We start from the raw sequence: 57,671 nt of genomic DNA on the forward strand, positions 1-57,671 counted from the left end.
GCTTTTCATTGTGACAGTTTGAATTTAAAGTTAGTAAATTCGAATTTAAAACTGTCCTATTTTTAGGGAAGCCTACAAGTTAAACTATGTAGATGAGATAAAAAATATGAAGTTCAATAAGCTCAATAACCGTAAGGGTTTCCGAAGAAGTTTGAGCATATATTAGAGCAAACAAAAAAGCCTTAAAAATACTTTTCTGATTTTTAAGGCTTTACAATTTATTGAGGTGGTCCCACATGGGCTCGAACCATGGACCCCCTGATTATGAGTCAGGTGCTCTAACCAGCTGAGCTATAGGACCCGCATTTTGCGGATGCAATATTACTACATATTTTGATTTGCTGCAAGCTTTTCCGGTTTTTTATATCAGCCTTCTTTTGCCGTTTTCCCGGCAGATCCGGGCCCTGAAATATCCTGGCAAAGCTCTATCAGTACTCCATTGGCATCCTTGGGATGCAGAAAAGCTACCTTCTTGTTATCGGCTCCCTGTTTCGGGGTCTCGTTCAATACCGTAAAGCCTTCTTTCCGCAACCTGCGGATCTCCGCTTCGATATCTTCCACATCAAAGGCAATATGGTGTATGCCCTCTCCCCTTTTTTCGATAAAACGGTGAATGGGGCTTTCCGTATTCGTCGCTTCCAGAAGTTCTATCTTGCTTTCGCCCACCCGGAAAAAAGAGGTTCTGACACCTTCGCTCCCTACTTCTTCGGTCTTGTAGGGAGGCACTCCCAGCAATTTGGTATACACGATATTAGACGCTTCTATACTGGCCACGGCAATGCCGATATGTTCTATTTTTCTCATGTTTCACTAATTTACGCAAATATATTCATAGCGATCCGAAATGCCCGGGAACCGCTGTCAAAAATGTGCTGTACCGTGCAATTTCAAAGCGTTCTTTGCGGGCTTTACGATTCATTTTCAAAAGAATTTTACCGGGCATCCCACCGGGATGATAGCGATTTATCCCCCATCCCTGGCCACGGCGTTACTGTATTTGCTATTTTTGCAGTATGGAAAGTAACAGACAAAAGAAAATAGCAGGGGTCATTCAGCGCGACCTGGCGGATATACTGCAGCGTGCTGCTACCGAAAACGGGATGCAGGGGGTATTGATCTCCGTGACCAAGGTATCGGTAACGACAGACCTCTCCATGGCCAGGGCATACCTCAGCATTTTCCCGAATACCAGGAGCAGCGAACTGATAGAAGGCATAAAAAACAACGGCCCGCTTATCAAGCACGAGCTGGCCCAGCGCACCAGGAACCAGTTGAGAAGGGTTCCGGAACTGGAATTTTTTATAGACGATTCCCTCGAATATATCGACAAGATCGAAAAATCGCTGAAGGGAACGGAAAACCCCATTCAAAATCCGGGAATGCTGGACAAAAGGAAAAAATCCTGATAAAACATGTTGACTTCACCCGGTAGACAACAATAAAAATCCATAAATACGGTTGCATAACACAGTGTACTTTCCGATATACATAGCCAAGAGATACCTGGTATCCAAAAGCAGCCAGAATGTGGTCAATATCATTAACCTGGTCACCTTTCTCGTAGTGGTTATCGGTGCGGCGGCGCTGTTTATCGTACTGGCGGCTTTCTCCGGATTAAAGACCTTTACCCTTTCTTTCAGCAATGCTTTTGACCCTGACCTCAAAATTACAAGCGATGGCGGCAAGTTTATATCCTTTACCGCCAAAGAAGAAGAACAACTGGCTGGTATAGACGAAGTGGTCTGGTATTCCAGGGAAATCGAAGAGCAGGTTCTGCTGGCCCATAAACAGAAAAACCACGTAGCCCTGATCAAGGGGATCGATACGCTGTATCCGCGGGTAGTGAAAACAGACAGCATCCTGTATTACGGCAACTGGTTCGACCGCGAACTCCACGAAGTGGTGGTGGGAATTGGTACGGCAAGCCTGTTAGGGCTGGCTTTAAATGACTACCAGTCCCCTTTGAGGTTACTGGTACCCAAACCCGGAAAAGGAAGCATTACTTCACAATCTACCCCCTACAATGAAGTGGCGGTAACGGTTTCCGGGGCGTATGCGGTGACCGAAGACCTGGACAGGAAATACGTATTCGCAGACCTGGAACTGGCACAGAAAATGCTGCATAAAAACCCGGAGGAAATTACCGGTATCAATATCAGGCTCACTCCGGGCGCCGACATTTCCCGGGTCAAATCGCAGTTGTCCGGGATTTTTGACGGAAAGGTCCTGGTCAAGGACCGTATCGAGCAGAACGATGCCCTCTACCGTATGCTCAATACCGAAAACATGGCCACATACCTCATCTTTACGCTGGTATTGGTCATCGCCCTTTTTAACGTGGTAGGGGCTATTATCATGATGATCCTCGACAAACGAAAGAACCTGAATACCCTGTTCAGCATGGGGGCCCCCCTGAAGCAACTGCGGCGTATTTTCTTTATACAGGGGGTTATGGTAGCCCTGGTAGGAGGTGTCATGGGCATTGCCCTGGGGGCATTGCTTACCCTTTCACAGATCGTATTCGGATGGCTTCTTATTACTCCCTCCCTGCCCTATCCGGTAGAAATTCACCTGCCTAATACCTTTATCGTATTCGGTACCATAATAGTCCTGGGGCTTATCGCTTCCTGGATAGCTTCCGGGCGTATTTCGGAAAAACTGATCAGGGAACAGGGATAAATAGGATTTTGGTAATCCCCTTCTCCCCTATACAAATTCGTGATCCGCGAATTTTTCCAGTACCTCGTCAAAGGCTGCAAAAACATCGGCGGCATCATCGGAGGTGACCATTTTCTGGCGGTATTCCTTAAAATGGGGAATTCCCTTGAAGTAATTGGTATAGTGCCTCCGGGTCTCGAATACACCCAGTTTTTCGCCTTTCCAGTCGATGGCCATGTTCAGGTGCCTCCGGGCAGCTTCCACCCTTTCTTCCATGGTCGGAGGCGCGGCATGCGTACCGGTTTCAAAAAAGTGTTTTACCTCCTTAAAAAACCACGGGTATCCTATACTGCCACGGCCTATCATGGCACCGTCCAGCCCGAACCTGTCGCGCATTTCCACCGCTTTTTCCGGGCTGTCCACATCGCCGTTGCCAAAAACGGGAATACGCATCCTCGGATTGTGCTTTACCTCGGATATGGGCCTCCAGTCTGCCTCTCCCTTATACATCTGTACCCGTGTCCTTCCGTGTATGGATATGGCTTCTATGCCCACATCCTGAAGCCGCTCCGCCACTTCCACGATCTTTACCGAATCACGATCCCACCCCAGCCGGGTCTTCACCGTTACAGGGAGCCCGGTACGCTTTACTATCGCTTCGGTAAGTTTTACCATAAGGGGTATATCGCGCAGAATACCAGCGCCGGCATTCTTACATACTACCTTTTTTACCGGGCAGCCGAAATTGATATCGATAATATCCGGGTTCGATTGCTCTACGATATCCACCGCCCGCAGCATGGAATCGAGTTCCGCACCGAAGATCTGTATCCCTACCGGACGCTCCTTTTCATAAATATCCAGCTTCTGTACACTCTTGGCCGCATCGCGTATCAGTCCTTCGGAGGAAATAAATTCGGTATATACCACATCCGCCCCCTGCTCCTTGCACAGCGCCCGGAAAGGAGGATCGCTCACATCTTCCATAGGAGCCAGCAAAAGCGGAAAAGCCCCTAATTCCATGTTACCTATCTTAACCACAATACTTTAGTTTATCGCGCTGCAAAGATAAAGCAAAATTTGCGAATGCTTCTATGAATGTATGAATCTTGACGGAGCACGAAGCCCGGAGCAGGATATGACCTCCGTGTGACTAACAAACTAAGAACTCCGAACTAACAAACTAACAACCAAATTCCCCCGGTTTTTCTGAAAAAAATCCTTAATTTGTTCTTTACTCTATGCAAAATTTCAATACATCATGTTAAAAAAGGTCCTGCTTTTCACCGTAGTTTTCCTCACCTTGTTGTCGTGCACAGAAAAAGAAAAAACGAAGGGGAACGATACCCCGCCCAACGTGATCATCATCTTTACCGACGACCAGGGGTATGAGGATGTCGGCTGTTTCGGATCTCCGGACATCAAAACCCCCAACCTCGACCAGATGGCGAAGGAAGGAGTAAAACTCACCTCGTTTTATGCAGCACAGCCCGTTTGTTCGGCATCCAGGGCAGCATTGCTCACCGGGTGCTATCCGAACCGGATCGGTATCCACAACGCCCTGATGCCGCATTCTCCCATAGGCCTGAACCCGCAGGAAACCACACTGGCCGATATGCTGAAATCCAATGGCTATACCACGGCCATTTACGGCAAATGGCACTTGGGTGACGATCCTGATTTTATGCCCAATAACCAGGGATTTGACGACTTTTTCGGGATTCCCTTCTCCAACGATATGTGGCCCAATCATCCGCAACAGGGCACCGTATTCGATTTCGACCCGCTGCCGTTATACGAAAACGAAACGGTGATCGATACGCTTGAAGAGCAGTCCATGCTCACCACGCAGATCACGGAAAAAGCGGTGGATTTTATCGGAAAAAACAGGGAAAATCCCTTTTTTCTCTATGTAGCACATCCGCAACCCCATGTACCGCTATTCGTCTCGGATAAATTCCGCGGCAAATCGGAAAGAGGGCTCTACGGCGATGTCATCATGGAAATAGACTGGTCGGTAGGCGAAATACTCCGTGCGCTCGAAGAACAGCAACTGGATCAAAACACCCTCGTCATCTTTACTTCCGACAACGGCCCGTGGCTCTCTTACGGCGACCACGCCGGTTCGGCATACCCGTTTCGCGAAGGAAAGGGGACTTCCTGGGAAGGCGGACAGCGCGAGCCTTTTATCGCCAGGTTCCCGGGCAGATTACCGGAAAACAGGACCATAGGCACCCCGGTCATGGCGATCGACCTTTTTCCTACCATTGCATCCGTAACAGGCGCCAGGCTGCCCGAACACAAGATCGACGGGAAAAACGTATGGGACATCCTCACGGGGAAAACAGATGAAAATCCGCACGAAGCCTATTATTTTTATTACAAGGTCAACGAACTGCACGCGGTGCGCTACAACGACTGGAAACTGTACTTTCCTCATCGCTACCGAAGCATGGAAGGGCAGGAGCCGGGCAGGGGAGGGCAGCCCGGAGCGTACAGACAGGTAGACCTCAAAGACATGGAACTGTACGACCTGGCCGCCGATTCTTCGGAAACCCGTAATGTAGCGGAAAATCATCCGGAAATCGTGGAGAAAATGGTGGACCTGGCCAATGCCAAAAGACAGGAACTCGGGGACAACCTCCTCGGGATCGAAGGAAAGGAAAACCGCACGCCGGGTAAAGTCAAATGATATTTGTCCTGGGGGGTTACCGGTTAGGCCGGTGGCTGAGTGCCCGAGCGCAGCTACGGGTGTATCGAAGCCACCGGGTTGCAGGTACTACGAACTAAGAACTAACAACTAATATAAATCCGGAATCCCCGAAAATAAAATTATATTTGCAAATTAAACCTGTCCTGAAAACCGGGCGCTATTCCGGATAATCAGCGACCTATAATGTTTGCTATGAAGCACATCCGGAATTTTTGCATTATTGCCCATATAGACCACGGGAAAAGTACCCTGGCCGACAGGCTGCTGGACTATACCGGATCGGTAACCGAACGGGAAAAGCAAGACCAGTTACTCGACAATATGGACCTGGAGCGCGAGCGCGGGATTACCATCAAGTCGCACGCCATACAGATGGAATATGTTCACCAGGGCGAAACCTATATCCTGAACCTGATAGACACTCCCGGGCACGTGGATTTCTCGTATGAAGTATCCCGTTCCATAGCGGCCTGCGAGGGGGCATTGCTCATCGTGGATGCCGCACAGAGCATACAGGCACAAACCATATCCAACCTCTATCTCGCGCTGGAAAACGACCTGGAGATCATTCCGGTACTGAATAAGATAGACCTTCCCAGCGCCAATCCGGAAGAAGTTACCGACGATATCGTGGACCTCCTGGGCTGTGACCCCGAAGAAGTGATCCCGGCCAGCGGAAAAACCGGGCTCGGTGTAGACAAAATACTGGAAGCCATTATAGAAAGGGTACCGCCGCCGAAAGGAAATACGGACGAACCGCTGCAGGCCATGATCTTCGATTCGGTATACAACCCTTTCAGGGGCATTGAAGTGATCTTCAGGGTGGTAAACGGGGAGATCACCAAAGGCCAGAAAATAAAATTCATGGCGACCGGCAAGGAATACTATGCCGATGAGATCGGTACGCTCAAACTGACACAACATCCGAAACAGGTGATCAGAACAGGAGATGTAGGCTACCTCATTTCCGGGATCAAGGAAGCCCGGGAAGTGAAGGTAGGGGATACCATCACCGATGCCAAAACACCTACGAAAAACATGATCGCCGGTTTCGAGAACGTAAAACCGATGGTCTTTGCCGGTATTTACCCGGTAGACACCGAAGATTACGAGGAACTGCGCGCTTCGATGGAAAAACTGCAGCTCAACGATGCTTCCCTGGTATTTACGCCCGAAAGTTCCGCGGCACTGGGATTCGGTTTCCGCTGCGGTTTTCTCGGTATGCTCCATATGGAGATCATCCAGGAACGCCTGGAACGGGAATTCGATATGACGGTGATCACTACGGTACCCAACGTGTCGTACCTCGCTTACAGCAAAAAAGAACAGGATACCCCGATCGTGGTTAACAATCCTTCCGACCTGCCCGACCCGTCCAAAATGGACCGGGTAGAGGAACCTTATATCAAGGCCACCATTATTACCAAGGCCGATTTCGTAGGCCCGGTTATGAGCCTTTGTATCGACAAAAGAGGCCAGATCACCAACCAGACCTATCTCACTCCCGAACGGGTGGAACTCACTTTCGATATTCCGCTGGCAGAGATCGTTTTCGATTTTTACGACCGCCTGAAAACCGTTTCAAAAGGTTACGCTTCCTTCGACTATTCGCCTATAGGAATGCGCACCTCCAAACTGGTAAAAGTGGATATCCTGCTCAACGGACAGTCTGTAGACGCACTTTCCGCACTCATTCACGCCGACAATGCGTATAACATCGGTAAAAAAATGTGCGAAAAACTCAAGGAACTCATTCCGCGTCAGCAATTCGACATCCCGATACAGGCCGCCATAGGGGCAAAGATCATTTCCCGCGAAACCATTAAGGCTTTGCGTAAGGATGTTACTGCCAAGTGTTACGGGGGAGACATCTCCCGGAAGCGGAAACTGCTCGAAAAACAGAAAAAAGGTAAAAAACGCATGCGCCAGGTAGGTAATGTGGAAATACCCCAGCAGGCATTTATGGCCGTACTGAAGCTCAACGATTAAAATACGGCCCCGTATATACATTTTGAATACCCGATCGATATGGAACTCTCATACTGGGAAAAATCGGAATGGATATCCGATACCGACTTTACCATAATCGGCAGTGGCATCACCGGGCTCAACTGCGCCCTGGCACTCCGGGAAAAATACCCGGAGTCCGGAATACTTATCCTGGAAAAAGGGATACTCCCCGAGGGGGCCAGTACCAAAAATGCCGGGTTTGCCTGTTTCGGAAGTATTTCGGAGCTCCTGGACGACCTGAACCACAGTTCGGAAGACGAGATGGTAACCCTCGTCGAAAAACGCTGGAAAGGGCTGCAAATGCTCCGGGAGAATGTCGGTGACGACACTATGGAATACCACCAGTACGGCGGACAGGAACTGTTTACGAAAGATGACCGCCACGGGCTGTATGAAAAATGCCTCGACAACATCAGCCGGATCAACAAACTGTTGTACCCCGTTTTCAACCGGGAAGTATTTTCGGTGAGAGACAATATATTCGGGTTCGGACAGGTGCGGGAAAAATATATTTATACCCCGCTCGAAGGGCAGATAAACACCGGTAAAATGATACAGGCCCTGCTTAAAAAATGTGCCGTAAAGGACATTCGTATACTGCAGGGCATCGAAGTAAAGGAGTTTGAAGATACCGGAAGCGGGGTTTTTGTAAAAACCTCACGCTTCGGTCTCCGCACACAAAAACTGTTCGTGGCCACCAACGGTTTCTCTTCAAAGCTGATACGGGAGGACGTCGTGCCCGCCCGGGCACAGGTACTTATTACCAAACCCGTACACCATCTCCGGATCAAGGGTATTTTTCACCTGGACGAAGGATATTACTATTTCCGGAATGTAGGGAACAGGATACTCTTCGGAGGCGGAAGGAACCTGGACATTCCGGGAGAAACCACTGTGGAATTCGGGGAGACCCCGCTCATACAGGATCGCCTTGAATACCTGTTGAAAACCGTGATTCTTCCCGGGGTCCCTTATGAAACGGAACAGCGGTGGAGCGGGATTATGGGAATGGGGAAGCAGAAAATACCCATCGTAAAAAAACTGTCGGACAATGTCTGTTGCGGGGTAAGGCTCGGCGGTATAGGGATCTCCATCGGTACCTGGACAGGCCGGGAACTCGCAGCGCTTGCAGATTAGGTAATTTATAAATGATATGCTGAAAAAAGCAATACGATTTATCACTAAATGTATTTTCTGGTTTGTCGTGCTCTCTGTTTTCCTGGTATTGCTGTACAAATGGTGCCCGGTCTATATGACGCCCCTCATGCTTATACGGAGTGCGGAACAACAGCTGGAAGGGAAGACCGTGGTGATGAAACACCAATGGGTGCCCATGGAAAAAATATCCCGGAACATGCAACTGGCCGTAATTTGCAGCGAAGACCAGAATTTCACCAGCCACAACGGTTTTGACTTCGAGGCCATAGAAAAAGCCTACAAAAACAATTTGAAAGGAAACCATATCCGCGGTGGCAGTACCATAAGCCAGCAAACCGCCAAAAACGTATTCCTGTGGCCCGGCAGGACCTGGCTGCGAAAGGGCCTGGAAACCTACTTTACCTTCCTGATAGAATTGTTCTGGAGCAAGGAACGCATCCTGGAAGTATACCTCAATTCCATAGAAATGGGCGATGGCATTTACGGGGCCGAAGAAGCTGCCGTGTTCTGGTTCAATGTCCCTGCCGAAAACCTCAGCAAACCACAGGCCGCGGCCATGGCCGCCATATTGCCCAATCCTACGGAACTCATGGCCAATCCCCCTTCGGACTATATCGGGGACAGGATAGACTGGATAGTCCGGCAAATGGGATTTTACGGCAGGCTGGAACTGTAATTATACGGTCTTTGCCTAAAAGTCATGCTTTGCCTGTGGTACCCGTATCATTGCAATATGGGGTATACCGTCTTCCAGGTACCCTTCGCCCTCCTGTTCAAAACCGTGTTTTTCATAAAACCGGACCAGGTATTCCTGGGCCGATATCCGTATCCTTTTTTCAGAAAAATGATTTGCAATTGCAGTTATGGAAGCCTTTATAATATCATGCCCGTAGCCGTACTGCCTGTAGTTGCCTTTTACCACCACACGCCCTATGCTTGCCTCTTCAAAATACATTCCCGGTCTAAAAATACGGGTATAGGCCACCACCTCATCACCCTTTTTCCCGATAAGGTGCAGGGCCCCGGAATCCCTACCGTCGATATCCTGGTATACACAGTCCTGTTCCACCACAAATACCTCCGACCGCAACCGGAGTATATCGTATAATTCCCGCAGGCTGAGTTCGTCAAATGATTTTACCGAAACCGAAAGCATAAGCCGGAGTTATGAACAGCCCGTCGGGATCTTGTCTACACGATTCTGGTGCCTTCCGCCTTCAAACCTCGTATTGAGAAAGGTCTTTACCATATCCAGCGCCTGCGGCAGGGAAACAAAACGCGCAGGGATACTCAGTACATTGGCATTGTTGTGCTCCCGGGCCAGCTGGGTTATTTCCCTGGTCCAGCACAGTGCCGCGCGAACTCCCTGGTGCTTGTTGGCGGTTATCGCAGCCCCGTTACCGCTTCCGCAGATAATAATCCCCAGATCGGCATCTCCCTTTTCCACATCGTCAGCCACCGGGTGGATAAAATCGGGATAATCCACGCTGCTCTCCGCATCCGTACCGTGATTGGTTACCGCAATCCCCATCTCTTCGAGAAACTCCTTTACTGCAAATTTATATACAGTGCCCGCATGGTCGTTACCTATGGATATTTTCATGGCGTATACGTTTATATAATAGCTATGCAAAGGTACTAAATAAGGCTTTTGAACTGCTATAAACAGCCTTGTTAATTTGATTTTATAATGATTTAATACTGAATTAATTATATCTTAACAGTAGGTGTTGATATTTATGGATTATAATCTCACAAAATAATTTGCATATATCGGAAGATATTGCAATATGCTTTTTTATCTGAAGAAAGCAAGCGGATTCTTTTAAAATTTCCCGGCCGGTTATCAAGATACAAAACCCGGTTATCAACAACTGTCAACAGTCTTATTTATCAAAAAAATACCGTTATTCACTGTTGTTGACAACTGTTAATTACTTTCCGGTTACACATAAAAATGAAAGGGTTATCTCCGGTAAAAGCTGTTAATTACCCGGTATATTTTTTAATAAGAGGGGAAGTCAAGCTTTTCCCGGAAATTTTACGCTACAAATCAACAGCCTATAATAACACATCAAAAAATATTTTTTTAAAAAAGAATTTATAATGATAATGTTAACTGTTGTTAATTATTTCGCACTGAAAAGAAAATAAATATTTCTCAAACGATCCGCATCGAGGTACCCTTATCGTCGAACTCCCTGAGGATCTCGAGTACGGCTTCGGCATCTTCACGGTGCACCTTCAGGCGTATTCCGCCCAGGGCGTTGGAGTAGAAAGGCGTCACATTTACCATGGTCTCGTTCTCGAAGACATGAGGAATTTCTGCGTCTTCCAGGACAAGGCGAAGCACCGCGTATTCATAGGGGTACGTAAAGGTCGCAACGGTTACGAATTCTTCCATGAAGTTAATTCTTGGTTAAGTTCGTATAAAAATAGAAAAATTGACGGATATTTGCTACGAATAAAAGGAGATATGCAGTGGGGATCCCGTTGCAGTTTGTTCTTCCCTGTTGTGCTCTTTCTTCTCCAGGGCACAGTCTATGTAAGTGGTAAATGATACTATCCCTGCAATGAATATGAAGAAAAATACTATGGTGATGTGATATGCCTTTTTCATTTGGAATTAGTTTAAGCAAGCTCTTATTAAACAGACGTAAAGAAGGACAGATTGTTACAGCTGGGTTTAATTAAATTTTAACTTGTGCACTTCCACAGTGTTACTTCGATTATTATTTGTACTTTTCGAATTAAATAGAAACGATTATATGTCAAGAAAGAAAAAACGTGCTGAGAAGCACAAAAAAAATGAAATTACCAAGGGAATATTTTCAGTACTCGAAAAGAGTCCCGAACAATCATTCAACTATAAACAAATAGCTTCAAGACTGGGGATTACCGATGCGGGCGGACGAAATCTTCTCATAAAGAAACTGGTAGAGCTCAGGGAAAAGAAATCCGTTAAGGAAGTAGAACGCGGAAGATACCAGGCTATCCCGTCGCTCAATTATTTTACGGGAATTGTGGATGTTACGGGCCGGGGAAATGCCTATGTGGTGTGTGAAGGACTGGAACAGGATGTTTTTGTACCGTCTAACCTGCTCGGAAAAGCCTTGCATGGCGACGAAGTGGAGGTGTATGTTTTTCCCGGACGACGGCGGAACGGAAAGAAACTCGAAGGGGAGATCACCAGGATCATTTCCAGGAAAAAGACTGCTTTTGTGGGAGTCGTGCAGATGCAGAAAAATTTCGCTTTTGTAATACCTTCCGATTTCCGGATGTATACCGATATTTTTGTACCCAAAAGCAAGATAAACGGTGCCGAACATGGCGACAAAGTGCTGGTGGACATCGAAGACTGGCCGGAAAAGGCCGATTCTCCTTACGGAAGCATACAAAAGGTTTTCGGAAAACCCGGGGAGCACAATACCGAAATGCACGCCATCCTGGCCGAATACGGCCTGCCTTACGCTTTTCCGGAAGAGGTGGAGCACTATGCCGATCAGCTGGATACTTCCATTACTCCCGATGAGATAAAGAAACGCCGCGATATGCGTGACATACTTACCTTTACCATAGACCCGGCAGATGCAAAGGACTTCGACGATGCCCTGTCTTTCCGCGTGCTGGATAACGGGAATTTTGAGGTGGGGATACACATTGCGGACGTATCGCATTACGTCAGGCCGGGAAGCATTCTCGACGAAGAAGCGTATAACCGGGCTACTTCGGTGTACCTGGTAGACCGGGTAGTGCCCATGCTGCCCGAAATACTGTCGAACAATGCCTGCTCGCTGCGGCCCAACGAAGAAAAATATACCTTTTCGGCAGTTTTTGAAATGAACGGAAAGGGAGAGGTGCTCGACAAATGGTTCGGGCGTACCGTGACCTATTCCGACAGGCGGTTTGCCTATGAAGAGGCCCAGGCCATTATCGAAAGCGGGGACAACCGGGTGCCGGAAGAGGCATCGCTTACCGGTAAGGCTTACCAGGTGGAGCAGGAGGTGGCCGATGCCATTCTGAAACTGGATGAGATGGCGAAAGTGATGAGGGTAAAACGGATGGGACACGGTGCTATTTCGTTCGATAAGGTAGAGGTAAAGTTCTTCCTCAACGAAGAGAACGAGCCCACCGGGGTCTTTTTCAAGGAGGCCAAAGATGCCAATAAACTTATCGAGGAGTTCATGCTGCTGGCCAATCGTAAGGTAGCGGAGTATATCGGAAAGATGAAACCCCCGAAAACTTTTGTATACCGGGTGCACGACGAACCGGATGAGGATAAACTGATACAGCTGCAGGGCATTATTTCCCGATTCGGATATTCCCTTGACATGAAGAGCAAAAAGACCATTACAAGCTCTTTAAACAAGCTTCTCGGGGATGTTCAGGGCAAGAAGGAGCAGAACCTGGTCGATACCCTGGCCATACGCAGTATGAGCAAGGCGGAATACACCACGCACAATATCGGGCATTACGGACTGGCTTTTGACTATTACACACATTTTACCTCCCCCATACGCCGGTATCCCGACGTTATGGTACACCGGCTGTTACAGCATTACCTCGACGGTGGCGAATCGGCGAAAGAGGAAACCTACGAAGAAAAGTGTAAGCATTCTTCCGGTATGGAAAGCCTTGCGGTAAATGCCGAAAGGGATTCTGTCAAATACATGCAGATCAAGTTTATGGAGGAACACAGGGACGAAGAGTTTGTCGGGGTTATTTCCGGGGTTACCGAATGGGGTATTTACGTGGAGATTATCGAGAATAAATGCGAGGGCATGATCCGCACCCGTGAGATTAAAGACGATTATTATGTGTTTGACGAAAAACAGTACGCCCTGGTGGGAGAAGTGACCAAAAATATGTACCAGCTGGGCGATGAAGTGATTGTAAAAGTTAAGAGTACCGACCTGATAAAACGCCATCTTGATTTCGAATTGCTGGGAAAAGCCGAAGATTAGCGGTATATTTGGAATGGTTATTGAACACTGTTTTTGTGTGTAACGGGTTAGGGTTTGGCCCGCCGGACCCTAAGATTAAAATAATGAGTTTATGAAACGCATGTTTTTTGTTGTGGTACTGTTGGTCGGTACCTGCACTTTTGCTCAGGAGGGCATTACGAAGGAAACCGGAAAATTTGATGAGGTAAAGGTATTCGACGGTATCTCGGCGCAACTCTTTCCTTCGGGGGAGAACAAGGTGGTGATCTCCGGGGAAGATGCAGAGTCCGTGAACGTTGTGAACAACAACGGGGTCCTCAAGGTACGTATGAATTTTGATAAATCATTCAACGGGCATAAGACATTTGTCGAAATACATTACAACCAGAAACTGAGCCTTCTCGATGTCAATGAAAATGCCTTTATAGGTGCCCCTGAGCCCTTTAAACAGATAGACCTGGAGCTCAGGGCCCAGGAAGGGGGAGAAATAGATATTACAGTGGAGGCAGACAAGCTGAAATCGAGAGCGGTAACAGGTGGCATCCTTACCGTGAAGGGAAAAGCCAAAAACCAGGAAGTCAGGATCAATACCGGGGGAACGTTTAACGGAAGTACCCTGGAAACCGAACAGACTACCATAAACCTCAATGCCGGGGGCAATGCCGGTATCAATGCCTCGGAATACGCAGAAGTAAAAGTGAAAGCCGGGGGAACGGTTAAGGTTTACGGTAATCCGAAAGTACTGGACAAACAAACATTTCTGGGAGGAAAAATCATAGAGGAATAATCAAAGTAACGTAATGCAGGATATTCTCGCTGCCATTCCGTGGGGTATTTTACTGGCTTTTACCATAGGGCCCGTGTTTTTCGTACTGTTGGAAACCAGTGCCATCAAGGGAATAAGGGCCGGCATTGCGTTCGACTTGGGAGTGATTACCAGTGATATTGTTTTTATCCTTATCGCGTATTTCAGTACCAACCAGATCCTGGAAAAACTCAAGGACGATCCCGCACTGTTTATTTTCGGGGGGGTACTGCTGCTGTGTTACGGTATTATTTCCTTTCTAAAGATACGGCGGGAATATCGCAGAAGCGCACATAATCTCGATGATTTTACCATTTACCGGAAAAATTATGCAGCACTGTACATGAAAGGGTTCCTGCTTAATTTTATCAATATAGGCGTCCTCGGCTTCTGGCTGGGGATTATCATTGTTTTCGGACCCAAACTGGATATGGAACCCAGGCGGATCATTACCTTTTTTGCTACTATTATTATCACTTACCTGGTCATAGATTTTATCAAGATCGTCCTGGCCAAACAGTTAAAAGGCAAACTTACGGCCTGGCGTATCTACAGGATAAAGAGGGTGATAAGCATCGTGCTGATGGTTTTCGGTATAGCACTGGTTATACAGGGATTGTTTCCCGGTGAAAAGGAAAAGATCAAGGAAGCTATCGAGGATATCAGGAATAAGTAGTTGTGTGTGAAACAAAAAACGCCTCAGGATACTACCATGAGACGTCTTTTTGAGGCACCGAGCGGATTCGAACCGCTGTACAAGGTTTTGCAGACCTCTGCCTAGCCACTCGGCCACGGTGCCTTGTACCGGACGGCAAATCTACTAATTTATTTTTTAAATCGGATAAAATAATAGGGTCGAATTCTTTTCGGTCTCATCCGGAGTCGGGAGTTGTCATTCCAACTGTAGCGCTTTGTCATTCCGACGAGAGGAGGAATCTCCTTTTTGCCATTATGCTGTTAAAGATCCTTTGGGCTTGGCCGGAGATTCTTCACTGCGTTCTGAATGACACTTATAACTAAAAACTAATAAACTAAATTAACCCAATAACCAGTTTTCCCTTCTCCCTGATAGGCTATAATTGGGTGGGGTCACTGTAATCACTGCGATGCAGGGTCATGGCTATGGTTACCATTTCCACGTTGCCCCCTATGGGCGGATTGATCTTGGAGACTTCTACCGAAGCTTCCTCGGCGATGTCTATTTCGTTAAAAATGCGTTTTATTATACGCTTGCACACTTGTTCGAGAAGCTTGGAACGGATGGCCATTTCTTCTTTAACAATTTGGTTTACAAGTACGTAATCTACAGTGTCCTTCAGGTGGTCTGAGGTGGCAGAAGGCTGCAGGTTGGCCGTGACCGATACGTCTACCCGGTAATCACTGCCTATTTTCCCTTCTTCCACCAGGCATCCGTGATAGGCGTATACACGAATGTTCGTAAGTTTTATGATTCCCATGGTTTTATGGTGTCAATTGATGTTTATGGCGGTGCTGTGTGGTACCACGATGCAAAAGTAAGGCTATTACGGGCAAAGACAAAGTATAATGTGTCAATATGCCCCTCGGATGATGTGAAGGGATCTTATGTTCTGATGGCGGTTATACGGGAACTGCCTTATATATTTTATAGGGAGTATGAAGCCGTGAATTCAAATCGTTGACGTATTTTTGCAGTCTGAAGGCCGGGGGTCCGTATATTTTAAATTGCACCCGGTGCGCAAAAGAAATGCAACTGTTATGTCGGAAAAAGAAAGATCGTTAAATTTTATAGAGCATATTATCGAAGAAGATCTTGGGGAAGGATTCCCGAAAGACAAGCTGAGGTTCCGCTTTCCGCCGGAGCCTAACGGTTATCTTCATATCGGGCATGCCAGTTCCATCTGCCTGAATTTCGGACTGGGACTGGATTACAAGGCTCCCGTAAACCTGAGGTTCGACGATACCAACCCGGAGAAGGAAGAACAGGAATATGTGGATGCCATTAAAAAGGATGTCGAATGGCTGGGCTTTAGATGGGACCGGGAGTGTTATGCTTCCGATTACTTTCAGCAGTTGTACGACTGGGCCGTGGTGCTTATAGAAAAGGGAAAGGCCTATGTAGACAGCCAGACTTCCGAAGCGATTGCCGCACAGAAGGGAACGCCCGTAAGGGCAGGAGAGGAGAGCCCGTACCGGGACCGTTCCGCAGCGGAGAACCTCGACCTTTTCAGACGAATGAGAGCCGGAGAGTTCGAATCGGGAACTCACGTATTGCGGGCAAAAATAGATATGGCGTCTTCCAATATGCTTATGCGCGACCCGGTGATGTACCGCATCATGCACAAACACCATCACCGTACCGGTAACGAATGGCCGATATATCCGCTGTACGACTGGACACACGGGGAAAGTGATTATATAGAACAGGTGTCCCATTCGTTCTGTACCCTGGAATTTGCCATGCACAGGGAATTGTACGAATGGTTTCTCGATAACGTATACGAAACGGGAAGAGTAAAGCCAAAGCAGCGTGAATTTGCGCGTCGTAACCTCAGTCATACCGTGGTGAGCAAACGGAAACTGCTGCAACTGGTCAAAGAAGGCGTCGTTTCCGGCTGGGATGATCCGCGTATGCCTACGATTTCCGGTTTGAGGCGAAGAGGGTATACCCCGGAATCCATACGCAATTTTACCGGCACTATTGGTATAGCCAAAAGGGAAAATCTTATCGATGTGTCGCTGCTGGAATTCTGTATCCGCGAAGATCTCAATAAGAAAGCCCCCAGGGTAATGGGCGTGCTGGACCCGGTAAAGGTAGTGATCACCAACTACCCGGAAGGGGAGGAGGAATGGCTTGATGCGGAGAATAACCCGGAAGATGCAGGGGCAGGATCGAGAAAAGTTCCCTTTTCTCGGGAGATCTATATCGAAAGGGAGGATTTCCGGGAAGAGGCAAACAGGAAATTTTTCCGCCTGAAACTGGGAGGTGAAGTGCGACTGAAGAATGCCTATATCATAAAGGCAGAGGAAGCGGTTAAGGATGCCGGAGGCCATATTACCGAGATCCGCTGCACTTACGATCCGCTCAGCAAGAGCGGAAGCGGTACCGAAGAGAGTATGCGCAAGGTAAAGGGAACCCTGCACTGGGTGTCTGTAAAGCACGCTGTGGAAGCGGAGATCCGTATCTATGACAGGCTGTTTACCGACCCGGAACCGGACGGACATAAAGATAGGGATTTTATGGAATTCGTCAACCCTGATTCGTTGGAAATTACTACCGGCTACCTGGAACCGTCACTGGAAAATGTAGTGGAAGGGGAGCAATACCAGTTCCAGCGACTGGGATATTTTTGTGTGGATAAGGATTCCGGATCCGGTAAGTTGGTATTCAATAAGACGGTGGGATTGCGGGATAGCTGGGCTAAATTACAGGATAAGAATTAAATAGTTTCTGATTATCAGATCACTATTTTCTCCATAATAAGTTCGGATTGTGTCGTAGTACGGAATCCGAATTTTTTATATAAGCCGTGGGCATCGAGTGTCTTGAGCCCCCATTTCTCTATTCCGGAAAGTTCGGGATGTGAGATGATATCTTCGAGCAGCATACGCCCGAGGCCGTTTTTCCTGTACCCGGGAATGATAAATACATCCATGATCCACGCAAATACCGAATAATCCGTAACCACACGGGCAAAACCTACCTGTTGCCCGTTGTGGGCATACACTCCGAAACACATGGAATGTGCAATTGATTTTTCTATGGTATCGCGTTTTCTTCCTTTGGCCCAATACGACCTTCGGGCCAGAAAATCTTCTATAAGATCCAGGTTAAGCCTGGATTTGTCGGTAGAAACATAATAATCGGGGTGCACGGTATCTGATTAAAATTATCTATTGTAAATACGAGTCTAATTTACAAATTTTATTATAGTTAAAAATTATCGTATCGTAAAATGACATCATTGTAATTAATAAAAAACGACCTTCACAGCGTTATGTATGGTGAAGATCGTTTTTTATCTGGTATGTTCCCTCACTTTCAGTAAAAAACTTCGGGAAAACGTCTTATTTGCCTTTTTTGAATGTTATTCCTGCTTATCGGTTTTGTTACCGTCCTTTTTGGTGGTTTTCTTCATGGCTTCACCGATCTGGTTACTCGTGGCAAATGCGGCCACCATATTGTTGAGCATATCGGTTCCGGCCTGGGGAGAGTTGGGAAGGAGAATAAGGTTGCTGTTGGTTTCTTCTCCTATCGATTGCAGGGTGTCGTAATGCTGGGTCACCACAATAAGAGCAGAGGCTTCCTGTGAATTGATACCTACCCTGTTCAGTACTTCTACCGACTCTTCGAGACCTCTTGCGATCTCCCTGCGCTGGTCGGCTATACCCTGTCCCTGCAGCCGCTTGCTCTCGGCCTCAGCCTTGGCTTTTTCCACGATCCGTATACGTTCGGCATCACCGTCGAACTGGGCTGCGATCTTTTCGCGCTCGGCAGCGTTGATACGGTTCATGGCCGACTTTACCTGGGCATCAGGATCGATATCCGTAACCAGGGTCTTGATAATATCGTAACCGTATTCCAGCATGGCTTCCTGTAATTCCCCTTTTACCGCAATGGCAATATCATCCTTTTTTACAAAGACATCATCGAGTTTCATTTTCGGTACTTCGGCGCGAACCACATCAAAGACATAACTGGTGATCTGGTCGTGCGGATATTCGAGTTTGTAAAAGGCTTCGTATACCTTATCGCGGATAACGACGTATTGTACCGATACTTTCAGTTTTACAAACACATCGTCCAGAGTCTTGGTCTCGACAATAACATCGAGTTGCTGTATCTTCAGGCTCAGTCTTCCCGCTATACGGTCTACCAGCGGAATTTTCAGTTGCAGTCCCGAATGGCGTATGCTCTGAAAACGTCCGAACCGTTCTACCACCACAGCAGTCTGCTGTTTGACAATAAAAAATGACGAGATAAAAATAATGATCCCGAAAAATATCAAAGGATAAATGAAAATACTCATAGGGCTTTATTTTAATGGATTAATTTTTATGTAAACACCGGGGTGGAATTTTGAATTATAAATTTTAAATGAGGGTGGCACTCTACCACTATTTTATCCGTGAATATACGTAAAAAACCCCATAGAATTTTCCCTATGGGGTTTTTGAGTGTTAAATTATGAATGCGCTATCCCAATGCCTGTATGGCTTTTTGTATCCGTGAGATGGTTTCTTCTTTTCCCAGCAGTTCGGTAATATCAAAGATGTGCGGACCTTTCATGGCGCCTACCAGGGCCAGTCGCAGGGGGGGCATGATCTGCCCGAAGCCGAGACCGTTGTCGCCTATCCATTGCTTTACGGCAGCTTCGGTGGGGGCAGAGGTAAAATCATCTGCCGGTTGCAATACCTCTTCGGCAAGCCTGCCCAGCAGTGACGCGGTATTTTCCTTCCACTGTTTTTTGGAAGCCTTGGCGTCATAGCTGTCCGGGGTCAGAAAAAAGAAGGAAGCCTGTTCCCACAAGTCAGTTATAAAAGTGGCCCTTTCCTTGACCAGGCCCACTACTTTTTCAAGAGGGAGGGTAGTGGTAATCCCCTTTTCGTCGAGTAGTCCCGAAAAAGCCCGGGCAAGCCAGGTGTTGTCTTTTTGCTGCAGGTAGTGATGATTAAACCATTTTATTTTTTCAGGGTCGAAGCGCGCTCCCGATTTGTTGACCCTTTGCAGGTCGAATGCATCGATAAGCTCTTCCCGGCTGAAGAGTTCCTGTTCCGTACCGGGGTTCCATCCGAGGAGGGCGAGGAAATTGACTACCGCTTCCGGGAAATAACCGTCTTCGCGATAACCCCTTGACACATCCCCTGTTTCCGGATCGGTCCATTGCAGGGGAAAGACCGGGAACCCCATTTTGTCGCCGTCCCTTTTGCTCAGTTTTCCCTTACCTGTGGGTTTTAGGATCAGGGGCAAATGCGCAAATTCGGGGGCGTCCCATCCGAAGGCGCGATAGAGCAGATGATGCAGGGCCAGTGACGGGAGCCATTCTTCCCCGCGGATCACATGGGTGATTTCCATCAGGTGATCGTCTACGATATTGGCCAGGTGATACGTAGGCATTCCGTCGCTTTTAAAAAGGACCTTGTCGTCGAGTATCCCGGTATCTACCGTAATTTCGCCGCGGACCAGGTCTCTGAGCAGCAGGGATTCGCCCTCGTTGCACTTGAAGCGGATTACGTGGTCGGCTCCGCTTTCCAGCCGTGACCGTACTTCTTCTTCGGAGAGTGACAGCGAATTGTTCAGCTCATTCCTGTTGTGCCAGTTGTATATAAAGGTCTTCCCCTGCGATTCATACGATTTCCGGAGGGCATCGAGTTCGCCGGCAGTGTCGAAGGCATAATAGGCATGCCCCTTAGCTATCAGTTCGCCGGCATAACTCTGGTAAAGATGTTTGCGTTCACTCTGGCGGTAGGGGCCGTATCCCTTGTCTTTTCCAATTCCTTCGTCAAAAGAGATACCACACCAGTTCAGGGATTCCACGATATAGTCTTCCGCACCGGGCACATACCTGCCCTGATCGGTATCTTCGATGCGCAATATGAAATCTCCGCCGTGTTTTCTGGCAAACAGATAGTTGAACAACGCCGTACGCACTCCGCCGATATGTAACGGACCGGTGGGACTTGGTGCAAAACGCACACGAACTTTTCTTGTCATTTTTTCCGGGTTTGAACAGCAAATTTACGGGTTTATCCACAAGCTGCAAACCCCGGCCGGTACTGTGGAAAAAATTGTACTTTTATAAGTTGGAAATGAATTTATAGCAATACGATGCAACACCACCGGGAAAAATACGAAACGGAAGCATTGAAGGGGATAAAACAAAAGCTGGAGCACTTTATCCGGAAGTATTATGCCAACAGGCTGATAAAGGGCATACTCCTCTTTACAGCCATCGGGCTGTTGTATTTCCTGTTTACGTTGTTCGTGGAACATTTGCTGTGGCTCGGTAAAACCGGCCGTACCGTCCTGTTCTGGCTCTTTGTCGCGGTAGAGGTCTGCCTGCTGTACCGCTTTATTGCCATGCCCCTGTTGAAAATGTTCCGCATACAAAAGAGGATGGATTATAAGGAAGCATCCGCCATCATAGGGGCATATTTTCCGGAGGTGGGGGATAAACTTGTCAATGTGCTGCAGCTTTCCGAGAGCAGTGCGGAATACAGCGAGCGGGACCGGGAACTGCTCCTGGCGGGGATCGCACAGAAATCGGCCCGGCTGCAACCTTTTTCTTTTCATTTCGCGGTCGATTTTAAGCAGAACCTGAAGTATGTCAAATATGCCTTGATTCCGTTCATACTTATTTTTATCGTATGGATTAGTGGTAATATTAATTGGTTTTCAGATAGTTATAAAAGGGTTGTGGATTACCGTACCGCTTATGAACCTCCGGCTCCCTTTAGCTTTTTTGTAATGAATGAAACCCTGAACGGTGTGGCCAGCAAGCCTTTTGAACTTCAGGTAAAGGTGGTTGGTGATGTGCTCCCGGAAGATGTCGGGATCCACTTTAACGGGCAGCATTATTTTATGCAGAAGGAAGGAGCCGACCGCTATAAGTATGTTTTTAAACAACCGGGGGAAAATATCGGGTTTTACCTGTCTTCGGGAAAAGTGGCTTCGCGACCTTATCTGTTAACGGTCGATGCTGCCCCGGTAATGACGGGTTTTGAAATGCAGTTGCGCTATCCTTCGTATGTAGGGCGTACTCCGGATACGCTTAAGGGTACCGGAAATGCGACCGTTCCGGAGGGTACGGAAGTGGTGTGGACCCTGGATACCGAAAATACTGCCGTGGCGGAGTGGAGTTCGGCAAATACGGTGATCCCGTTCAGAAAGATAAAGTCTATCGGGGATAGGGATATTTTTTCTGCAGCCCACCGGTTGTACGGGAATACCTCTTACGAAATTACCACGGGTAATGAAAAACTCCCGGATTACGAGTCGCTCGGGTTTGATATCCGGGTGGTAAAGGATGAATATCCGGAGATCGTGGTAAAAGAGGTCCCGGATTCCACCGCGATGAATGGTACCGGTTTTGCAGGGCAGATATCTGATGACTACGGATTTTACGGACTAACGATAAAGTATTACCCGGAAGGAGAGGAGAAGAAGGTGAAGGAAAAAAAGATAGCGGTTACCCCTGGTGTGAATGTGTTCCGTTTTGCCCGGGCTTTTCCGGGGGATATCAGGTTGAGTGAAGGGGTCAGTTACACCGTGTATTTCGAAGTGAGGGACAATGATGCGCTTCGGGGTGGAAAATCTTCGGCATCTTCGCGGTTTTCCTACAGGGTGCGTACAAGGGAAGAGATCGAAAGGGAAGTTTCGGCAAAGCAGAAGGAGGCTATAAACAGTATGGAGCGTACGCTGGGAGAGATGGAAAACAGGGAAGAGGAAGGAAGGGAGATCCGGGCATTGAATATGGAAAAGGAAGAAAAGAGCTTTAACGACCGGCAGCGGATCGACAATTATCTCAGGGAGCAGATGGAACAGGAGGAAATGATGAAGCGTTTTACCCGGGAACTCGAAGAGAGACTGGAGCAGGCGCCGGAAAGCGAAGATCCGCTGGAAAAGAAATTGTTGCAGGAGCGATTGGAACGGCAGCATCAGGAACTGGAAAAGAACAAGAAGCTGCTGGAAGAATTAAAGAAGGTTTCCGATAAGATAGACCGGGAAGACATGGCCAGGCGACTGGAACAGCTTGCGAGGTCGGAGCAGAACGGGAAGCGCAACCTGGAGCAGGTACTGGAACTTACCAAAAGATATTACGTGACCCAGAATGCCGCGAGGTTGCAGCAGGAGCTGGAGCGTATGGCGGGACGGCAGGAGGACCTCGCGAAAGATAGCACCGGGGGGGAGGAACTGAAGAAAAAGCAGGAAGAACTGAATAAGGAATTCGGGTTGTGGAGCGAAGAATTGAGAAAGTTGGAAGAGGATAATGAAGGTTTGAAGAAACCGATGGAATTGGGAACTGACCATAAGGAGGAGGAAAATATCCGGAAGGAACAGCAAGGTGCCGTGGATGATATGGAGAAATCGGACCGGGAGAATGCCGCGAAAAAGCAGCGCAGTGCTGCGGGGCAGATGAAGGAAATGGCGGAAAAAATGAATGCGGCCATGCAGGAAGGAGAGGCCTCTTCCGATATGGAGGATGCGAGGGTATTAAGACAGATACTGAAAAACCTGGTCACTTTTTCTTTCGGGCAGGAAGATCTTATGAAGTTCGTCAACCAGCTGCAAAGCGAGACCCCGGATCTTACCGGAAGTATTCACGAACAGCACAACCTCAAGGAAATGTTTACGCATATAGATGACAGTCTTTTTGCACTTTCCCTGAGGCGTCCGGAACTTTCGGAGCAGGTGAACAAGGAACTTACCGAGGCGCATTTTAATATTGATGCGTCGTTGGAGCAGCTTGCGGAGAACGAGGTTTACAGGGCAGTGGCCAGTCAGCAGTACAGTTTTACGGCAGCCAATAACCTCGCTGCGTTGCTGGGTGAAGTGCTGGACAATTTGCAGCAGAACATGTCTATGGGCAGTGGCAGCGGAAGCGGTGAAATGCAGTTGCCGGATATTATCCAGGGGCAGGAAGAATTGAATGAACAGATGCGGCTGCAGATGAACGGAAAAGAGGGCAAGCCCGGAGAAGAGGGAGAACAGAAAGGAGAGGGCAGAGAGGGAGAACAGGATGGTGATGGGGAAGGAGAAGGAGAAGGAGAATCCGAAGCCTTGTATGAGATCTACAAACAACAGCAGTTATTGCGTGAGGCCCTGGAAAAGCAGCTCAGGGATATGGAAGGAACTCCCGGCGAAAACGACGGGCAACAGTTGTTAAAAGACATGGAGCACATTGAAGATGCCCTGTTGCGCGAAGGGATGAACGAGGCCACCATGAAGCAGATGCTGAACCTGAAACACGAGCTTTTAAAACTGAAGGATGCTGCGATGGAACAGGGAACCGAAAGCCGCAGGGAAAGCAGAACGGGCAGGGAAGATTTCGAAAGGGAAACGGTAAAGCCATTGCCCGGGGCAGAGGAATATTTGCAGGGGATGGAGATATTAAACAGACAAGTATTACCTTTGCGGCAAATTTATAAAGATAAGGTAAAAAAATATTTTAGGAATGATGATTAGTTTTCATTATGAGTCTGGTTTTTCCCTGAAGGACGAAGCATCTTATGCGGCGTGGATAGACCGTGTGATCCGGTCGGAAGAAAAAGAAACGGGAGAGATCAGTTATATTTTCTGTGATGACGACTATCTTTTGACCCTGAACCGGAAGTACCTCGATCACGACACCCTTACAGACATTATCAGTTTTGACTATACCGAGGGGAACACCATTCACGGGGATGTTTATATCTCTGTGGAGAGGGTCGGGGAGAACGCCCTGGATTTTGATGTGGATACGGAAGAAGAGCTCAGGAGGGTCATGGTTCACGGCATATTGCACTACTGTGGATACAAGGATAAATCTGTGGCAGAAAAGGAAGTAATGCGGAAAAAGGAGGAGGAAAAAATGGAATTGTTCCACGTGGAACAGTAGTTGTTTTGTCATGGAGTTTTGAATTATAAACCTGCCTGTCTATGTACAGGCCATGAATGTTATTGTGCCGGTTTAGCGCAACTCGGAATTCTGCGGGTTGCATTCTGAACTAAAAAAGCGGCTGAGTGTTTTCCCGCTTTGAGTCGGGGAATGTATCGAAGCCACCGGCTTTAAAACACCCCTCCTCCTTTATAATGTTCCACGTGGAACAACCAAAGTTCAGGGGGTAAAATGATGCCGCTGGCAGAAGGATTCAGGACGGGGTCGTTTAAGGAAATATAGAAAACAGATATAACAGAAAACAAGTTTAGGCATGTTTGACAGCACGTATGATGTTATTGTGGTAGGAGCGGGCCATGCCGGTTCGGAAGCAGCGGCGGCGGCGGCCAATATGGGGTCCAGGACGTTGCTCATAACGATGAATTTACAGAATATCGCGCAGATGTCCTGTAACCCCGCCATGGGCGGGATAGCCAAAGGACAGATCGTTCGCGAGATCGATGCCATGGGAGGATATAGCGGTATTGTGACCGACAGGACCGCCATTCAGTTTAAAATGCTCAACAAGTCGAAAGGTCCGGCCATGTGGAGCCCGAGAGCACAGTCTGACAGGATGCGCTTTGCAGAAGAGTGGAGGCTGATGCTGGAACAGACCCCCAATCTGGATTTTTATCAGGAAATGGTGTCCGGACTCCTGGTGGAGAACGGGAAAATTACCGGGGTAAAAACATCTCTCGGCATTGAAATAAAGGCAAAAGCGGTGGTGCTGACCAATGGGACTTTCCTGAACGGACTGATCCATATCGGCGAAAAGCAGTTCGGCGGAGGCCGGGCCGGGGAGCGGGCCGCTACGGGTATAACGGAAGACCTGATCAATCTCGGTTTTGATGCCGGTAGAATGAAAACGGGAACACCCCCGAGGGTGGATGGAAGATCGCTGGATTATTCCGTAATGCAGGAACAGCCCGGAGATGATATCCCCGAAAAGTTTTCGTATTCAGACCTCACACGCCCTCTTGAAAAACAACGGTCCTGCCACATGACCTATACCAGCCCGGAAGTGCACGACCTGCTCCGTGAAGGTTTCGACCGTTCTCCCATGTTCAACGGCAGGATTAAAAGTATAGGCCCGAGATACTGTCCTTCGATAGAGGATAAGATCAATCGTTTTGCCGATAAAGACAGGCACCAGTTGTTTGTGGAGCCGGAGGGGTGGAATACGGTGGAAGTTTATGTCAACGGTTTTTCGACATCCCTTCCCGAAGAGGTCCAGTTCAAGGCCCTGCGTTCGGTAACGGGATTTGAAAACGTGAAGTTTTTCCGCCCCGGGTATGCCATAGAATACGATTATTTTCCGCCCACCCAACTCAGGCATACCCTGGAGACAAAGCTGGTGGAAAACCTGTTTTTTGCCGGGCAGATCAACGGAACTACAGGATATGAAGAGGCCGCTTCACAGGGGCTTATTGCCGGGATGAATGCACACCTGAAAGTTTTCGGGAAAGATCCTTTTATCCTCAAAAGGAGTGAAGCGTATATTGGGGTGCTTATCGACGACCTGATCACCAAGGGCACCGAAGAGCCGTACCGGATGTTTACGTCGAGGGCGGAATACCGGACCCTCTTGCGACAGGATAATGCCGATTTCAGGCTTACCCCGAGATCTCATGCTGTCGGACTGGCCTCCGGGGAACGGTTGCGCCGTATGGAAAAAAAGAAGGATAATGCCGACGCCTTTATTCACTTTTTCAGGGAGACCAGTGTAGACCCTTCGGAAATGAACCCGGTATTGGAAGAGAAAAAATCCTCACTGATGAAACAGTCCGATAAAATGTACAAGGTGTTTTCACGACCGAATATTACGATGGACGACATGATGAAAATAGGGGAGGTAAGGCAGTATGCGGAGCACCATCAACTGGATAAAGAAGTGCTGGAACAAACCGAGATACAGGTAAAATATTCCGGGTATATTGAGAAGGAAAAGAACAATGCGGATAAACTGAACAGGCTGGAAGACATCGCCATTCCGTCCGGTTTTGATTACGACAAGCTGAAATCCCTTTCTTTTGAGGCAAGGGAAAAGCTGAAGCATATCCGCCCGGCCACACTTTCACAGGCGTCGCGTATCAGCGGTGTGTCGCCCAGCGATATCAGTGTAATGCTGGTGTATATGGGGAGGTAAAGTGCGGATTTGCAAAAGACGTTCCACGTGAAACATTCCGGTCAATCCGCATATATGTTGATCCTGGCTATAACCAGTAACCCGATATGAGTTCAGAATTCAGAGTTAAACTACCAACTAAAGAACTACGAACTATAAACCAAAAAAACCAATTTCCTGTAAATGGATAAGCCAGCAGCTTCACATTACCTGATGTGTAAAGACTATACCGTAAGCGGAGAACTTTTTGCCCTGGTCCGGGATGAAGAACTACAGATGTTGAGAACCGTTCCCGCTCCGGCGGAAGACCGGTTGCCGGAATACTACAAAAGCGAAAACTATATTTCCCATACCGACGGAAAGAGAAGCCTTTTTGAAAAGTGCTATCATATGGTAAAGCGATACGCCCTTAAACAAAAGCTGAAATATATCAACAGGGAAAATCCGGAAAAGGGGAGGTTACTCGATATCGGTGCGGGCACCGGTGATTTTTTGCTGGTGGCTAAAGCAGACGGATGGCAGGCCGAAGGAATAGAACCCAATACCTCTGCCCGTAAAAGAGCGAAAGAAAAAGGGATCTCTTTACGGGAGGAGTCGGATGAGGTTTTTATGGAAGACCGGTCGGGAGCATATACCTCCATTACCCTATGGCATGTTCTGGAACACGTGCCCGATCTGCACCGGCAGATCAGCGAATTGAAAATACTGCTTAAAAGGGAAGGCACCCTTTTTGTGGCCGTACCCAATTTCAGGTCGTACGATGCGGAACACTACAAAAGTTTCTGGGCCGCGTATGATGTGCCGAGACATTTATGGCATTTTTCCCCGGAAGCGATAAAAGCCGTTTTTCAACAACACGACATGAAAGTCATCCGGCAGATCCCCATGAAATTCGATGCCTTTTACGTAAGCCTTCTTTCTGAAAAATACAAAACCGGGAAAATGAATTTTTTGAAGGCTTTTCGCCTCGGATGGCGGTCTAACCGCAAAGCAGCCTCCAGCGGACAATACTCTTCCCTGATTTATGTGATAAAACACGCGAATACTTGAAATAAGAGGATTTAAGCTGCTTTCAGCCGACATGGGGCGCAATGATGTGCCGAAAAACCAAAACACGCGGAAAACGGCTGTAAACAAGCGGGTTTTGATTGCGTTTTATTATTGAATTCGGGTTGTTTATAAGAAAAAACTATAGTCTTAAAATGGTCCTCCTGTGTTTGTAGTGGCTTTGTCATTCCGACGGTAGTGCCTGTCCCGACCTTTCCCGATGCTCGGGACAAGTTAGTCGGGGAGGAATCTCCGGGCTCTCCGTTATACTGTTGAAGTTTCTTTGCTCTTGGGTGGAGATTCTTCCCTTTGGTCTGAATGACATCGATCTTGTCATCCCGAGTGTAGTCGAGTGATCTCCATTCTTTCCATGATGTGATTGAAGTGTCTTTTACCAAAATACCGAAAAGCACCCTCAAAAATAAAATGGAGGAAAACAGCCTGTCTGGAAAACTTTTCTATTTTTGCGTGTAAACAAATTTTAAACCGATGAAGAAAATTGTTATAGCCGCGGTGGCTTTGTTCGGATTGTTTTCCTGCCAGCAGGATAAGATCGCTTTTATAGACAACACCAGGCTCATTAATGACTACCAGGAAAAGAAGGATATAGAGGCCAAATTCAAGTCGAAGCTCGAGGTTTTCGAAAAGAAGACCGACAGCCTTTCCAGGGCATTACAGACCGAAGCCCAGGCCTTTCAGAGCGAAGCCTCTAAAATGTCGCAGGGCAAGGCCCAGGAAAAGTACGAACAACTGATGCAGAGAAGGCAGCAGATACAGCAGGAAGTACAGCAGGAAGAGATGCAGCTGCAACAGGAAAGCCAGGGAGAGATCGATTCCCTGATCAAGAAGGTCCGGGAGTTTGTAAAAGATTACGGTAAAGACAACGGTTATACCTATATCCTGGGATCTAATGACGCCGGAAGTGTCCTTTATGGCGTTGAAGAAAAGGACCTTACGGACGAACTGCTGAAAGCCCTTAATGACAACTATTCAGAAAAGAAGTAATTGTCTGTAAAACAGTCTTTTATATACAAAACCCGGTTGCAAGAACCGGGTTTTCTTTTTGAAGCACTTCGGTGGGGAAGGCAGGCCGTATAAGGAGCTTAGTTTCCGGGCCTGTACGTATTGACCAGGGTAATAAAATCCTTATGACACAGCGGGTTCTCCGACACCGAGCCATCGGCTGCGGGCAGAAGGGATTTCTGGCAGAAGATGGGATTGATAAACCAGGCGGGGGAATCGGCAGTCATGTTTTCCGGGCAGCTTTGCTGAAACAGGGGATAGGTGGCCAGGACCACCCCGTATTTTTCAAAGCGGTCGAAATAGATATTCAGATAATGCTGCGGATACCAGCTCCGGGTGGCAAAGAGGGCTTCCCATTCTTCGGGGCTTACGCCATTCGTATTGGCATGGCCGAACCACTGGTACAGCTTCCAGTCGGGGTCGCGGTCGTATTTGCGGGCAAATGCCCTGCCTTTGGCATTGACATTGAGAGGTTCAGACAGCATCGACCTGTACAGGCGGTGCAATGAAAATTCCGGGACAATAATCGGTTTGTTTTTTACAATACTCCGGGCATACCGGAAAGCCTGGTCTATTTCCAGGGTATCGGCAATGTGAAGGTGCAGTGATAGCCCGGTGATATCGTCGTTTTCGTGTGTGTATTCCAGAAGGGCATTTACGGCCTCGTTTTCCTGGAAACGCTCTTCAAAAAGAGCGGGAAACGAACCGATATATATCCCGGGCAAGGGGTTTCCGCGTTTCCTGAAATAGGGGAGTACCACCTTGTATAACAGGCGGTCGGTAAAGCGCACCAGGGGAATATTTCCGTGGTCATCCCTGCGCATATCCTTTTCCAGGGTTTCCAGGTTCGGTTCGTTGCCCAGTTTAAAGAGATCGACATGGGGCCCTACGACTTCCAGTATACTTGTCGCCATGTCGAAAAGTTCCTTTTCCCGTGCGGAACCCGGCCGGGGAATGGTTTCCCCGTGACTGGCAAAATCCCAGCGAAACCCGAAGGCTACCTGGTAACCGCGCCGGCCCGCTTCGACAACTTTTGAAAGCCCCGGATCATTTTTTACCTTTAGTTTTCCATCAGCATAATCCAGAATTCTCGGGGTGGTCCTCACCCAGTCTACCCCGGCTTTTTCGAGATATCCGAAATCGATGATCTCCGGGTTGTGATTAAAGTTGGACCCGAGTTCCTGTGCCGGCAGATAGGCCATACACAGGAACATGACGATTACTGAAACAGTGTTTTTCATGATTTTCGGTTTAATAATCATATTTAAAAAGTGCTCCGGCTTCGGGCCAGCCGTCTTCATCCGTACCTAACCTTTGTATTCCCATTCTGATCCCGTTACGTGCAGGAGGATTCTTTAACCAGTAGGAATAGCTCACCCAGTCAGGATGTGTACCGTCGAGTTTATCTCCGTATATGAGACCGACATGCCCCGGGGCGATACGGGTACTTTCGTCCCACTCAAAGGTTTGTTGATTAGACAGGAAAACCGTTCCGCCTCCGTCATACATGCTGTTTCCCTCTTTGTCCAGATAGGGGCCCCGGATATCCTGAGACCAGCCCATCTTGACTTCATAAGTGGCGTTTTCTCCATTTGCGATGGAGTTGCCCGTACCCCAGTTGACAAAGAGCCAGAAGCCTTCCTCTCCGTTTTTTGTACCTGGATACAGTGCAGGAGCCTCAATGGCATTCCGGAAGGTATTTTCCTTTCTGGCCAGATCCGAGATCTCCGTGATCCCCGGGTGCATTTTTCCGTCTTCGCCCAGCCGTATGAGTTTTATACCGCCGAAATGGGAGCCGAATGTTAAAAACCACGCACCGTCAGGCCGTTGTACGGGACAGGGGTCGAGTGCATTGAAGCCGTCCACACCCTCTATCGAGGAGATGACAATGCCCTGATCTATCCATCCGTATTCAGGGTTGTCGGGGTTAAGGGTCTTATTGGTAGCCAGCCCGATGGCTGAAGTGGAACTTCCCAGTTTGGACACGCAGTAATACATGCGGTATTCTGACGATTTTTCGTCGAATACCACATCCGGGGCCCAGGCGATATTTATCGGACTGTACCCGGCCCACCACGCGGGGCGTTCCGGGAAAACATCGGGCCCTGTATTCCACTGTCCGGAGGACAGGGAGGAGGCCCATATCATCCTGATCCCTCCCCCGGTGGCATAGCAGAAGATTTTTCCGTCCGACCTTATCAGTCGGGAGGTGTCTTTTAATCCGGTAATACCCGTCATTTCAGGTGCGGGGTCCTGCTGTTCCTGTTCTTCTTCCGGCACCGGAGGTGCCTGTTCATCACTGCTTTTGCATGACAGGGACAGTAAGAACAGGAATGTAAAAGGGATAAATTGTCGGGAAAAGAAATATGGTTTCATTATATAGTTTTTTAGTTCTTGGTTGCAGGTTTCAATCATAACTGGTTACAGGTTACAAGTTGCAGGTTTGAATCAAACTTCGAGCTTCCGACTTCGGACTCCCGACTTCCTGCCATTTCGTCGTTTGCAAACTAACGTTATATTTGCTTTTCTTAGGACAAACCGGCCTCAGATATTCTTATCTAAGGGCCGGGTTGGCATTTACTTCTTTTTGCGGATAAGGGAAAACGACCTGGTCTTCCCGGGCATTCAGCCCCCTGTTACGCGCGTATTCGATAAATTTGTCATGCCTTACGAGGTCTTCCCTCCGTTTTCCTTCCGTATAGAATTCCCAGCCCCTTTCCTGAAGGATGATATCCCTGAACTCACTCTTATCGCCAATTTCGCTCATGAAGTAGGGATCATCGATAGAACGGGTCCTTACCTCGTTCACCAGGGCGAGGGCTTCCTGGGTTGGCCCGTTAATCTCATTGATCGCTTCGGCCCTGCACAATAGTATATCGGCATACCTGATATAGGGAAAATCACTACCAGCAAAATTACCTGTCTGATCGTTATCCCAGTATTTCAGGCTTCTTGAATTGTCGGGGGTCCCCCTGAGATTTACCGTATTACCGGCCCTGTTCTCATAGGTTTCGATTACCGCGTCCTTGCGGTCGTCCTCCGGATCAAAGGAGTCGGTAAAACCGTCCCTCAGGCTAAACTGGGTAGGCCAGTTTGCCATCGAAGGAGTCCATTCAAATTCGGGAACGGTGGGGGTGCTTTTAAAACCCGGGGGAAAGGCTCCGTTCTGGTATTGTAACCCGAAACCCTGTTCGTTTTTATAGGAATATGTTACGATAATCTCCCTGTTCCCTTCATTGTCGATAAAAAATATCGATCGATAGTCCGGGCTCAGTTCATAATAGTTAAGCCCTATCAGTGAATCTGTAGCTTCAATGACTTTTTCCCATTGCCTTGTTCCCATCAGGAATTTTGTCAGCACGGCATAGGCATGTCCTTTGGTGGCCCTGCCTTGCTGGTTCTGTGTGTCAGGGCGTGGCAGGTCGACGGCGGCTTCCCGGAGTTCGGTTTCGATAAAGGAATAAAATTCTTCCTCCCCCGGCAGGGGCAGTTCCTGGGGCTGTACTTCCAGGTCGGAGGTGGTTCGCAGGGGCACCAGGCCGAAGTCTCTGAACAGTTTTACGTATTGTGCCGCCCTGAGATACCGGGCCTCTGCGGTAAATAACCGCTCATCACTTTCGGAGAGCGGCGGCTCCTCGATTTTTTCGAGTACGATATTGGCATCCCTGATGGCCTGGTACCGGCGCAGCCAGAAAGCATTCTCCAGAATGGGGTCTGAGGCATCCCAGTTAAAGTCCAGGAAAGGCTTCATTTCCCGTTCCACCGCACCTATTCTTACGTAGGATATATCTGTGGTCACCTCGTTGATCAGAATTTCGTTCTTAACCATCCCGGTAGCCAGCTTGTCAAATTCATAACCGGAAAGCAATACGGCTTCCAGACCTTCCTTAGATTGAAAGAGACCTTCGGGCTCGAATTCGTCTACCGGAGGCATGTCCAGTTCGGCCTCACAGGAAAACAGTGTAAGAACCCCCAGTATGAAAGTAAGTTTTTTTATTGTTTTCATAATTGTGTTTTAAAATTCTACATTAAGGCCTATGAGATACGTCCTGGGCAGGGGATACGCATTAAAATCGAGGGCAATCGTGTTGCTTCCCGTAGCATTTGCCGCAGGGTCCACACCGTTGTAATCGGTGATGGTGAATAAATTCTGTCCCGTTACATATACCGATAAACGGCTGAACAACCCCATCTTGCTCACGGGTACTTCATAACCGAGCCGTACCGATTGCAGCCGGATATAGGAAGCATCTTCTACGGTACGACTGTTAATCAGGGCATTTGCTCCGCCCTGCGCAGTCGGGTTGACAAAAGAAGGGTATTTGTTCGTCGGGTTATCCGGAGTCCACCTGTTGAGCAGGGGCTCTGCAATCCGGTTACGACGGAAATCATTGGGAGCATAGGTGTTGATAAGGTTTCCGTTCAGGCGATCCGCACCTTCTACGCCCTGTAACAGGATGTCCAGAGTAAAATTCCGGAATCTGAAATTATTGGTAAGCCCCCAGGTAATATCGGGGATAGGGCTTCCCAGAACGACCCTGTCGGACGCATCGATGATACCGTCGCCGTTTATGTCTCTGTACTTCACATCACCGGGAGAAACCTGGGATTCTGTCGTGCTGAAGTCATCATTCACCTGCCACACCCCGTCTACTATAAAACCGTAATAGGAATCCAGCGCCTCTCCCGGGGCCACCAGTGAAAAATCCGGGATCTGGGACTGGCTGCCCCGGATAATATCTCCGCTATCACCGATATCGAGAACTTCATTTTTCAGGGTGGCCAGGTTTCCGGAAATGTCCCAGGTAAAATCCTCAGTAGTGACGGCAGCAAAGTTTAAGGTCAGCTCCACTCCGCTGTTCCTTACGCCTCCGAGGTTCTGGGTCTGAAATTCAAAACCGGTATTTAATGCCTGGGGAACATTCAGCAGCAGGTCTTTTGTTTCCTTGTTAAAATAATCGATGCTTCCGTTCAGCCTGTTTTCAAAAAGGCCGAAATCCACCCCGATGTCGTACTGTACGGCACGTTCCCAGGTGAGGTCGGGGTTTGCCAGCCGGGTCGGATAGATGGTGTTGTAGAAATCATCTCCGAACAGCAGGTCGGCACCCGAAGAGAAAGTCTGATAGGTCAGGGCATTTCCTATATTGGCATTCCCGGTACTTCCCATGCTGACACGGGGTTTCAGCTGACTGATCCACGAAATATTATCCATAAAACCTTCTTCGTGCATTTTCCAGGCAAAGGCCCCGGAAGGAAAGTATCCGAATTTGTTGTTTATTCCGAACCTCGAAGAACCGTCGGCCCTTATGGATGCCGTAAACAGGTATTTGTTGTTTAAACTGTAATTCACCCTTCCCAGGTACGATATAAAACGGGCCTGGGTTCTTCCGCTCCCGAGGTTATTTAGTTCCGGGTCGCCGGAACCAATGGCATTGGTGCCGAGGTCGGGCAAGGCATACCCGCGGCCATTTCCCGTAAAAGACTTGGTCTGGAAATATTCGTAGGTGGCCCCCAGTACTGCGGTAATATTATCATCGCCGATATCCTTGTTATAGTTGACGGTACCTTCTGCCGAAACATAGTCCTTTCTGCCCGTCTGTATCGTCGCCAAACCTCCTGTACCGCGTCCCTGCAGGGTAAACGGTTGAACAAAAGTATCCCTTCTTACGTCCTGTACATCTCCTGCGAGTTGTAATTTGGCAGAAAACGAGGGCATGAAGAAGTATTCGAAAAAGGTGTTTCCATAGAACCTGAACGTTTCTCCCCGGGCATTGGCTCCATTCAGAATGGACAAGGGATTGTCGATATTTACAAAGCCGGATTCCCTGTACGATCCGTCGTCGTTATACGGCCGGATGGTAGGGTCAAAATTGATCGCGGAGTACAGTGCTCCTCCATTGTTATTGATACCGACCCCGGTAGAAGCGAAATCGTCTTTTATATAGGAGGCGTTCATGTTGATCCCGTATTTATACTTCTCATTCGAATCGGAGTTGAGATTTATCCTGATATTATACCGGTCCATTCCGGAACCTTTTACCAACCCTTCCTGGTTAAAGTAGCTCAGGGAAGCGTAGTAATTGAGATCTTCCTTCGAACCCGAAAACGACAGGTTATGGCTTTGGGTGGGAGCGTCGCGGAGCACCAGGTCCATCCAGTTCGTGCCTTCTCCCTCTATCTCCGTGACCCTCTGCCCGGGGTCTCCCCCTCCGTCATCGATGATGGCATTGAGTACTTGTTGGTATTCGGCCGGGGATAAAAGGTCGAGCCGCTTTGCAGCCTCCTGGAAGCCGTAATACATATCATAGCTGATCTTCATCTTTCCGGCTTTTCCCTTCTTGGTGGTGATCAGGACAACCCCGTTGGAACCCCTGGAACCATAGATAGCGGTACTCGAGGCATCTTTTAATACCTCAATGGACTCGATGTCGTTCGGATTCAGTGAATTGAGAGGGTTCCTGGGAGTTCTGTTGCCCGTAAAACCCTGTCCCCCGGTGGCCGCAACAGCACCGTTATTGACAATCATGCCGTCGATGACATAAAGAGGCTGCGAACCGGCATTGATGGACCCTGCCCCCCTGATGTTTACGCTCAGCCCTCCTCCGGGCTCATTGCTGCTCTGGGAGATCTGAACACCGGCAATACGCCCCTGAAGGGCCTGCTCGGCAGAAACATTGGCCCCCTGGTTCAGGTCTTCCGCCTTTATGGAAGAAACGGCCCCGGTAAGGTCGCTTTTTCTGACACTTCCGTAACCTATCACGACTACTTCGTCCAGCGATTCCTGGTTGGTTTTCATCGCTACATCTACGGTGGTCGATGTGCCGACGACCCTTTCTTCCTTTTGAAAACCGATATAACTGAATACCAGGATTGCCCCTCTTTCTGCGGTTAGGGTGTAATTCCCGTCCATATCCGTCTGTGTACCGTTCGCGGTTCCCTTGACCAGGATGTTTACCCCGGGAAGGGGCATATGGTCGTCAGCGGAAGTTACATTACCTGTTATGGTCGTATCCTGTGCCATGACCGAAAAACCGGTCAGGAGCAGCAGTAATGACAACTTTCGTGAAAACAGGCATTGCCAGTAATTGTTTTTTGTCATAATTATTGTTTTAAGTTAGTCTTGGTATTCATTGTCCTGTATGGCTATAAAATCCTCGGCCCAGGCGTAGTTGAACTGAAACTTTCCTGTATCCGGGTCGGGTTCTACGGTGCGGTTGGCGTATAAGCCGTTAAAATTCACGCCGAGGTTCCTGCTGTCGTCCAGAAGGATGGCCTGAGGTGTTCCCGGGTCGTCGTCTTCCGGGATACCTTCTCCCTCTGATGAGGAACAAGCGAGGCTTATCCCGGAAAAGACGAGGGAGATCCATGTGTTAAACTTTAAATGCGAAATCATAATTCATCTGGTTTTGATTGGTGTTTATTTCAACAGGCCTGTTCCGTCGGCCTCTTTTTTCCCGGAGACGGACGTGGTGTATATTCCGAGGTCGAAAGAACGTTCTTCTTCCTTGCCTTTTACGGAGACCGTTATATGATTTTTCCCGGTATGCAGGTATGCTGCTGCGTTTTCTATCAGCTGATTCCTGTAATGTCTTTTTCGGCCGCCCTTAAAGCCTTGCTGCATAAGCTGCCTGCCATTGATATAGATGTCCATATCAGCCTTGTCCAGGTAATAGCGTAGTACAAAGGTTTCCGGAACATCCTCTACCTCAAACTCCTTATACAGGAAAAGGTCTTCGTTTTTATCCCAGGTACTGCCTTCGGGAAGGGCATAGTTGTCGTAAGTGCTGAACGGAGCCTGTTTTTCTGTTCCCCGTTTCAGTTTTCCGGATGGTTTATACCAGCGCTTTCCCGCCTTGTACCGCACGGTCCACGATGTGGGCCCGTGTTCCGAATCGGCGATCAGGACATGGTGTTTTTCAGCTTCGTTGTACAGCCGGTCAAAAAGCGGCCGGGTCTCTTCCGGGCTTATTTTGATCACTTCCCGGTCGTAGGTCATCATGCCGTTTACCTCGCCCTCTACATCCGTGGTCTGGGTATAAACAGCGGCAGAGAGCCCGAAACTTTTCAGGCTCACGAGGTCGTTTACCAGCGTTCTGAACCGGTCTTTAAAAGCATCCTGGTTGTCCATGGTCAGGTATCCCCAGTTGCGCTTGTTCCACCACATATGATCCGGAACGGCCCATCCGATCCCGCCGAATTCACCCAGCACAGAAGCGCGGTTAGCTTCCGGGTATTCCAGGCCGGGGCCGGGATACAGGTGGATGTCTATCATGTCGCCCACACCGCGGTCGGCCCATCCGCTGGGGGAATCGATGAGTCGGCTGGGATCGTATTTTTCCACCCACCGGGTCACCCGTTCGGTATCGTACTGCCCCCAGCCCTCATTAAACGGTACCCAGACGACAATGGAGGTAAAATTGTGAAAGGCGTCCATCATTTCCCTGAGCTCGGCCTCAAACTGCCGGGCCGAGGCTTCTGTCCGATGTGCATCTTCGGTTTCCCAGGCCTCTATTCTCAGGTCTTTAAAGTAATTTCCGTTGGGCATATCCTGCCATACGAGCATTCCCATCTTGTCGCATTGGTAATAAAAACTGGCCGGTTCTACCTTTACATGCTTGCGCAGCATGTTGAAACCCCATTTCCGGGTCATTTCCACATCGTACATCATGGCCTCTTCGGTAGGTGCGGTAAACAGGCCGTCGGGCCACCAGCCCTGGTCGAGCAGCCCGAACTGGAATACGGGCTTGTCGTTCAGCAGGATGCGGGTATACCCGTTGTCGTCCTTGCCCAGGGCAATTTTGCGCATACCGAAGTAGCTCATAACCTGGTCCCTGGTTCCGGACCCCTTGTCCGTAAGGGTTATTTCAAGATCGTACAGGTGCGGGTCGGAAGGGCTCCAGAGCCGCTGGCCGGGGATATCCAGGGATACTGTTCTGATCGTGTCTCCCCGGTGCAGGGCAATGGTTTCGGAAGCGATAACCTCACCGTGGTCCAGGGCTTTTACCAGGAGCTCTCCCTCTCCGTCCGGCGAGCTGAAGGCGATCTCGGTATGCAGGGCTGAACGGTCGATATCCGGGGTGTTCTTTACCTGCCTGATATGGGTGCCCGCCGTTTTTTCCAGCCATACGGTCTGCCATATCCCGGTAACGGGGGTATACCATATCCCGGTAGGGTCGGCAACCTGTTTTCCACGGGCCTGGGTACCGGCATCGGTAGGGTCCCACACTTTTACCACCAGCTGCTGTTCTCCCTGTTCCAGGAAAGAGGTAATGTCGAAGTGAAAAGGGGTAAAACCGCCCTTGTGTTCTCCTGCTTTCCGGCCGTTCACATATACCGTGGCTTTCCAGTCTACCGCACCGAAATGCAGGTGCAGCCTTTGTTTCGGGGCCAGGCTGTCGGTTTTAAAAGTAGTTTTATACCAGAGTATGTTGTCCTCTCCGACAGTCTTTTTAACCCCGCTCAGCTGCGACTCCACGGCGAAAGGGACCAGGATGTCCCCGTCGAAGGCCGCCGGTTGCGGGGCCTCTTTCGGGGTAATGGCGTATTGCCAGGTACCGTTGAGGTTTTGCCAGTTGTCCCGCTTCATCTGGGGCCTGGGGTAAACATTCCACACATTGTCCGGCTGTACGGCATCGGTCCAGGGCGTATCCATCGAAAAGCGGAGTACATCTTTTTGTTGCGCCCAGGAGAGCATGGGAAGGAGAAACAGTAAAACGATTTTTTTCTTCATGTTCAGGATGATGTTCAAATTGTATTCGGATTAGTTTGATATTTACGGGTCAGGGGGCAGGATGCGCGAGGAGCTCTTCGGCCAGTTCCTGCCATCGTTTTTTCATTTGTTCCAGCCTTTCAGGGTGCTTCCCGGCCACATTGCGGGTCTCCGTCGGGTCGGTTTTCAGGTCGTAGAGTTCCCAGTCACTGCCGTTGTCGAGCTTTACGAGCTTCAGGTCGCCCTGTCGCAGGGCCGCAGAACCGAAGTGCTCCCAGAAGTACTCTTCCTGCGAATTCCCGACGGTTTCCCCGGAGAGTATGGGGATGATACTGTGGCCGCGAGTGGGAGTCACGGAATGTCCGTTGAACTCCTCCGGATAGGTAGTCCCTGCGAGATCAATACAGGTGGCCATAAGATCGGTAAGGTGTGCTGCCGAAGTACGTATCTCCCCTTTCGGAAGTTTTGCCGGCCAGTGGGCGATAAAAGGTGTTTTTATCCCTCCTTCGAATACCCTTGCCTTCCAGTACCTGTAGGGAGTATTGGCCACATGAGACCATTCGGGGCCGATGCCGGAGGTCACCGTCTGCGGTCCGGGCAGGGCATCTTTTTCCACAGGGAATGCAATGGGCGTTCCGTCGCGGGTACTTCCCGGCCGGTCGAACCCGGGGCCGTATCTGGAGGGGTGCTCCGAGCTGGCGCCGTTGTCTGAAAGGAAAAAGATAACGGTATTCTCCAGTTCTCCGGTGGCCTCCAGCTTGTCTACAAGGTTCCCTATCGTCCGGTCCATGATGTCTACCATGGCCGCATGGGTGGCCATGGCCCGGATGTCCCATTCCCTGTCGGGGTTGCTCTGCCATTCCTTTTCGGGGAACATGAATTCCGGAAGGCCGGTACCGGACTGTATGATCCCGGCTTCGATCAGGTTCCGGTACCGTTGCGCCCGTATATTTTTCCATCCCCGGCGGTATGTTTCGGTGTATTTGTCGATCACCTCCTCCGGGGCCTGCAGCGGCCAGTGCGGCGCGCAATGGGCGACATACAGGAAGAAGGGATCTTTGCCGGCGGCAAAGCGGTCTACATAGGCTACGGCAGAGTCGCCTATGGCATTGGTATAGTAAAAGTCGTCGGGGACATCCTTTACCGGCTCGGTACCGTTGACCAGGCTAAAGGGATCGTAGAAATCCACGACACCCCATATATTTCCGTAATAGTGGTCGAAACCCCGTGCTGTGGGATAGGTCTTTACATCGGCAAAATCACCATAGTCTTCCTGGTGTGAGAGCCATTTCAGTTGTTTTTCCTTTTCGAGCTCGGGGGTTTCCGAAACATGCCATTTCCCGACCATTCCGGTCTGGTATCCGCTCTGTTTGAGCACTTCGGCGATAGTCACGGTTTCATCGTCCAGCGTGCCCTGGTATCCGGGCAATCCCATGTTTTTGGTCATGCGCCCTATACCGGCCTGGTGCTGGTACAGGCCGGTGAGCATTGCTGCACGCGAAGGGCAGCAGCGCGAAGTATTGTAGAACGACCCCATCCGGACCCCGTTTTCGGCAAGCCTGTCCAGATTGGGAGTCTGTATTTCCCCTCCGTAACACCCCAGGTCGGAGAACCCGAGGTCATCGGCCATGATGATGATGATGTTGGGCCTCCCGTCTTCTTTCTCCCCGGAACAACCGGTAAGGGCCAGCGCGGAAAAGAACAGTGATAGTACTCTTTTATTCATGGTGATAAATGTTCATTATGTTTAAAGGTTCAGCTTTTTTGTTTTGTCGGCCCATTATTCGGAATGTTGAATAAATGACCTTTTTTATTGCCATATTTTATATTTTAGCTGCTCAAACAAGCATATTTTTATTATTTGACGGTGTAATGTTAGATGAATACGTAAACATCTGACTGTATTTTTGTATAATCTGATAGCATTATTGTCCATTTCCGGCAGAATGACACTCTTTTAAGGACAAACCTTTTGACACCTGTTTATTTATTACATGAAAACATTCAGACAACATATGGCTTACACGATCATTTTGATCGTATGCTTCCCGAATCACACAAGTACGGCACAGGAGCGTATTTTCGAAAAGATCACGGTAAAGGAAGGACTGTCGCACAGTACGGTATACGATATTGCCCAGGACGAATACGGGGTAATGTGGTTCGGTACGAGGGAGGGGCTGAACAGTTTTGACGGAAACAGGATCACCACCTTCAAGCATGACAAGAGCGGACCGGGCAGCCTGAGCGACAGTGAGGTCAATGCGATACGGGCCACTCATTCGGGATTACTGGTAGGAACATACAAGGGACTGGACCGGTATGTGCCGGAGACACACAGGTTTGAAAGGATATTGCACGGTGTAGCGGTGAGCACCATTTTCGAGACTCCGGACAGTACCGTTTTTGCCGGAACGCAGCAAGGGCTTTTTAAAATAGAAGGGAAGAAGAAAACATTGCTCCTGGAGGGAATGGCCATACAGGATATGGCGGCGTTCAGGACCAATGTGTTCTGGGTGGCGCTGCACCAGCGTATACTGCTGATCAACAATATGGGAGAGGTAATAAGCGAATACAGTTTGCCGGAAAGCCCTTATAACAATACGGCAAAGAATGTCTATACAATCAACACCCTTTTTAAGGATTCGGAGGGCACCTTGTGGATGGGAACTTCTCACGGACTTTTTTATTTTGATACCGGCAAAGACAGATTCAACCACATCGGCCTGACGGACAGGGACAATATCGAAGCCGAGGTGATCCGCAGTATTCTGGAAGATACGGAGGGAAATTTATGGCTGGGCACCGAGAGCGGTATTTTTGTGTTCGACAGGAAGAAAGGTTCCGTAATCAACTATACCCAGTCTTTTAACGTGCAGCCGGAAACACTGTCTGATAAGTCGGTGTACAGTTTGTTCCAGAGCAGGGACAATATCATATGGGCAGGGACCTATTTCGGGGGGGTTAACTATACCATGCCGGGGTCCAACGGGATAAGGAAATACATGCCCGGGGACTACCGGAATTCCATTAACGGAAAGGCCGTAAGCCAGATCACCGGGCTGGACGACGGGACGATATGGATCGGGACGGAAGACGGGGGCGTAAGCATATTCCACCCCGACCGGCAACATTTTGACCGCCTGACCACCCGGGACGGACTGAGCAGTAATAATGTTCATGCCATAGAAGAGGACGGGCAGGGAAATGTATGGATAGGAACATTTCTGGGAGGAATAAACCGCTATGACAAAAAGGACGGGACCATTACGGTATATAAAAATAGCGGGGATACTTCCGGTTCCCTGTCCAATAATTATGTATATGCCATCTTACAGGACCGGAACGGCACGTTGTGGGCAGGCACGCAGTACGGTCTTAATACCTTCGATTATGGTTCGGGGGAGTTTCATCTTTTTATGCCCGGAGAACTGGGCGATAAGTTTGTGTACGACATCCTTGAAGACCGCCGGGGCAACCTCTGGTTCTGTACGCGCCACAACGGGGTATACCAGTACCTGACAGACCGGAAAAAACTCGTCCGGTATACGGTCTCCGATGAAAAAAGGGGACATTTTATCAGCGCCTATGAAGATTCCGGCGGCACCATCTGGTTCGGTACGCTGAACGACGGGCTCTTCAGGTACGATTACGGGCAGGGGGCATTGTCTCCCTTTATGCTGAATGACAGGCTTCCCAACAAGAACACCTACGGGATGCTTGAAGATGATGAAGGCAGGTTGTGGATATCCACTAATAGCGGGATCAGTGTATATACGCCCGGCAGTACCGAATTGCTGCACCTGGAAGTGAAAGACGGCCTGAGCACCAACCAGTTCAACTTCAAATCATTCTACAGGGATGCACGGGGAAGGCTTTATTTCGGCTCCATAAACGGGTTGAATGTCATCGACCCCGGCAAGCTGAATGTTTCCCCCGGCGCTCCCGGGATCAGGTTTACGGGGCTGCAGCTCTTTAACAAGGCGGTGCCCATTGACCGGGACGGGGTGTTGAAAGAGGACCTTAACTATGTTGGAAAAATTGTGCTGAAACACAACCAGAATGTATTGGGCCTGGAATACAATGCCATTGACTACCTGCAGGGGGCATCGGTGCGATATGCCTATAAACTGGACGGTTTCGACGAAAACTGGAACAGGGTGGGAACAAAGAACAATGCCACCTATACCAACCTGGAGCCGGGAGATTATGTGTTCAGGGTAAGGACATTGCCATTCACCTCCGTCAACAATGAAAAACAGGTACAACTCACCATATTGCCGCCCTTCTGGAAAAGCAACGGGGCATATGCGCTGTACACCCTGCTGTGCTTGCTGCTCATCTATGCCTACTGGCGTTTTGTGCGTTTTGTACACGCACAGAAACTGGCCGTACAGATGGAACGGCTGGAGAAGGAAAAGATTCGGGAGCTCAACCAGCACAAACTCAATTTTTTCACCTTTATCTCGCATGAGTTCAAAACCCCCTTAACGCTGATCATTGCCTCGGTGGAAAAGTATTTTAAGGAAAGTGTGAACAGGGCTTCCCCTCCCGAAGAACTGCTTTCCGTAAAGCGGGGTGCCGAAAAACTGAACCAGCTGATATTCCAGTTGCTGGAATTCCGGAAAATAGAGACCGACCATGCCAGGCTGGAACTTCGAAAGGGAGACATCATACTTTTTTTAAGGAATACCTTCGATGCCTTTACCCCGCTTTTTTCACGGAAAGAGGTCAAATATACCTTTAAAAGCCATTTTAAGGAATACCACTGCTATTTCGACCCGGAAAAGGTGGAAATGATCGTAGCCAATCTTATATCCAATGCCCTGAAAAATACCCCGGCAGGCGGAACGATCACGCTGCAGGTCGCGATAAGTACGGCACTCGACAGCCGGAAAAGGAGCCTTATGGACATCGATGTTACCGACAACGGGAACGGGATGTCGCCGGAGCAGGCAGCGCATATTACGGAGCCGTTTTACCGGACCGACGGAGAAGGAAAGTCACAGAATACCGGCCTGGGGCTGGCCCTGGTAAAAAGCCTGACCGGGTTTCTCGAAGGGTCGTTACACATCGCTTCGGAACCCGGTGAAGGGACGAAGGTCAATGTGCGGTTTCCATTGCTGTTAAAGGCCCCTGAAAGCCATAAGATCGCACCGGTGGCGGGCAACAGGGCAGCAGGCCTGCTTCCCGGGGATACGGGTGACGGTGAAAATACCGGTCCTGACGAGACATCAACTCCGGCTTCCGGGGGAAATTACAAGATCATTATCGCAGAAGACAATACCGAGCTGATGCGCTTTCTTCAGAAACATTTTTCAAGGAGGTTTAATGTCATCGTTGCAAAAGACGGCATGCAGGTACTGGAGAAAATGAAAAACAATACCCCCGACCTGATCGTTTCGGATGTAAAAATGCCTGAGCTGAACGGGATAGATCTCTGCAAGAGAATAAAATCGAACCCGGAAACCCGGTATATCCCCTTTGTGCTGCTGACCGCAAAGGACGAAGAGCAGCTCAAACTGGATGCCCTTGCGGCCGGGGCCAATGCCTATCTGTCCAAACCCTTTAATCTCAGGGAACTGGAACTGCTCATAAAAAACCTGCTCGAGACCGGGAAAAACCTGGAAAACCGGTTTTCCCCGATCAGCGGGATAAAAGACGATATACCCATGCCGGCCAATAACCGGGACAGGGAATTTCTGCGGAAAATAGTGTCGCTGGTCGAAGCGAACTACCAGGACCCCAAATTCGGAGTGGAAACCCTGGCCGACCGGGCAGGGATAAGCCGGTCATTGCTACACCTTAAAATGAAACAGGTAACGGGATTGAGCGCTTCCGGGTATATAAAAAGGATTCGTATGAAAAAGGCATGCCGGTGGATCAGGGCCGGAAAAAGTATTTCCGAAGTCGCTTATAACGTGGGTTACAGCGACCCCAATTATTTCAGCAGGGCATTTAAAAAGGAATTCGGGCAAACCCCTTCCCGTTTTGCGGGAAAACAGGGAGGCGGCAGATGAGAGCCGGTTTGCCTGGCAGCACTACCGGATCACAGCATTCCGTTTTCGTAAAAACCCTGCAATAAGACAGCCCCGAGAGGGACCAGTACGAGCGACAATCCGGTAGAGAGCAGGATCAGTAAAGCCGCTTCTTCTTCCCGTGATTTCAGGAAGGAAGCAAAAACCGCAAGATTGACCGCTATGGGAAAAAGCGATACAAGGGCCATGACCTGTCGTTCTTCCGGGTTCAGCCCGTTTATCAGCCTGTATTCCAGGAATAACAGGAGCGCTGCAACAGCGATGGCTGCCAGAACCCGGAAACCGAGTATCCGGGCATAGTAGTTCCATGAAACCGCCCGGAATTTTATATGGGTAAGGCTCATCCCGATAATGGTCATTCCGGCAACTGAAACGAGAACACTCAGAGCGCGGCTTACGGGACCCATAATCGCGGGAGAATGTACGTTAAAAACCTTCAGGATAAGCGCCAGGCTTATGGCGTAGATAAAAGGAACTTTAAACACTTCGCTTACAGCCTTCCGCGTAGTGAACCTCGATTTTGCCACCTGTATAAACCCGAAGATATTGCCGTAGAGTGCCGACCCTATGTAAATGCAGATAAGTATGGTAATGCCTTCTTCCCCGAACAGGGCAGTCACTACCGGAATGCCGAAGAAAGCGACATTAAAGTAGGCATAGCTGCTCTTCAGTATATTGATGTTCAGCGAGGGTTTCAGTTTGTGTTTTACCCATACGGCCGGCAGCAGCATCAAGGCAGACAGGGAGAAAGACATCACTGCCAGAATGGCTATGTTGGCGGCACGGGCTTCCAGCACCTTGTCTATGACCAGTACAGGCAGGAGTACAAAGAGCAGGGGCTTGTTGATATAAGCTTTGGGAACCAGCTTGTGCCTGCTCAGGATGTAACCTGCCGGAATAAAACAGAGATAGGGAAATAAATTGAAGTAAAGCGACTTAAGAACGTCCATTCCGGGTAATTTTAGAAATGATCCCGGTGGCCATCCGGGCTATGGTCCTTACGTTGAACCACACGGCGTTCACATCCATCAGCATTCCGTTTACCAGGTGTCCCACGCCGTAGATGTGCGTTCCGCCCTTTTCCGAGATACACTGCATGGTATGCGGATCGATAACGGCACCGCCCAAGGGGTGGGGTTGAAGGTATTTTTTCTTGAGCAGGTTTTCCAGTAGAATATTGTCCATCTCTTCCAGTTTTCCCGCACTTCCGGTAGCGTTCACCAGTTTGTCCGCATTGTGGGTCCTTCCCGAAGCGGTATGGATCCGGAACTGCCTGCTTCCGCGGTCGAATTCCACTTTTTCGTTTTCGGCTACGACTTCCAGGGTCCCTTCCCGGAGCAGGGCGGCGATCTTCCGGGCATTGTAAAGGGGCATGGCATGCCTGTTGGCCTTCCAGTAGCTTCCGAGCCACTTCCGGAACATCTGTTGTTCTCCGGGGTCCATCCATCCCCAGATCACCGAGGTATCGTAGCGCAGCGCATACGTCATGTTCAGTACGGTATCTCCTCCCTTTTCCGCCAGCCGGATATCGTCTTCGAGGAAAGGCAGGGGCGGCCTGGCACGGCGTTTCATGGCTTTCCAGTCCGGCTTTTTGCCTTCGGCAGCCTCTACATCCTTTATAAAAAGCCGGAAAAGCTCCTTTACGGTGGGGGAGTGGTCTTTCTGCCGTTTTAGCCGGTGCAGGTTCTGGAGGGTGAGATGGTGTTTTTCTATATTACCGGCCTCATCAGGCTGTACCCTGGGCAGCATGCCATCAGGCGAAAACATGGTGATCTTTCCACGGTGCCCGTTATCCACCAGGGTCATGACGGTATCTATCCCGCTGAGGCTGGTTCCCAGGATGCCTACGTGATCCTTTTTTTCTATCCTTTCCCGTAAGCGGTGTACGGGCCAGGGAAAGTCGATATATTCCCTGAGTGCACCAAATTCTTTAAAGGAATTGGGCTTGGGAGTTCCCGGAGCCAGCAGTATTTCGTCGGCGGTAACGGAAGAACCGTTGTCCAGCATTACAGTCAGCTGCTCGTTCTCCAGGCGGTCTATCTCCGTGGCTTCTGCGTGTATCAGGTCTACGGAGATCCCGTGTTTCCGGGCCTTTCCGATGTTTTTTTCCAGTTCTCCCGCTACGTAATGCCCGTACAGTATCCTGCTGGTATAGGCACTTTCCTCGTCACTGCCGCCCTTGACATCGCTTCTTTCCTTTCCCCCGCGATTGCGGAGCCATTCGGCAAAGTGGCCCGGCTCGTAAGCGTAGATCCCCATGAGGTCGGCCTGGGTGTTCAGCAGGTGCGACCTCTGTTCGGTGCCGAAAGCGACCCCGTAACCTACGCGGGCACTGCGTTCTATGAGGGTGAAACGGACCTTTTTGTATAGTTTCCCGGTAATAGTAAGGATAAGGAGTTCTATAAGAGCAGCCGACCCACAGGCCCCGCCACCGATGATCACAACGTTTTTCATGGTTTCCTGTTCGCTTAGCATCTAAGTTAAAGAGATAAAAGGGAACAAAAAAATATAATGTCCTGCGTCTGAACCGCCATCCGGTGCCCTAAGCCCTGTGCAGCAACCTCGTGAGCTTTATGGAAAGGTCGGTAAGGATGATCTTGGCATTGCCGTTGCGCTCTATGTGATAGATGGCATCCTGCAATTCTCCGTTGATCCCGTTGATATTGTTGCCGCTTACGAAGGGTGCGAATTTTTCCAGCCGGAAACTTTCCGTCCGGAACTCCATAAATACCAGCGACGGAGCATTGTAGTTGAGGAGTAATGCCTGCCTGAAGACATCCATACAATAGTGGAGAAAGAGTTTCTGTGTTTCCCTGCCGGTTGCCGCGATCTCTTCGCCCCAGGCGATGAGGTCGTGAATGGCAGCCTTGTTGCCCCTGGCCCTGAAGGCAGTGCGTACCCAGGTAATAAACCAGGTCTCGAAAGTCAGGTCGTTCTGGTCTTTGTCGGCCAGGACGAGCGCCTTGTTGTAGTCGCCATTGGCCTGGTGGGCAATTTTTACCGCTTCGTTTTCCGGGATGCCCCGGGCGGTAAGCCCGGTGCGTACCGCTATTTCCGACAGGGGGGGGAAATGCAGTATCTGGCATCGGGAAAGAATGGTCTGCAAAATCTGTCCCTCGTCCTTTGCAAGGAGCAGGAAAAGCGTTTTTTGCGGAGGTTCTTCTATGAGTTTGAGAAGCTTGTTGGCCGCTGCAATGTTCATCTTTTCCGCCATCCAGATGATCATCACCTTATAACCGCCTTCATACGATTTTAACGAAAGTGATTTTACGATGTCCTGGGCTTCGTCCACACCGATCTGCCCCTGCTTGTTCTCAATGCCCAGGGACTGGTACCATTCGAACAGCGTGCCATAGGGTTTTTGTTTCAGGAACTGCCGCCATTCCTCGAGGAAGTGATTGCTCACCGGGTGCGATTTCACCCTGGAGTTGCCCGCTACGGGAAAGGCAAAATGAAGGTCGGGATGTGCCAGGTGGTCGAACTTCAGGTTGCAGGAAGCATTTCCCGTATCGTTCTCCCCGCCCTGGTTTCCGCAAAGCACATACCGGGCATAGGCAATGGCCATCGGGAGTACCCCGCTGCCTTCATTGCCCACAAAGAGTTGTGCATGCGGAATGCGTTGCTGGTCTGCGCTTACCGTAAGGTGCTTTTTTATGTGCTCCTGTCCGAGAATATCTTTGAATAGCATATGGCAAATATAGCGTGTTTCCCCAAATATGGGGTATTTAACAATATTCTAATAAAACCGCTGGTTCGGAAAACCAATATTTAATTACATTTGTGCTCCATAGTATCCCTGTTTAGCTTTATGACAGACAGGGAACACTTGTTTTAAAACCGTAAATACACACTTTATGAAGACCATAGATGATTTCGATTTCAAAGGAAAGAAAGCATTGATCCGGGTAGATTTTAATGTGCCCCTCGACGGGGAGTTCAACGTTACCGATACTACACGTATAGAGGCAGCAAAACCCACGATTATCAAGATACTGGAAGACGGGGGAAGCGCGGTGTTGATGAGCCATCTCGGGCGTCCGAAAGGGCAGCCCCAGGATGCCCTGTCGCTGAAGCACATTGTAGGGGCGGTATCGGACATCATCAGTGTGAAGGTGAATTTTGTAGAAGACTGCGTAGGCAGAAAGGCAGAGGAGGCCGTCGCCAACCTTAAGAGCGGCGAGATACTGTTGCTGGAAAACCTCAGGTTTCACGCCGAGGAGGAAAAGGGAGACGAAGCTTTTGCAGAACAGCTGTCAAAGCTGGGGGATATCTATGTAAACGATGCTTTCGGTACGGCACACCGCGCCCACGCATCGACCACTATCGCAGCGAAGTTCTTTGAGGGAAGAAAGTGTTTCGGATACCTGCTGGCCAAGGAGATAAAGAGTATTGACAAGGTGATGAAAGACGGTGAAAAACCCGTAACCGCCATACTGGGAGGATCGAAAGTCTCTTCCAAGATTACCATTATAGAAAACATACTGGACAAGATAGACCATCTTATTATCGGGGGAGGCATGACCTATACCTTTGTGAAGGCACAGGGAGGAAAGATCGGGGATTCCATTTGTGAGGATGACAAGCAGGAACTCGCTCTGGACATCCTGAAAAGGGCCGAAGAAAAAGGTGTAAAGGTACACTTGCCCGTAGATGTTATTGCTGCCGATGATTTCAGCAACGATGCCAATACACAGGAAGTTCCCGTAGACCAGATTCCCGACGGATGGCAGGGACTGGATGCAGGGCCGGAAACACTGGAGCAGTTCAGAGAAGTCATCCTGCAGTCCAGGACCATACTCTGGAACGGCCCTATAGGGGTTTTTGAAATGGAACGCTTCCAGAACGGCACCAAGGCCATAGGTTATGCCATAGAGGAAGCCACCAGAAAGGGAGCGTTTTCACTGGTAGGCGGCGGAGATTCCGTAGCCGCCGTAAAACAGTTCGGGTTCGAGGATAAGGTGAGCTATGTATCTACCGGGGGAGGGGCCATGCTGGAAAGCCTGGAAGGAAAAACACTCCCGGGAATTGCCGCCATACTGGAATAGCGTAAGCGCTTACTGCCCTGTTGATTGAGAATATACCCCCGTCTTTTGCGAATAAAGGCGGGGATTTTTTATTTTAACATCCTCTAAGGCTATTATTTAAACGAAAAATACGATTTTTACGGAATTTCTGTTTTATTAAAAATAACCTAAACCCGATGAAGAGCTTTTTTACTACCCTTTTATTTATTGTATTGATCGTTCCGGGCCATGCGCAGGATATTGCAGAAGCAGACCGGAAGCAGGAAAGCGACTTTTCAGGAACACCTGTAATTACCGGGAGGGACAACGACTCCATAATTCCCGATGTGACCATAGAAAAGGTAGATGGCAAATTCCGACTTCGCGATAACGTGCTCGCTGCGCGTATAGACAGCATGTGGCGAAAGGAACTCTATGACAGCAGTCTTTTCGATACCATTGCCGAAGCCATCAGCTCGATGGAATACAAAGACATAGCGTACAGCGAACTTCCTACCGACGTATTAAAGGCCCGTCTCGAGGCCTTAAATGAAAAAACACCTTTTAACGTTTCGTATAACCCGGAGCTCGAGAGTGTTATCAAGAATTTTCTCAAGAACAAAAGGGGCTTCCTGGAGCGAACCATGCTGAAGAGCCAGTACTATTTTCCCCTGTTTGAGCAGGAACTTGACAATAACGACATTCCGCTGGAGATGAAATACCTGGCCATTATCGAATCTGCCCTGAACCCCAGGGCCAGGTCCTGGGCCGGTGCTACCGGGATCTGGCAGTTTATGTACAGCACGGGAAAAATGTACGGGCTGGAAGTCAGTTCGTATGTAGATGAGCGGAGCGACCCGGTAAAGTCTACCAAGGCGGCCTGTATATACCTGGGAAAACTCTATGAAATATTCGGCGACTGGGACCTGGCGCTGGCAGCGTATAACTCCGGCCCCGGAAATGTGTCCAAGGCCATACGGCGTTCCGGAGGATACCAGAACTACTGGAACCTCCGGCCTTTCCTTCCGAGGGAAACCGCCGGCTACGTACCCTCGTTCCTGGCCATGATGTATATTTTCGAATATGCGGATGAACACGGACTAAAAGTTCCCCGGCCGGAAATGCCCTATTTCGAGACCGATACGGTACACCTGAAACGGTCGGTCAGCTTTGACCAGGTCTCTGAAATTGTGGGAATTGAAGTCGAGCAACTGCAGTTCCTGAACCCGGCCTATAAACTCGATGTCGTGCCGTGTATCAAGGGAGAGGTACACTCGTTGCGCCTGCCTTCCGAGGCCCTGGGAAAGTTTATTACCAACGAGAATGCCATATATGCCCATATAGAAGCCGAAGAGGCCAAAAAGGAAAAACCCCTTCCGCAGTTCTTTGAAAAGAACAGCAGTCTTACCTACAGGGTCAGGAAGGGAGATTACCTGGGCCGGATAGCCAGCAAATACGGGGTGCGGGTAAGCGACATCAAAAAGTGGAACGGGCTCAGGAATAACCGCCTTAAAATAGGGCAGAAGCTTACGATATACTCCCGGAAGGCGATGCTTGCGGCGGCAAAAAGTACCAAAGATGTTCAGAATGCACCCGAAAACAGGATATATACCGTAAAGAGCGGAGATACACTCTGGACCATTTCGAGAAAATTTCAGGGAATTTCCATAAAGAATATACGAGAATGGAACGATATTAGTGGCGATAAACTAAAACCGGGAATGAAGCTGAAGCTTTGTAACTGTTAGAAACTGTTTGATTTTGTTTTTGGAATATTTTATAGTGTATTTTTTTGCCAGACGAGGGTATTTGGAGCCACATAGCCATAGCTACGTGGGGAACAAATAGCCGAAGTATGGTAAAAAAAGACGCATAAAAGAACCAAAGGATAAAATTTAAACAGTTTCTTGGAACCACTAAAACCTGAAAAAATGAAACATGACGAGACTGCCCTTTGCCGGGTGAAACTGCCGGACAACGGGCGGAAATCCGAAAATGTTCCCTGTAGGCATTTCTGGCGATCTGCTGTTTTAATGCTATGTGCAATAGTTTTTTTTACTGCGTGTAAAGAGGAGAAAAAAGGCAAAAGAGGATACGTTCCGGATTCGGTCGGGGCCATTAACTCCCTTGCCGTCGTTATAGATAACGAACTTTGGAACGGTGAAGTGGGAGATGAAATACGGGATTTCTACGCGGCGCCGGTTGACGGGCTGCCTTCCATAGAGCCTCTTTTTACCCTGCACCAGATACCGCCTTCCGTGTTTAGCGGTACGACGACCAGGAGCAGGAACATACTTTTGATACAAAATGATTCGGCTGCATATTCCGGGCTTAAAACGGATGTGCATGCCCGGCCCCAGCAGGTGGGGGTGATACAGGCTTCCGACCATCAGACACTTATAGACCTCATCGGGAAGACCCACGATGAATATATCCATGCCTTTAAGGAAAACGATGTCAAGGCCAATCAGAAAAGGTTCCTGATCTCTCCGAACAAGGAAAACTATCTGGAACAGAAATTCGGGATTACCCTGAAAATGCCCTCGGTATACAAAACAGGAACACAGAAAGATAATTTTATATGGATGGAACGGGTAATACCGAAAGGAACCATGCATATTCTGGTGTATCAACTGCCCCTGGATGCGATTCCCGATAACGATAGCGACAGGGTCGATGCCTTTATAAAAATGCACGATTCCATCGGTAAGGAATACGTTCCCGGAAGGGAAGAAGGCATGTATATGGTAACCCAGAAGGATTACGCGCCCTATGTGTTTGATATTACCGTTGCCGGGAAGCCGACGATGGAAACCAAGGGAATATGGGAAATGAAGAACTTTTCGATGGCCGGCCCCTTTGTAAACTATATTATCAGGGATGAGGCAAACAACCGGCTTTTGGTACTGGAGGGACTTACCTTCGCGCCCTCGGAAGATAAGCGTGATTACATGTTTGAACTCGAATCCATTCTGAAAAGTGTAACGTTTACCGGGGGGCATGAGACCACTCCCGGAACAAAATAAGGACCTGAATAACACTTAAGGGGCATACCGGAAACCATTTACCCGGTATGCTTTTTCTTTTTAAAATTTTTTATGGAGAAACTGCAGGAATATGTTATCCGTCATACCAGCCTGCCCGGAAGGGGTGTTGCCAGCACATTGAAGCTGCTGGAAGAAGACAGTACCGTGCCGTTTATCGCCCGTTACCGTAAGGAAATGACCGGTAACCTCGATGAGGTACAGATCCTGGAAATACAAAAACTGAAAGCGGCTTTCGAAGAATTGCAGAAGCGAAAGGAGTCTGTACTCAGGTCTATAGAGGAGCAGGAAGCCCTTACCCCTGAATTGAAACGAAGTATAGAGGAGGCCGCCTCCCTTACCGGGGTGGAAGACCTCTACCTGCCCTTTAAGCGAAAGCGGAATACCCGTGCCGGGGTGGCCCGGGAAAAGGGTCTGGAACCCCTGGCAGGAATACTGATGTCCCGGTCCGGGGCCGATCCCGAAACCGCCGCGTTGCGGTTTGTCAATGACAAGGTGGAAACGGTAGAGGACGCCCTGCAGGGCGCGGTAGACATTATGGCCGAATGGATCAGTGAGAACGGAAGGGTGAGAGAGATACTCCGGCGCATGTTCTCGCGTCATGCCGAAATATCCGCAACAGCGGTCAAGGGAAAGGAGAGCGACGAACAGGCCCAGAAATACCGGCAGTATTTCGACTGGAGCGAACCCCTGTACCGCTGTCCGTCCCACCGTTTGCTGGCCATGCTCCGTGCCGAAAAGGAAGGAGTGGTCCGGGTGAAGATAGGGGTGGATAAGGAACGGGCTGTCGGAAGCGTGGAACGGGCCGTTCTGCGCAACGAACTCTCAGCGTCGGCATCCTGTGTACGGCAAGCGGTAAAAGAGGGGTATGAGCGTTTGTTATATCCGGCAGTGTCCAATGAGGTGCTCAGGGAAGCCAGGCAAAAAGCAGATGCCACGGCCATCAATGTCTTTTCGTCCAACCTGCGGCAGCTATTGCTGGGCGCACCCCTCGGGGAGAAGCGCATACTCGGGATAGACCCTGGCTATAAAAGCGGGTGCAAAATTGTATGCCTGGACGAAAGGGGAAACCTGCTGCACAACGAGAACATATACCCGCATGCACCGCAGCGCGAATCGGCCCGGGCGATGAAAAAGCTGAGGTCGCTGGTCAATGCCTATCAGGTACAGGCCATTGCCATCGGCAATGGTACGGCTTCCAGGGAAACCGAGGCCCTGGTCAGGAAAACAGCCTTCGACCGGGACATACAGGTCTTTGTAGTGAACGAAAGCGGGGCGTCTGTATATTCCGCTTCCGCCATTGCAAGGCAGGAATTCCCGGATTACGATGTTACCGTAAGGGGAGCAGTTTCCATAGGCCGCAGGCTTGCCGACCCGCTGGCGGAACTCGTCAAGATCGATCCCAAATCCATAGGGGTGGGGCAGTACCAGCACGATGTGGATCAGTCCCTGCTGAAAACCGAACTCGATGCCGTAGTGATGAGTTGCGTGAACAGTGTCGGGGTTAATGTCAATACGGCAAGTTCCAGCCTCCTGGGGTACGTTTCCGGAATAGGGCCTTCCCTGGCAGAAAAGATCGTGGCCTACCGGGGCGAAAAGGGGGAAATACGGTCGAGAAAGGAACTGCTGAAAGTGCCCCGCCTCGGCAACAAGGCTTTTGAACAGAGCGCGGCTTTTCTTCGCGTATTGCAAAGTGATAACCCCTTCGACAATTCGGCCATTCATCCCGAAAGTTACGGTATTGTGGAACAGATGGCCGCAGACCTGGGGGTTGAAGTCCGCCAGCTGATAGGGAATAAGGAGTATATAAGCAGGATTAAACCGGAAAAATACTGTTCCGGCACTATCGGGCTTCCTACCCTGAACGATATATTGAAAGAACTGGAAAAACCGGGATTGGACCCCAGGGAGAAAGCCGGCGTTTTTGAGTTCAGCAAGGATCTGAAAACCATAGAAGATGTACGGGCAGGAATGACCGTTCCGGGCATTGTAAACAACATCACCAATTTTGGCTGTTTCGTGGATATAGGGATCAAGGAAAGCGGCCTGGTGCATATATCCAATCTCAGCAGGGAATTTGTAAGTGATGTAAACAGTGTGGTCAGGCTGCATCAGCACGTAATGGTGAAGGTGCTGGATGTAGACCTGCAAAGGAAGCGCATACAGCTGTCTATGGCAGGCGAATAAGATAAACAGGTTCCGGTCCCGGCTTTGGGATGGTCAAAGAGAAGAAAACCGGAAGCAGATATTTTCTGCTTCCGGTTTAGTTCCTGGCAGGTCGCCTGTTTTTATGAGCAATCCGTAAACATCCTGAAGTGGGTCCGGCAGATTAATGATCTTCCGGCTGTAAAACCCCTTCCACGATATTGCCGTTCTCTTTTATTTTTCCCGCAACGGTCATTATGTGTTCCGGAGAAATATCATTTACCAGAGCAATGGATTCCTCCTTGCCGGTTATGGGAATTCCATTTTGCAGGCTACTGGTGATTTTTCTCAGCCAGTAACTGTTTTTGTCCTGGTTTTCAAGGATGTTTTTTTTCAGGTTGCTTTTAACCTCCGCAAGATCTTCCTTGTCGACCTCTTCAGACAATCTGTCCAGTTCTTCATAAACGATGGCCAGCAACTTATCTACTTTGTCCGGATTACATTTAAAGCTAACCGTCAGCTTATAGTTTCCCACCGGTACGGTTCTGAGCGAAGCCCCCGCACTGACTCCATAACTTCCTCCTTCTTCTTCCCGTATCCGGTCCATATACTTCTTTTTCAACAATTGTCCAATACTGTAGATCTCCATGGCTTTTTCCCTCGAATACGGCATTTTTCCGATAAGAGAAACATATACTGTACTCTGCGGGGTTTCCATTTCTTTTTTCAGGTGGATCCTGGTCATGGGTTTTTGGGGAAACATATGATGATCAACGTATTGTTCCTTTTCTCCCGAAGGGAGGCTTCCGAGGTATTTCCGGGCAAGTTCCAGAAGCTTTTTTTCGTCAAAATCTCCTACGAAGACAAATATGAAATCCCCTGCATTGGTGATACGGCTGGCAAACACCGAAGCAGCGCCTTCCAGGCTTACGTTATCGATAAGTTGCTGATCAAAAAGTATCTGGCGTGTACTGTAACCGTTGGCAGCCATGGTAAGAGAATCCTTAAAGGCACTTGAGACGTCGTTGTTCTTCGAATTGAGGTTTGATGTCATACTGAGTTTGATCCGCTCAAACGCCGAACGGTCAAATCGCGGCCTGGTGAATGTCAGGTAGATTCGTTTAAACAGGGTCTCGAGGTCTTGTTGCACAGAAAAGCCTTTCACTGTTTCCCAGAAGCCGTCTATGCTGACATTCACTGAGGTTTGCTTTCCGGCAAGCATTTTTTTAAGGGTAATATAGTCTGTATCCCCTAATCCCGACTGTGAGGCCAGGTACGAGGAGATAAATACATGAGGGAGTTCTTCCTCGTCAAGAAGTGATTGTCCGCCGGGACTGAATGCCTGCATATATATTTTTTCCTTGTCAAAATCCGTAGGAAAAAGAGCCAGCTGCAGGCCATTGGATAGAGTATATAATTTTGCGTTGATCCCCTCAAGATCTTTTGAAGAGACAATGTTCCCTTCTTTTATGGTCTCATCGACCAGGGTTTCATCTGTGACCGTGTCTTCAAAGGGATGCAGTTGCTCTTTTTCGGCCTGTTCCAGGAAGGAAATGATTTCCCCCTTGTCCGGGTACTCATATTGGTCCGTACCGGTAATGCCTATTACATGACCCTCGCTGCCGTGAAATGCCCCGAGAAACCCGAGAATGTCTTCATTGGTAATCTTGTCCAGGAATTTCAGCTTGTAGTTCAGTTCCCACGCATAGTCGGCCACGGGCTCGCCCCGGAAAAAAGCAGTGTATAATTCCTTTGCATAAGAATCATTATTTCTCTTGTTCCTGTTTTTCAGACTGCTTTCCAGGCTTGATCTCAGGGAGGCTCTGGCACGATCGATCTCGGACGGGGTTGCCCCGAATCTCCCGAAGCGCCTGTAAGCTGTCATGGCGTATTGCAGGGCGGGCAGCAGGCTGTCTTTTTTGGGTTGGATCACGTAATTCATAACGGTTAATGGCCTTACGAATTCCTGTGTGCTCAAATACATGTTCAGTACCGGGCTCTCTTTATTCAGTTTTAGCTCGGAGAAGCGGTTATTTACAATATATTGTGTAAAGCTCCGGGTAGTCTCCAATTCTATTCTTTCCGTACCGGAAACATCCGGAGTGTTCCGCTTGATATAGTACTGGACGGAAGGATCTCCGAGTTCCCTGTCGCTGGAATTGATGTATATCAGGTCTTTATTGATCTTAAGACCGAATTCGGGACGTTCGGGAAGCCCCGGTTTCAGGGGGATGGAGGAAAAGAGCTCTTTTACCTTGTTTTCCATCTCGCCGGTATCGATATCTCCTACGATAATCACAGCCTGCTGATCCGGGCGGTACCATCGGTGATAATAGTCCCGCAATTCATCGTACTTGAAATTATTGACGATATCCATCTTTCCGATAGGCATGCGCTCACTGTATTTTGAATTCACCAGAAGTCCGTCGAGCCATATTTTCGAAGAGGCCCGGAAACCGGCGGTATTCCGGGAACGCCACTCCTCCCGGATGACACCCCGTTCGTTGTCGATCTCGGTATCGGTAAGGGAGAGATGCCCGGACCAGTCGTGCAAAACGAGGAGTACGGAGTCCATGAGCTGTTTATTGGTTACCGGTACCTGGTTTATGTTGTATACGGTTTCGTCGAAGCTGG

The 57,671-nt window shown here is 49.1% G+C and carries 41 protein-coding genes and 2 tRNA genes (1 of these 43 running past the window's edge); 20 read left to right on the forward strand and 23 right to left on the reverse strand.

Annotated elements, in window-relative coordinates:
- Positions 1–227 precede the first annotated feature (227 nt).
- Together DN748_RS07485 and mce are read right to left on the reverse strand one after the other, a co-directional pair.
- Positions 228–301, reverse strand: a tRNA-Ile gene (locus DN748_RS07485).
- A 65-nt stretch (positions 302–366) separates the two neighbouring features.
- A complete protein-coding gene (gene mce, locus DN748_RS07490) occupies positions 367–804 on the reverse strand; it encodes a methylmalonyl-CoA epimerase (RefSeq protein ID WP_112371174.1) in 438 nt (145 codons plus the stop codon).
- A gap of 209 nt (positions 805–1,013) precedes the next feature.
- On the opposite strand from mce, the gene rbfA reads away from it, so the two are divergent.
- Together rbfA and DN748_RS07500 are read left to right on the forward strand one after the other, a co-directional pair.
- Positions 1,014–1,406, forward strand: a complete 393-nt coding sequence (rbfA, locus tag DN748_RS07495; protein ID WP_112371175.1) for a 30S ribosome-binding factor RbfA — start codon at positions 1,014–1,016, stop codon at positions 1,404–1,406.
- Between the two features lie 64 nt (positions 1,407–1,470).
- Complete coding sequence (locus DN748_RS07500; protein WP_112371176.1) at positions 1,471–2,679, forward strand: ABC transporter permease; 1,209 nt, start codon at positions 1,471–1,473, stop codon at positions 2,677–2,679.
- Positions 2,680–2,706: 27 nt separating this feature from the next.
- Here the strand turns inward: DN748_RS07500 and dusB are convergent, their stop codons facing one another.
- Positions 2,707–3,699 carry a tRNA dihydrouridine synthase DusB gene (dusB, locus tag DN748_RS07505; RefSeq protein ID WP_112371177.1) on the reverse strand — a complete coding sequence of 331 codons (993 nt, stop codon included), beginning with the start codon at positions 3,697–3,699 and terminating at the stop codon, positions 2,707–2,709.
- Between the two features lie 220 nt (positions 3,700–3,919).
- On the opposite strand from dusB, the gene DN748_RS07510 reads away from it, so the two are divergent.
- The 4 genes from DN748_RS07510 to mtgA all read left to right on the forward strand — a co-directional run bounded on the left by DN748_RS07510 (position 3,920) and on the right by mtgA (position 9,215).
- Positions 3,920–5,350: a sulfatase family protein gene (locus DN748_RS07510; protein ID WP_112371178.1), complete on the forward strand. Its 1,431-nt coding sequence runs from the start codon at positions 3,920–3,922 to the stop codon at positions 5,348–5,350.
- A 213-nt stretch (positions 5,351–5,563) separates the two neighbouring features.
- The gene (lepA, locus tag DN748_RS07515; RefSeq protein ID WP_112371417.1) at positions 5,564–7,360 is read left to right on the forward strand and encodes a translation elongation factor 4; all 1,797 of its coding nucleotides are present in this window, start codon (positions 5,564–5,566) and stop codon (positions 7,358–7,360) included.
- 39 nt (positions 7,361–7,399) lie between these two features.
- Positions 7,400–8,518, forward strand: coding sequence for an NAD(P)/FAD-dependent oxidoreductase (locus DN748_RS07520; RefSeq protein WP_112371179.1), 1,119 nt, complete (start codon positions 7,400–7,402; stop codon positions 8,516–8,518).
- A gap of 16 nt (positions 8,519–8,534) precedes the next feature.
- Complete coding sequence (gene mtgA, locus DN748_RS07525; RefSeq protein ID WP_112371180.1) at positions 8,535–9,215, forward strand: monofunctional biosynthetic peptidoglycan transglycosylase; 681 nt, start codon at positions 8,535–8,537, stop codon at positions 9,213–9,215.
- Positions 9,216–9,230: 15 nt separating this feature from the next.
- On the opposite strand, the gene DN748_RS07530 is transcribed toward mtgA, so the two are convergent.
- From DN748_RS07530 to DN748_RS19070, 4 genes are all read right to left on the reverse strand, one after another.
- Positions 9,231–9,695, reverse strand: coding sequence for a GNAT family N-acetyltransferase (locus DN748_RS07530; RefSeq protein WP_112371181.1), 465 nt, complete (start codon positions 9,693–9,695; stop codon positions 9,231–9,233).
- Positions 9,696–9,704: 9 nt separating this feature from the next.
- Positions 9,705–10,142 (reverse strand): ribose 5-phosphate isomerase B, encoded by a 438-nt coding sequence (rpiB, locus tag DN748_RS07535; protein ID WP_112371182.1) that lies wholly within the window; start codon positions 10,140–10,142, stop codon positions 9,705–9,707.
- Between the two features lie 558 nt (positions 10,143–10,700).
- Positions 10,701–10,943 (reverse strand): putative signal transducing protein, encoded by a 243-nt coding sequence (locus DN748_RS07540; protein WP_112371183.1) that lies wholly within the window; start codon positions 10,941–10,943, stop codon positions 10,701–10,703.
- Positions 10,944–10,997: 54 nt separating this feature from the next.
- Positions 10,998–11,159 (reverse strand): hypothetical protein, encoded by a 162-nt coding sequence (locus DN748_RS19070; protein WP_161554499.1) that lies wholly within the window; start codon positions 11,157–11,159, stop codon positions 10,998–11,000.
- A gap of 148 nt (positions 11,160–11,307) precedes the next feature.
- Between DN748_RS19070 and rnr the strand changes: the two genes are divergently transcribed.
- The 3 genes from rnr (at position 11,308) to DN748_RS07555 (ending at position 14,963) form a co-directional block, all read left to right on the forward strand.
- A complete protein-coding gene (gene rnr, locus DN748_RS07545; protein ID WP_112371184.1) occupies positions 11,308–13,503 on the forward strand; it encodes a ribonuclease R in 2,196 nt (731 codons plus the stop codon).
- Between the two features lie 91 nt (positions 13,504–13,594).
- Positions 13,595–14,269 carry a head GIN domain-containing protein gene (locus DN748_RS07550; protein WP_112371185.1) on the forward strand — a complete coding sequence of 225 codons (675 nt, stop codon included), beginning with the start codon at positions 13,595–13,597 and terminating at the stop codon, positions 14,267–14,269.
- A 13-nt stretch (positions 14,270–14,282) separates the two neighbouring features.
- Positions 14,283–14,963, forward strand: coding sequence for a LysE family translocator (locus tag DN748_RS07555; RefSeq protein WP_112371186.1), 681 nt, complete (start codon positions 14,283–14,285; stop codon positions 14,961–14,963).
- A 52-nt stretch (positions 14,964–15,015) separates the two neighbouring features.
- Here DN748_RS07555 and DN748_RS07560 read toward each other — a convergent pair.
- A tRNA-Cys gene (locus tag DN748_RS07560) sits at positions 15,016–15,086 on the reverse strand.
- A 274-nt stretch (positions 15,087–15,360) separates the two neighbouring features.
- Positions 15,361–15,744, reverse strand: a complete 384-nt coding sequence (folB, locus tag DN748_RS07565) for a dihydroneopterin aldolase (protein ID WP_112371187.1) — start codon at positions 15,742–15,744, stop codon at positions 15,361–15,363.
- Between the two features lie 280 nt (positions 15,745–16,024).
- Between folB and DN748_RS07570 the strand changes: the two genes are divergently transcribed.
- Complete coding sequence (locus DN748_RS07570; RefSeq protein WP_112371188.1) at positions 16,025–17,710, forward strand: glutamine--tRNA ligase/YqeY domain fusion protein; 1,686 nt, start codon at positions 16,025–16,027, stop codon at positions 17,708–17,710.
- A 14-nt stretch (positions 17,711–17,724) separates the two neighbouring features.
- On the opposite strand, the gene DN748_RS07575 is transcribed toward DN748_RS07570, so the two are convergent.
- From DN748_RS07575 to gltX, 3 genes are all read right to left on the reverse strand, one after another.
- A complete protein-coding gene (locus DN748_RS07575; protein WP_112371189.1) occupies positions 17,725–18,141 on the reverse strand; it encodes a GNAT family N-acetyltransferase in 417 nt (138 codons plus the stop codon).
- Between the two features lie 213 nt (positions 18,142–18,354).
- Positions 18,355–19,296, reverse strand: a complete 942-nt coding sequence (locus DN748_RS07580) for an SPFH domain-containing protein (protein WP_112371190.1) — start codon at positions 19,294–19,296, stop codon at positions 18,355–18,357.
- Positions 19,297–19,463: 167 nt separating this feature from the next.
- The gene (gene gltX, locus DN748_RS07585) at positions 19,464–20,981 is read right to left on the reverse strand and encodes a glutamate--tRNA ligase (RefSeq protein ID WP_112371191.1); all 1,518 of its coding nucleotides are present in this window, start codon (positions 20,979–20,981) and stop codon (positions 19,464–19,466) included.
- Positions 20,982–21,095: 114 nt separating this feature from the next.
- Here gltX and DN748_RS19220 point away from each other — a divergent pair, with 114 nt between their 5' ends.
- The 5 genes from DN748_RS19220 (at position 21,096) to DN748_RS07615 (ending at position 29,080) form a co-directional block, all read left to right on the forward strand.
- A complete protein-coding gene (locus tag DN748_RS19220) occupies positions 21,096–24,452 on the forward strand; it encodes a DUF4175 family protein (RefSeq protein ID WP_201741442.1) in 3,357 nt (1,118 codons plus the stop codon).
- Entirely contained in the window at positions 24,445–24,864 is a 420-nt protein-coding gene (gene ybeY / locus DN748_RS07595; protein ID WP_112371418.1) for an rRNA maturation RNase YbeY, read from the forward strand. Before DN748_RS19220 ends, ybeY begins: the two co-directional genes overlap by 8 nt.
- Positions 24,865–25,177: 313 nt before the next feature.
- On the forward strand, positions 25,178–27,049 hold the full coding sequence (gene mnmG / locus DN748_RS07600) for a tRNA uridine-5-carboxymethylaminomethyl(34) synthesis enzyme MnmG (RefSeq protein ID WP_112371192.1): 1,872 nt from the start codon (positions 25,178–25,180) through the stop codon (positions 27,047–27,049).
- Positions 27,050–27,211: 162 nt separating this feature from the next.
- Positions 27,212–28,078 carry a class I SAM-dependent methyltransferase gene (locus DN748_RS07605; protein WP_112371193.1) on the forward strand — a complete coding sequence of 289 codons (867 nt, stop codon included), beginning with the start codon at positions 27,212–27,214 and terminating at the stop codon, positions 28,076–28,078.
- A 486-nt stretch (positions 28,079–28,564) separates the two neighbouring features.
- Positions 28,565–29,080 (forward strand): OmpH/Skp family outer membrane protein, encoded by a 516-nt coding sequence (locus DN748_RS07615; protein WP_112371195.1) that lies wholly within the window; start codon positions 28,565–28,567, stop codon positions 29,078–29,080.
- Between the two features lie 98 nt (positions 29,081–29,178).
- Here DN748_RS07615 and DN748_RS07620 read toward each other — a convergent pair whose 3' ends face one another.
- The 7 genes from DN748_RS07620 to DN748_RS07650 all read right to left on the reverse strand — a co-directional run bounded on the left by DN748_RS07620 (position 29,179) and on the right by DN748_RS07650 (position 40,533).
- Positions 29,179–30,339, reverse strand: coding sequence for a hypothetical protein (locus DN748_RS07620; RefSeq protein ID WP_146746571.1), 1,161 nt, complete (start codon positions 30,337–30,339; stop codon positions 29,179–29,181).
- A 10-nt stretch (positions 30,340–30,349) separates the two neighbouring features.
- On the reverse strand, positions 30,350–31,474 hold the full coding sequence (locus DN748_RS07625) for an arabinan endo-1,5-alpha-L-arabinosidase (protein ID WP_161554500.1): 1,125 nt from the start codon (positions 31,472–31,474) through the stop codon (positions 30,350–30,352).
- 178 nt (positions 31,475–31,652) lie between these two features.
- Positions 31,653–33,104, reverse strand: a complete 1,452-nt coding sequence (locus DN748_RS07630; protein WP_112371198.1) for a RagB/SusD family nutrient uptake outer membrane protein — start codon at positions 33,102–33,104, stop codon at positions 31,653–31,655.
- Positions 33,105–33,113: 9 nt separating this feature from the next.
- Positions 33,114–36,197: a SusC/RagA family TonB-linked outer membrane protein gene (locus DN748_RS07635; RefSeq protein ID WP_112371199.1), complete on the reverse strand. Its 3,084-nt coding sequence runs from the start codon at positions 36,195–36,197 to the stop codon at positions 33,114–33,116.
- A 15-nt stretch (positions 36,198–36,212) separates the two neighbouring features.
- The gene (locus DN748_RS07640) at positions 36,213–36,491 is read right to left on the reverse strand and encodes a hypothetical protein (protein WP_112371200.1); all 279 of its coding nucleotides are present in this window, start codon (positions 36,489–36,491) and stop codon (positions 36,213–36,215) included.
- Positions 36,492–36,515: 24 nt separating this feature from the next.
- Complete coding sequence (locus tag DN748_RS07645) at positions 36,516–38,828, reverse strand: glycoside hydrolase family 2 protein (protein WP_112371419.1); 2,313 nt, start codon at positions 38,826–38,828, stop codon at positions 36,516–36,518.
- Positions 38,829–38,877: 49 nt separating this feature from the next.
- Entirely contained in the window at positions 38,878–40,533 is a 1,656-nt protein-coding gene (locus tag DN748_RS07650) for an arylsulfatase (protein WP_112371201.1), read from the reverse strand.
- Positions 40,534–40,822: 289 nt separating this feature from the next.
- Between DN748_RS07650 and DN748_RS07655 the strand changes: the two genes are divergently transcribed.
- The gene (locus DN748_RS07655) at positions 40,823–44,827 is read left to right on the forward strand and encodes a hybrid sensor histidine kinase/response regulator transcription factor (RefSeq protein WP_161554501.1); all 4,005 of its coding nucleotides are present in this window, start codon (positions 40,823–40,825) and stop codon (positions 44,825–44,827) included.
- 29 nt (positions 44,828–44,856) lie between these two features.
- Here the strand turns inward: DN748_RS07655 and DN748_RS07660 are convergent, their stop codons facing one another.
- From DN748_RS07660 to DN748_RS07670, 3 genes are all read right to left on the reverse strand, one after another.
- Positions 44,857–45,795: an AEC family transporter gene (locus DN748_RS07660; protein WP_112371203.1), complete on the reverse strand. Its 939-nt coding sequence runs from the start codon at positions 45,793–45,795 to the stop codon at positions 44,857–44,859.
- A complete protein-coding gene (locus tag DN748_RS07665; RefSeq protein ID WP_112371204.1) occupies positions 45,782–47,299 on the reverse strand; it encodes an FAD/NAD(P)-binding protein in 1,518 nt (505 codons plus the stop codon). Before DN748_RS07665 ends, DN748_RS07660 begins: the two co-directional genes overlap by 14 nt.
- A gap of 88 nt (positions 47,300–47,387) precedes the next feature.
- Complete coding sequence (locus tag DN748_RS07670) at positions 47,388–48,533, reverse strand: DNA polymerase III subunit (protein ID WP_112371205.1); 1,146 nt, start codon at positions 48,531–48,533, stop codon at positions 47,388–47,390.
- 166 nt (positions 48,534–48,699) lie between these two features.
- Between DN748_RS07670 and DN748_RS07675 the strand changes: the two genes are divergently transcribed.
- The 4 genes from DN748_RS07675 (at position 48,700) to DN748_RS07690 (ending at position 55,079) form a co-directional block, all read left to right on the forward strand.
- Positions 48,700–49,890 (forward strand): phosphoglycerate kinase, encoded by a 1,191-nt coding sequence (locus tag DN748_RS07675; protein WP_112371206.1) that lies wholly within the window; start codon positions 48,700–48,702, stop codon positions 49,888–49,890.
- A gap of 155 nt (positions 49,891–50,045) precedes the next feature.
- Positions 50,046–51,596, forward strand: coding sequence for a LysM peptidoglycan-binding domain-containing protein (locus DN748_RS07680; protein ID WP_112371207.1), 1,551 nt, complete (start codon positions 50,046–50,048; stop codon positions 51,594–51,596).
- Between the two features lie 183 nt (positions 51,597–51,779).
- Positions 51,780–52,874, forward strand: coding sequence for a DUF4837 family protein (locus tag DN748_RS07685; RefSeq protein ID WP_236636812.1), 1,095 nt, complete (start codon positions 51,780–51,782; stop codon positions 52,872–52,874).
- Positions 52,875–52,946: 72 nt separating this feature from the next.
- The gene (locus DN748_RS07690) at positions 52,947–55,079 is read left to right on the forward strand and encodes a Tex family protein (protein ID WP_112371208.1); all 2,133 of its coding nucleotides are present in this window, start codon (positions 52,947–52,949) and stop codon (positions 55,077–55,079) included.
- Positions 55,080–55,221: 142 nt separating this feature from the next.
- Here DN748_RS07690 and DN748_RS07695 read toward each other — a convergent pair whose 3' ends face one another.
- A protein-coding gene (locus DN748_RS07695) for a M16 family metallopeptidase (protein WP_112371209.1) crosses the window boundary here: on the reverse strand, positions 55,222–57,671 show its 3' portion. Its footprint extends 346 nt past the window's final position; the window shows 2,450 of its 2,796 coding nt (coding positions 347–2,796); its start codon lies beyond the right edge, outside the window; the stop codon is at positions 55,222–55,224.

The sequence above is a fragment of the Sinomicrobium soli genome, from assembly GCF_003285545.1.
Classification (GTDB): domain Bacteria; phylum Bacteroidota; class Bacteroidia; order Flavobacteriales; family Flavobacteriaceae; genus Sinomicrobium.

Coding starts and splice junctions, on each gene's coding strand:
- DN748_RS07625 (WP_161554500.1), bottom strand. CDS start 31,474: ATGAAACCATATTTCTTTTCCCGACAATTTATCCCTTTTACATTCCTG.
- DN748_RS07555 (WP_112371186.1), top strand. CDS start 14,283: ATGCAGGATATTCTCGCTGCCATTCCGTGGGGTATTTTACTGGCTTTT.
- DN748_RS07520 (WP_112371179.1), top strand. CDS start 7,400: ATGGAACTCTCATACTGGGAAAAATCGGAATGGATATCCGATACCGAC.
- mnmG (WP_112371192.1), top strand. CDS start 25,178: ATGTTTGACAGCACGTATGATGTTATTGTGGTAGGAGCGGGCCATGCC.
- DN748_RS07620 (WP_146746571.1), bottom strand. CDS start 30,339: ATGAAAAACACTGTTTCAGTAATCGTCATGTTCCTGTGTATGGCCTAT.
- DN748_RS07670 (WP_112371205.1), bottom strand. CDS start 48,533: ATGCTATTCAAAGATATTCTCGGACAGGAGCACATAAAAAAGCACCTT.
- DN748_RS07655 (WP_161554501.1), top strand. CDS start 40,823: ATGGCTTACACGATCATTTTGATCGTATGCTTCCCGAATCACACAAGT.
- mce (WP_112371174.1), bottom strand. CDS start 804: ATGAGAAAAATAGAACATATCGGCATTGCCGTGGCCAGTATAGAAGCG.
- DN748_RS07580 (WP_112371190.1), bottom strand. CDS start 19,296: ATGAGTATTTTCATTTATCCTTTGATATTTTTCGGGATCATTATTTTT.
- DN748_RS07615 (WP_112371195.1), top strand. CDS start 28,565: ATGAAGAAAATTGTTATAGCCGCGGTGGCTTTGTTCGGATTGTTTTCC.
- DN748_RS07645 (WP_112371419.1), bottom strand. CDS start 38,828: ATGAAGAAAAAAATCGTTTTACTGTTTCTCCTTCCCATGCTCTCCTGG.
- DN748_RS07680 (WP_112371207.1), top strand. CDS start 50,046: ATGAAGAGCTTTTTTACTACCCTTTTATTTATTGTATTGATCGTTCCG.
- gltX (WP_112371191.1), bottom strand. CDS start 20,981: ATGACAAGAAAAGTTCGTGTGCGTTTTGCACCAAGTCCCACCGGTCCG.
- rnr (WP_112371184.1), top strand. CDS start 11,308: ATGTCAAGAAAGAAAAAACGTGCTGAGAAGCACAAAAAAAATGAAATT.
- DN748_RS07665 (WP_112371204.1), bottom strand. CDS start 47,299: ATGAAAAACGTTGTGATCATCGGTGGCGGGGCCTGTGGGTCGGCTGCT.
- ybeY (WP_112371418.1), top strand. CDS start 24,445: ATGATTAGTTTTCATTATGAGTCTGGTTTTTCCCTGAAGGACGAAGCA.
- lepA (WP_112371417.1), top strand. CDS start 5,564: ATGAAGCACATCCGGAATTTTTGCATTATTGCCCATATAGACCACGGG.
- DN748_RS07530 (WP_112371181.1), bottom strand. CDS start 9,695: ATGCTTTCGGTTTCGGTAAAATCATTTGACGAACTCAGCCTGCGGGAA.
- DN748_RS07685 (WP_236636812.1), top strand. CDS start 51,780: ATGAAACATGACGAGACTGCCCTTTGCCGGGTGAAACTGCCGGACAAC.
- DN748_RS07675 (WP_112371206.1), top strand. CDS start 48,700: ATGAAGACCATAGATGATTTCGATTTCAAAGGAAAGAAAGCATTGATC.
- DN748_RS07635 (WP_112371199.1), bottom strand. CDS start 36,197: ATGACAAAAAACAATTACTGGCAATGCCTGTTTTCACGAAAGTTGTCA.
- mtgA (WP_112371180.1), top strand. CDS start 8,535: ATGCTGAAAAAAGCAATACGATTTATCACTAAATGTATTTTCTGGTTT.
- DN748_RS07690 (WP_112371208.1), top strand. CDS start 52,947: ATGGAGAAACTGCAGGAATATGTTATCCGTCATACCAGCCTGCCCGGA.
- DN748_RS07650 (WP_112371201.1), bottom strand. CDS start 40,533: ATGAATAAAAGAGTACTATCACTGTTCTTTTCCGCGCTGGCCCTTACC.
- DN748_RS07660 (WP_112371203.1), bottom strand. CDS start 45,795: ATGGACGTTCTTAAGTCGCTTTACTTCAATTTATTTCCCTATCTCTGT.
- DN748_RS19070 (WP_161554499.1), bottom strand. CDS start 11,159: ATGAAAAAGGCATATCACATCACCATAGTATTTTTCTTCATATTCATT.
- DN748_RS07570 (WP_112371188.1), top strand. CDS start 16,025: ATGTCGGAAAAAGAAAGATCGTTAAATTTTATAGAGCATATTATCGAA.
- DN748_RS19220 (WP_201741442.1), top strand. CDS start 21,096: ATGCAACACCACCGGGAAAAATACGAAACGGAAGCATTGAAGGGGATA.
- rbfA (WP_112371175.1), top strand. CDS start 1,014: ATGGAAAGTAACAGACAAAAGAAAATAGCAGGGGTCATTCAGCGCGAC.
- DN748_RS07540 (WP_112371183.1), bottom strand. CDS start 10,943: ATGGAAGAATTCGTAACCGTTGCGACCTTTACGTACCCCTATGAATAC.
- rpiB (WP_112371182.1), bottom strand. CDS start 10,142: ATGAAAATATCCATAGGTAACGACCATGCGGGCACTGTATATAAATTT.
- DN748_RS07510 (WP_112371178.1), top strand. CDS start 3,920: ATGTTAAAAAAGGTCCTGCTTTTCACCGTAGTTTTCCTCACCTTGTTG.
- DN748_RS07640 (WP_112371200.1), bottom strand. CDS start 36,491: ATGATTTCGCATTTAAAGTTTAACACATGGATCTCCCTCGTCTTTTCC.
- DN748_RS07605 (WP_112371193.1), top strand. CDS start 27,212: ATGGATAAGCCAGCAGCTTCACATTACCTGATGTGTAAAGACTATACC.
- DN748_RS07630 (WP_112371198.1), bottom strand. CDS start 33,104: ATGAAAACAATAAAAAAACTTACTTTCATACTGGGGGTTCTTACACTG.
- folB (WP_112371187.1), bottom strand. CDS start 15,744: ATGGGAATCATAAAACTTACGAACATTCGTGTATACGCCTATCACGGA.
- DN748_RS07550 (WP_112371185.1), top strand. CDS start 13,595: ATGAAACGCATGTTTTTTGTTGTGGTACTGTTGGTCGGTACCTGCACT.